The sequence below is a fragment of the Streptomyces africanus genome (assembly GCF_002150735.1).
GTDB lineage: Bacteria > Actinomycetota > Actinomycetes > Streptomycetales > Streptomycetaceae > Streptomyces > Streptomyces africanus.
Window position 1 is genome coordinate 721 of the sequence record NZ_MUKA01000107.1, and the last position, 44,620, is coordinate 45,340.

The following is a 44,620-nucleotide window of genomic DNA, read 5'->3' on the forward strand; positions in this document are numbered from 1 at the left end:
CCGGCCGGTCGCCGTCGGTCTCGCGGTCCCGCATCGGCCGGTCGCCGTCCGCCTCCGGGTCCCGCACCGGCCGGTCGCCGTCGGTCTCCGGGCTCACGGACCGCTCCCCCGGCCCGGACGCGACTCCGGCCCGCTCCCCCGGCCCGGACGCCGCCGTACCCGCCGCACGCCCCCGTACGAACGGCAGCCACGGCAGGACGGCCGCCACGGCCAGCCCCGCCCACAGGGCGAGGCCCGACTGCCAGCTGCCGCCCAGGGCGTCGGTCAGGGGCACCGTGACCGCTGCCGCGAGGGCCGTGCCCAGGGCGAGCGCCATGGAGTACAGGCCGGTCATGGAGCCGACGCGGTCGGGGAACCAGTGCTTGACGATGACCGGCATCAGGACGTTGCTGACCGCGATGCCCATGAGGGCGAGGGCGCTGGCGGCCAGGAAGCCGGCCGTGCCGCCGGCGTACGGCCGGATCGCCAGGCCGGTGGCGATGGCGGCCATGCCGGCGCACACCACGGCGCCGGCTCCGAAGCGGCGGGCGAGCCGCGGGGCCATGACGCCGAAGACGGCGAAGCACAGCGGCGGCACGGAGGTGAGCAGCCCGGCCACGCTGCCGCTCATGCCGAGCCCGTCGCGGACCTCCTCCAGGAGGGCGCCGAGGCTGGTGATGGCGGGGCGGAGGTTCAGCGCGGACAGCACGATGCCGAGGACGAGCAGCCGCATCGTCCACGCGCGCGTGGCGGAGCCGCCGGGTTCCCGGGCCTCGTGCACGGCCGAACTGCGTACGGTCGGGGGCGTCATCGTCCGGGTTTCCTCGCTAGCCATGAGGCCCATCATAGAATCATAGGATGATTGACTGTCCACTCGGTTCCCTCCCGGGGCACGCTCCGGCGCCCCGGTCGTGCGAAGGTGTGCCATGCCCCTGAGCCATCCCCGACGTTCGGCGCTCTCCGAGCAGGTCATCGCCGCCCTGCGGGCCCAGATCACCTCCGGCGAGTGGCCGGTCGGCTCCCGCATCCCGACCGAGCCCGAACTGGTCGAGCAGCTGGGTGTCGCCCGCAACACGGTCCGCGAGGCCGTCCGCGCCCTGTCGCACAACGGCCTGCTGGACATCCGCCAGGGCTCCGGCACCTATGTCGTGGCGACGAGTGAGCTGGCGGGGGTGATGCAGCGGCGGTTCGCCGGCGCCGACCCCCGGCACATCGCCGAGCTGCGGTCCACGCTGGAGTCGGCCGCGGCCAGGCTGGCCGCTGAGCGGCGTACGGAGAAGGACCTCAAGCAGCTCGACGCGCTGCTGCTGCGGCGTGAGGAGGCCTGGGAGTCCGGTGACGCGGAGGCGTTCGTGACGGCGGACGCCACCTTCCACCTGGCCGTGGTGTCCGCCTCGCACAACGACGTGATGACGGCCATGTACGCGGACCTGGGCGAGGTGCTGCGGGACTGGCTGCGCGAGGACGTCGGCGAGGAGCTGACGCCGGAGACGTACATGGAGCACGCGCGGCTGCTCGACGCGATCCGCACGGGCGACGCGGCGCAGGCGGCGGCGGAGGCCGCTCGCTATCCGTTCCTGTGCCGCCTGGGCGGGTTCAGCCCGCCCGCCGGTGACTGATCCACACGTCGCCGACTTCCTTCCAGCAGCGTCCCGTCAGCCGCACGGTCTGCGCGGGCCCGGCCTCCACCGGGGAGCTGTCGGTGTCGATGTCCCACCAGCGGGCGCACTCGACGTGCAGGCTCACGCGGTCGGCCTCGGGGTACGGATTGTGGCAGTACACGGTCACCTTGGAGCCGGTGACGCGGATCCGGCACGCGGCACCGAAGGGGGCGGCCGACTCGTGCTCGCCGGCGGGCACGCGCGCGTGGGACACCGCTTCGTACGCCAGGGTCAGGACGAGGGCGACGGCGAGGGACAGTGAGGCCGTTCGGCGGGACAAGCGCACAAGGGGACCTCCTCGGCCGTGCTGGGGAGGGGCTCGCGTGGTGAACGCGTACTCCAGGGTGCCCAGTTGTGCGCCTCCTCCGCCCGGCCGGATGAGCCGAACGGGTGACGCCCCGCTCCCCGCGCGCTGCGGGGAAACGGGGCGCCGACGACGTACGGGAGATCAGGCTCCGTACGGGAGATCAGGCTCCGTACGCGGGATCAGGCTCCGATGGCGTGCAGACCGCCGTCCACGTGGATGATCTCGCCGGTGGTCTTCGGGAACCAGTCGCTCAGCAGCGCGACGACCCCGCGGCCGGCCGGCTCGGGGTCCTTCAGGTCCCACTCCAGCGGGGAGCGGTTGTCCCACACGGAGGCCAGCTCGCTGAAGCCCGGGATGGACTTGGCGGCCATGGAGCCGAGCGGGCCGGCCGAGATCAGGTTGCAGCGGATGTTCTGCTTGCCCAGGTCACGCGCCATGTAGCGGCTGGTGGCCTCCAGGGCGGCCTTGGCCGGGCCCATCCAGTCGTACTGCGGCCAGGCGAACTGCGCGTCGAAGGTCAGACCCACGACGGAGCCGCCGTTCTGCATCAGCGGCAGGCAGGCCATGGTGAGCGACTTCAGGGAGTACGCCGAGACGTGCATGGCCGTGGCGACCGACTCGAACGGCGTGTTGAGGAAGTTGCCGCCGAGGGCGTCCTGCGGGGCGAAGCCGATGGAGTGGACGACGCCGTCGAGGCCGCCGAGCTCCTCGCCGACGATGTCGGCCAGGCGCCCGAGGTGCTCGTCGTTGGTCACGTCGAGCTCGATGACCTTGACGGGCTTGGGGAGCTTCTTGGCGATGCGCTCGGTCAGCGTGGGCCGCGGGAACGCCGTGAGGATGACCTCGGCGCCCTGTTCCTGGGCCAGCTTGGCGGCGTGGAAGGCGATGGAGGCCTCCGTCAGCACACCGGTGATCAGGACGCGCTTGCCCTCGAGAATTCCGCTCATGGTGATCAGTGACCCATTCCCAGTCCGCCGTCAACAGGGATGACGGCTCCAGTGATGTACGAGGCGTCGTCCGAGGCGAGGAACCGCACCGTCGCGGCGATCTCCTCCGGCTGCGCGTACCGGCCGAGCGGGACCTGCTTCACGATGCCGGCGCGCTGCTCGTCGGAGAGCACAGCGGTCATGTCGGTCTCGACGAAGCCGGGCGCGACGACGTTGAAGGTGATGTTCCGCGAGCCCAGCTCACGGGCGAGGGAGCGCGCGAAGCCGACGAGGCCGGCCTTGGAGGCGGCGTAGTTGGCCTGCCCCGCGGAGCCGAGCAGCCCGACGACCGACGAGATCAGGACGACGCGGCCCTTCTTGGCGCGCAGCATGCCGCGGTTGGCGCGCTTGACCACACGGAAGGTGCCGGTGAGGTTGGTGTCGAGGACGGACGTGAAGTCCTCCTCGGACATGCGCATCAGGAGCTGGTCCTTGGTGACACCGGCGTTGGCGACGAGGACCTCGACGGGGCCGTGGGCCTCCTCGATCTCCTTGTAGGCCTGCTCCACCTGCTCGGCGTCGGTGATGTCGCACTTGACGGCAAGGCAGCCCAGATCTGTCAGGGCCGCCGGGGGCTCACCCGAGCGGTACGTGATGGCGACCTTGTCGCCGGCATCGGCGAAAGCACGGGCGATGGCGAGGCCGATGCCCCGGTTGCCTCCGGTGACGAGAACCGAGCGGCTCAACGGATCACCCTTTCGGTAGCGGTCTGATACCCCGCCCGGGCGCCTGGACGACAGGCGGCGATGACAGGCGGCTTCCCCGAAAACCTATCGGTCCGGGCACGCCCGCGGACAATCGGGCACCGACAGTGGCGTACGGGACTCACTGTCGGGTCCCTACAGAAACCCGCGCGACCGGGTCGGGAAACTCGTGGCCCGCGCGCGGGCCGAGACGACATGATCGGAGCAGTCACGAAGTACGGCGACCACCCTCACCTCGACAGAAAGAGACGGCGGTGCCTCATACCATCGACGAGGCCTTCACGGCCCTCCCCCTACGCGCCCTCGCCGACGCCGCCCTCGCACGCGCGCGTGCGTTGGGCGCCGAGCACGCGGACTTCCGGTTCGAGCGGGTGCGCAGCGCCTCCTGGCGGTTCCGGGACGCCAAGCCCGCCGGGTCGTCGGACACCACCGACCTCGGGTACGCGGTGCGCGTCGTGCACGGCGGTACGTGGGGTTTCGCCTCGGGGGTGGATCTCACTCTTGACGCCGCCGCAAAGGTGGCCTCCCAGGCGGTGGCCATGGCGAAGCTCTCGGCACAAGTGATCAAGGCGGCCGGGTCGGACGAGCGGGTGGAGCTGGCCGACGAGCCGGTGCACGCCGACAAGACCTGGATCTCGTCGTACGAGATCGATCCGTTCACCGTGCCCGACGAGGAGAAGGCCGGGCTGATCGGGGACTGGAGCGCGCGGCTGCTGGCTGCCGCCGGGGTCGACCATGTGGACGCCTCGCTGCTCACCGTCCACGAGAACAAGTTCTATGCCGACACCGCCGGGACCGTGACCACGCAGCAGCGGGTGCGGCTGCATCCGGTGTTCAACGCCGTGTCGGTGGACGAGTCGAGCGGCGAGTTCGACTCGATGCGCACCCTCGCGCCGCCCGTGGGACGCGGCTGGGAGTATCTGCGGGGCACCGGCTGGGACTGGGAGAGCGAGCTGGAGCAGATCCCGGAACTGCTCGCCGAGAAGATGCGGGCGCCGAGCGTCCAGGCGGGCCTGTACGACCTGGTCGTCGACCCGTCCAACCTGTGGCTGACCATCCACGAGTCCATCGGGCACGCCACCGAGCTGGACCGGGCGCTCGGTTACGAGGCCGCCTACGCCGGCACCTCCTTCGCGACCTTCGACCAGCTGAACAAGCTGCGGTACGGCTCGGAGCTGATGAACGTCACCGGCGACCGCACCGCCGAGCACGGGCTCGCCACCATCGGGTACGACGACGAGGGCGTCGCCGGGCAGTCCTGGGACCTGGTGAAGGACGGCACGCTCGTCGGCTACCAGCTGGACCGGCGGATCGCGCGACTGACCGGCTTCGCGCGGTCCAACGGCTGCGCCTACGCCGACTCCCCCGGGCACGTGCCGGTGCAGCGCATGGCCAACGTGTCGTTGCGGCCGGACCCGGCTGGGATGTCCACCGAGGACCTCATCGGGAGCGTGGAGCGGGGCATCTACGTCGTCGGCGACCGGTCCTGGTCGATCGACATGCAGAGGTACAACTTCCAGTTCACCGGGCAGCGTTTCTACCGGATCGAGAACGGGCGGCTCGCCGGGCAGCTGCGGGACGTGGCCTACCAGGCGACGACGACCGACTTCTGGGGCTCGATGGCCGCGGTGGGCGGTCCGCAGACCTATGTCCTGGGCGGCGCCTTCAACTGCGGCAAGGCCCAGCCGGGCCAGGTCGCGGCCGTGTCGCACGGCTGCCCGTCGGCCCTCTTCAAGGGCGTCAACATTCTGAACACGACCCAGGAGGCCGGTCGATGAGCCCCCGTACCAGCAAGCCGCACGAGGTCGTCGAGCGCGCCCTCGAACTGTCCCGGGCGGACGGGTGTGTCGTCATCGCCGACGAGCAGTCCACCGCCAACCTGCGCTGGGCGGGCAACGCGCTGACCACGAACGGGGTCACGCGCGGACGCACGCTCACCGTCGTCGCCACGGTCGACGGCAAGGAGGGCACGGCCTCGGGGGTCGTGTCGCGGTCCGCCGTGACGGCCGACGAGCTGGAGCCCCTGGTGCGGGCCGCCGAGGCCGCCGCGCGCGGCGCCGGGCCCGCCGAGGACGCGCAGCCGCTGGTCACGGGTGTGGCGCAGGCGCCGGAGTTCACGGAGGCGCCCGCCGAGACCTCCTCCGCCGTGTTCGCCGACTTCGCTCCGGCGCTCGGCGAGGCCTTCGCACGCGCGCGTGCGGGCGGCCGGGAGCTGTACGGCTTCGCCAACCACGAGTTGGTGTCGACGTATGTGGGGACGTCCACGGGGCTGCGGCTGCGGCACGACCAGCCGAACGGGACGCTGGAGCTGAACGCCAAGTCGCCGGACCGGACCCGGTCCGCCTGGGCCGGTCGTTCCACCCGGGACTTCAAGGACGTCGACCCGGCGGCGCTGGACGCGGAGCTGGCCGTGCGCCTCGGGTGGGCCGAGCGGCGTGTGGAGCTGCCCGCGGGCCGGTACGAGACGCTGCTGCCGCCGACGGCCGTCGCGGACCTGCTGATCTACCAGATGTGGTCGGCGTCGGGCCGGGACGCGACGGAGGGCCGCACGGTGTTCTCCAAGCCGGGCGGCGGCACGCGGGTCGGCGAGAAGCTGACCGATCTGCCACTGACCCTGCGCAGCGACCCGGACGAGCCCGGTCTGGAGTCGGCGCCCTTCGTGATCGCGCACTCCTCGGGGGGCGACCAGTCGGTGTTCGACAACGGGCTGCCGCTCGCGGCCACCGAGTGGATGAGCCGGGGCGAGCTGCGGCACCTGACGACCAGCAGGCACAGTGCCGGGCTGACCGGGCTGCCGGTGGCGCCGGGGATCGAGAACCTGATCCTGGACGGGGGCGAGGACCGCTCCCTGGAGGAGATGGTCGCGAACACCGAGCGCGGGCTGCTGCTGACCTGCCTGTGGTACATCCGGGAGGTCGATCCGGCGACGCTGCTGCTCACGGGTCTGACCCGGGACGGCGTCTACCTGGTCGAGAACGGCGAGGTGACCGGCGAGGTGAACAACTTCCGGTTCAACGAGTCGCCGGTCGGTGTCCTCGGCCGGGCCACGGAGGCCGGGCGCACCGAGAAGACCCTGCCCAGGGAGTGGAGCGACTGGTTCACCAGGGCCGCGATGCCCGCGCTGCGCGTCCCGGATTTCAATATGAGCTCTGTCAGTCAGGGCGTATAACCTCGTAGTCGGCTGTCACCCGACTGCCCGAAGATCATCAAGGAGACACGAGAACCGTGACGGACATCGTCGACGAGCTGAAGTGGCGCGGGCTGTTCGCCCTGTCCACTGACGAGGACGCTTTGCGCAAGGCGCTCGCGGACGGTCCCGTCACGTTCTATTGCGGCTTCGACCCGACGGCGCCGTCGCTGCACGTGGGGCACCTGGTGCAGGTGCTGACCGTGCGCCGGCTCCAGCAGGCCGGTCACCGGCCGCTGGCGCTGGTCGGCGGGGCCACGGGCCTGATCGGCGACCCGCGTCCGACGGCGGAGCGCACGCTGAACGACCCGGAGACGGTCCGCGGCTGGGTCGACAAGCTGCGCGGCCAGATCGAGCCGTTCCTCTCCTTCGAGGGCGAGAACGCGGCCGTCATGGTCAACAACCTCGACTGGACGGAGAACCTCTCCGCGATCGAGTTCCTCCGGGACATCGGCAAGCACTTCCGTGTCAACAAGATGCTGACCAAGGACTCCGTCGCCCGGCGCCTGGAGTCCTCCGAGGGCATCAGCTACACGGAGTTCAGCTACCAGCTCCTCCAGGGCATGGACTTCCTCCAGCTCTACCGGAGGTACGGCTGCACGCTCCAGCAGGGCGGCAGCGACCAGTGGGGCAACCTCACGGCGGGCCTGGACCTGATCCACCGGCTGGAGCCGGACGCCTCGGTGCACGCCATGGCGACGCCGCTGATGACCAAGGCGGACGGCACCAAGTTCGGCAAGACCGAGGGCGGCGCCGTCTGGCTCGACCCGGAGATGACGACGCCGTACGCGTTCTACCAGTTCTGGCTGAACGTGGACGACCGGGACATCTCCACGTACATGCGCATCCTGTCCTTCCGCTCCCGCGAGGAGCTTCAGGAGCTGGAGAAGCAGACCGAGGAGCGTCCGCACGCCCGTGCCGCGCAGCGTGCGCTGGCCGAGGAGCTGACGACGCTGGTGCACGGCGCGGACCAGACGGCCGCCGTGATCGCCGCGTCCAAGGCCCTCTTCGGGCAGGGCGAGCTGGCGGAGCTCGACGAGCGGACGCTGGCCGCGGCCCTGTCGGAGGTGCCGCACATCCAGGTCGCCGAGCTCGGCCCGGCCGTCGACCTATTCGCCGAGGTCGGCCTGGTGGCCAGCAAGTCGGCCGCGCGGCGCACGGTCAAGGAGGGCGGTGCCTACGTGAACAACGTCAAGGTCGCCGCCGAGGACGCGGTCCCCGCCAAGGAGGACCTGCTGCACGGCCGCTGGCTCGTGCTGCGCCGGGGCAAGAAGAACCTGGCGGCGGTGGAGGTCACGGGCGCCTGAGCGCGCGAGGACGTGAGGAAGGGGGGCGGTCTCCGGTGCCGGAGGCCGCCCCCCTTCGCCTGTTGCCCCGTTCATGCTCTCGTCTGCCTCGTTAAGCCCTTCGCCTGTCTCCCCTGACCGCCGTCCAGGCCCGGTCGCCGAGACCGACGAGGATGATCGCCATCGCCAGTTGGAAGACATGCCGCCACCAGTCGATGCCCGCTGTGGCGTCGACACCGGCCGCCCGGGCGATCACGTTGCCGGCGATGCCGCCGATGATGCCCAGGATGACGGTCAGCCACAGGGGGATGTGCTGCTTGCCCGGAATGATCGCCTTGGCGAGCAGACCGAGTACCAGTCCCACGATGATCGCCCACAACCAGCCCATCGCTGCCTCCTCGTACGGCTCGACGTGAGCACTACGCCCAGTGTCGGCCCAGGTGCCCTACGCCGCATGCCGGGGATGGCCCTACACAGCACGGGCCAGGCCGTTCGCCCGGGCCGGACCGGCCCCGGTCTCGTAGCCGACGCAGACGCGGCGTAACGTGGAAGCTGCCCTGGGCAGGGTCCCCGACCGGCCGAGGGCGGCTACGGGGCGGGGAGAGTGCGATACGGGCGGATGGTGGAATGCGATGCGGAAGCAGCATGGCGGCGGACACGTCCAGGTTTTCCGGATCACCGGCGCCCGGGCAGGGCTTCAGGAGGACGTCCGCGGGCGGCAGCGGCGGTACGTGATCTCGATGACGGTCCGCACGATCTCCGTGATTCTCGCGGCCACACTGTGGAACGTCGAACGGCACGTCGCCGTCGTGGCGTTGGTGCTCGGGCTGGTGCTGCCGTACATCGCGGTGGTGATCGCGAACGCCGGGCGCGAGAACGCGCCGTCCCTGCCGTCCACGTTCGTGGTGCCGCCGGTGCGGCCGATGATCGCGCCGCCGGAGGCGCAGGACGGCCCCGCGGAATCCGTCGCGGAAGACGCCGTGTCCGGGACGGTGCCGGGGGCGCGGGCCGAGTCGCAGGAGCGGTAGGAGCGCTCGGGGGCGGGTCACGGACGCACGTCACCTTCCCGCCAAGCTCAAGAAAAGCTCAGATCAATCATGTTGTTCCAGTGCCGGGCTCGGGGTTACCCGTGACATACTTCGTACGCGCTCCGCATCCCCCGTCGGAGCGACGGACCGACGCCGGGCAGCTCCCCCCGTGGCTGCTCGGCGTCGCCTTTTCTGTGTGCAGTGGTGAGACGAATCTGTGAGTGACGAGACGCCCATCTGTTCCGCGAAGGGCTGCCGTACGGATGCCGTGTGGGTGCTGGCGTGGAACAACCCGAAGATCCATACGCCGGAGCGGCGCAAGACGTGGCTGGCCTGTGAGGACCATCGCGAGCATCTGTCGCAGTTCCTCGGGGTGCGGGGATTTTTGAAGGACGTGGTTCTTCTCGAGGAGTGGGAAGAGACCGACCGCTGAGGTCCCTCAGCCCCCGATCGCCGACATCGGCCGGTCCGGCTGCACGAACGTCGGGTCGTCCAGGCCCGCTCCCGCCTTCTTGCCCCACATCGCCAGGCGCCAGATGCGGGCGATCTCCTCGTCCGGGGCGCCCGAGCGCAGGGCGGCGCGCAGGTCGGTCTCCTCCTGGGCGAACAGGCATGTGCGGATCTGTCCGTCGGCCGTGAGGCGGGTGCGGTCGCAGGCCGCGCAGAAGGGGCGGGTGACGGAGGCGATCACGCCGACGACATGCGGGCCGCCGTCGACCAGCCAGCGCTCCGCCGGTGCCGAGCCGCGTGCTTCCTCGCCCTCGGGGGTCAGCTCGAAGCGCGTGCGCAGGGAGGTCAGGATGTCGCCTGCCGTGATCATGCCGTCGCGCTTCCAGCCGTGCTGGGCGTCCAGGGGCATCTGCTCGATGAAGCGCAGCTCGTAGTCGTGCTCCACGGCCCAGGCCAGCAGGTCGGGGGCCTCGTCGTCGTTGAGCCCCGGCATCAGGACCGAGTTGACCTTGACCGGGGTGAGGCCCGCGTCGCGCGCGGCGTGCAGGCCCTCGATGACGTCCTTGTGGCGGTCGCGGCGGGTGAGGGTCTTGAAGACGTCCGGCCTGAGCGTGTCGAGGGAGACGTTGACCCGGTCCAGGCCTGCCGCCTTCAGCGCCGCCGCCGTGCGCTTGAGGCCGATGCCGTTGGTCGTGAGGGACATCTGCGGGCGCGGTTCGAGCGCCGCGACGCGCTCGACGATGCCGACCAGGCCGGGGCGCAGCAGGGGCTCGCCGCCGGTGAAGCGGACCTCCTCGATGCCGAGGGAGGTGACCGCGATGTCGATCAGGCGGACGATCTCGTCATCCGTGAGCAAGTCCGGCTTGGCCAGCCACTGCAGGCCCTCCTCGGGCATGCAGTACGTACAGCGCAGGTTGCACCGGTCGGTCAGTGAGACCCTCAGGTCGGTGGCCACTCGGCCGTAGGTGTCGATGAGCACGTGGGCCCCCTCCCTCGACGCGGATCGTGCCCGGAGCACTTCTTCTCCGACACCAGAGAGCCTACGTGACCCCACTGACATCCCCACAGGCCCGATCCCATGACGCGGGACGCGGCCGCGTCGCAGGGACCTGGAGGTTCCTACGACGCGGCCGCGCGAGGGGGTTGGTGCTCAGTGGGCGCCGGTGCCGGTCAGGGACCGGACCTCCAGCTCGGCGTACTTCTTGACGTCCGGTTCTTCCTTGGACAGGACCGTGCCGAGCCAGCCCATGAGGAAGCCGAACGGGATGGAGATGATGCCCGGGTTCTTCAGCGGGAACCAGGCGAAGTCGACCTCGGGGAACATCGCCTTCGGGTCGCCGGAGACGACGGGCGAGAACAGCACCAGGCCGACGGCGACGATCAGGCCGCCGTAGATCGACCACAGGGCGCCCTGGGTGGTGAACCGCTTCCAGAACAGGCTGTAGAGGATCGTCGGCAGGTTGGCGGAGGCCGCGACGGCGAAGGCGAGCGCGACCAGGCCGGCCACGTTCAGGTCGCGGGCCAGGGCGCCCAGGCCGATGGAGACGATGCCGATGAAGAGGGTCGCCCAGCGGGCCGCGCGGACCTCCTCGGCGCCGGAGGCCTTCCCCTTGCGGATGACGTTGGCGTAGATGTCGTGCGCGAAGGACGACGACGAGGCGAGGGTGAGGCCGGCGACGACGGCGAGGATCGTCGCGAAGGCCACCGCCGAGATCGTGGCGAGCAGGATCGCGCCCCAGGTCGAGTCGACACCGCCCAGGTGCAGGGCGAGCAGGGGTGCCGCCGTGTTGCCGGACGGGTTGGACGCGATGATCTCCTCCTGCGAGATGAGCGCGGCGGCGCCGAAGCCGAGCGCGATCGTCATCAGGTAGAAGCCGCCGATGATGCCGATGGCCCAGTTCACGGACTTACGGGCGGCCTTGGCGTCGGGCACCGTGTAGAAGCGGATCAGGATGTGCGGCAGGCCGGCGGTGCCGAGCACCAGGGCGATGCCGAGGGAGATGAAGTCCAGCTTGGAGGTGCCGGTCATGCCGTACTGGAGGCCGGGCTCCAGGAAGGCGGCACCCTTGCCGCTGTTCTCGGCGGCCGTGCCGAGCAGCTCGGAGATGTTGAAGTTGAACTTCAGCAGCACCAGGAACGTGATCAGGATCGTGCCGCCGATCAGCAGCACGGCCTTGACCATCTGGACCCAGGTGGTGCCCTTCATACCGCCAATGGAGACGTAGACGATCATCAGGACGCCGACGAGGGCGACGATCAGGATCTTGCCGGCGTCGGAGGTGATGCCGAGCAGCAGCGAGACGAGGACGCCGGCGCCGGCCATCTGGGCCAGCAGGTAGAAGATCGACACGACGATCGTGGAGGTACCGGCGGCGGTGCGGACCGGGCGCTGGCGCATGCGGTACGCGAGCACGTCGCCCATGGTGTAGCGGCCGGAGTTGCGCAGCGGCTCGGCCACCAGGAGCAGGGCGACCAGCCAGGCGACCAGGAAGCCGATGGAGTAGAGGAAGCCGTCGTAGCCGAAGATGGCGATCGCGCCGGCGATGCCGAGGAACGACGCGGCCGACATGTAGTCGCCGGAGACGGCGAGGCCGTTCTGGAAGGCGCTGAACTGGCGTCCGCCCGCGTAGAAGTCGGCGGCGTCCTTGGTCTGGCGGCCCGCCCAGATGGTGATGCCGAGGGTGGCGAGGACGAACAGCGCGAACAGGGTGATGATCAGCGGGCGGTGCTCGCTGGCCTCGTTCGCGGCGAGAAGGGTCTGCTGTGCGGGGCTCATGCGCCGCCCTCCATCCGGGACTTGATGGCCTCGGCCTTGGGGTCGAGCTTCGCGGCGGCGTGCCGCGAGTACCACCAGGCGATGAGGAACGTGGTGACGAACTGGGCGACGCCGAGGATCAGGGCGACGTTGATGTTGCCGAACAGCTTGGTGCCCATGAAGCCGCCCGCGTAGTTCGACAGCAGGACGTACAGCAGGTACCAGGCGATGAAGGCGACGGTCAGCGGGAAGGCGAAGGAGCGGTAGGAGCGGCGCAGTTCACCGAACTCCGCGCTCTCCTGCACCTCGCTGAACTCCTCGGGTGAGGGGAGTTTGTGTTGCTCTTTCGAGGGGGGCGGTGCGTCGGTGGCCACGGAGAGTCTCCTCGCGATGACGGAAGCGGTTGTGAACAGGGACGGAGGCGAGTGTCCTCGCCCTCCTTGTCCAACGTCACGGCGGCACGCGAGAACCGGTTCAACCGCGCGGCGTTCTTTCCGAAGTCGTTTCGGCAAAACGTTGCTGGCAGCGAGAGCGCGGGATAGCTTCGCCCTGCACCACCTCGTCATGTACCTGCCCGAGCACCACCTGTGCCTCGGGCCGGTTTCGTTTCCAGGATGTGGAGACCCCATGTCTCACTTGCGTTCCAGACGCCGGCTCGCCCTCGCCGTGCCCGTCGTGCTGTCCCTGACGGCCTCGCTGGGCTTCCTGCCCGCCGCCGCGTCGGCGGCCCCGCAGGCGGAGTCGGCCGCCCGGACGGCGGACGCGCCGCAACTGGCGTACGTCGTCAACACCAAGGTGGACCGTCACACGATCGCGTCGGTGAAGAAGGCGATCGGGGAGGCCGGCGGCTCGGTCGTGGCCACGTACGAGCGGATCGGCGTGATCGTCGTCCATTCCTCGAACGCCGGCTTCGCCACGACCATCCGCAAGGCCCGCGGGGTCCAGTCGGCGGGTGCGACGCGTACGACGCCCCTGGCGGCCGCGGGGACGAAGGAGGAGGGTGCGGTCGAGTACCTGACGGCCGCTCAGGCGAAGCGCGCCGAGGCCGCCTCGGCGAAGACGCCCGAGAGCGAGCCCCTCGAGGCCGACCAGTGGGACCTGCGCGCGATCGGCGCCGACAAGGCCGCGCGGATCAATCCGGGCAGCCGCAAGGTGACCGTCGCCGTGATCGACACCGGCGTGGACGACACCCACCCCGACATCGCCCCGAACTTCTCCGCGTCCCAGTCCGCCAACTGTGCGGGCGGCAAGCCCGACACCAGCGAGGGCGCCTGGCGGCCGTACACCGCCGAGGACTACCACGGCACACATGTCGCGGGTGAGATCGCCGCCGCGCGCAACGGAATCGGCGTGGCCGGCGTCGCACCTGGTGTGAAGGTCTCCAGCATCAACGTGACCGACCGGGCGAACGGTCTCTTCTACCCGGAGAGCGTGGTGTGCGCCTTCGTGTTCGCCGCCGACCACGGCGTCGAGGTCACGAACAACAGCTACTACACCGATCCGTGGCTCTACAACTGCATGGACGACCCCGACCAGCGCGCCATCGTCGACGCGGTCAACAGGGCCCAGCTGTACGCCCAGAAGAAGGGCACGCTCAACGTCGCCGCGGCCGGCAACTCCAACCACGACCTGGCCTCGGACGCGATCGTCGACGACTCCAGCCCGGACGACTCCACCCCCGTCGAGCGCACCATCGACCCGCACGAGTGCTTCGACGTGCCGAACCAGCTGCCGGGTGTCGTCACGGTGAGCTCGACGGGCGTCGACAACGTGAAGTCGTACTTCTCGACGTACGGCGAGGGCGTCGTCGACGTCGCGGCGCCGGGCGGCGACCGGCGCTACCAGATACCCGACACGCCCTCGAAGGACGGCCGCATCCTGTCCACGCTGCCGAACGGCGCGTACGGCTTCCTCCAGGGCACCTCGATGGCCTCCCCGCACGCCTCCGCCGTCGCCGCGCTGCTGAAGTCCAAGCACCCGTGGGCGTCCCCGGCCCAGCTCCAGGACCTGCTGAAGGCACAGGCCGACCGGACGGCCTGCCCCGAGGCGTACGACCAGGACGGTGACGGCACGCAGGACGCGGTGTGCGAGGGCGGCAAGCGCGTCAACGGCTTCTACGGGTACGGCATCGTCAACGCGCTGCGCGCCGTCAAGTGACGCGCGTTTCCCAGACCTTCCGCACAGATCGCCCGTACCGTGAACGAACTGGAGAAAGCATGACTGCGCCGCACGCGCGCTACCGCCGCGCCGTCGCGATCCCGGCCGGGATGGCCATGGCCACGGCCCTCGCGTTCCTGCCGAACACCACGGCCACGGCCGCCGACGAGGCGCCCGCGCCGGTCTCGGCCGACGCGACCTCGCTCAGCTACGTCGTCAACGTCAAGCCGGGCCACGGCACTTCGGCGTACGTGAAGAAGGCCGTCGGCAAGGCCGGGGGCACGATCGTGACGTCGTACGACCAGATCGGCGTCATCGTCGTCCACTCCTCGAACCCCGACTTCGCCAAGACGATCCGCACGGTGCGCGGGGTGCAGTCGGCCGGTGCCACCCGCACCAAGCCGCTGCCGTCGGCGTCGACGGGCGACCTGGGCACGCCGAAGGCGTTGAGCGCGGCCGAGGTCGCCCGGGCCAAGGCCCCGGCCGGGCAGGACCCGCTGGAGCCGCAGCAGTGGGACCTGCCCGCCATCAAGGCGGACAAGGCGCACGAGAAGTCGCTGGGCAGCAAGAAGGTCACGGTCGCCGTGATCGACACCGGTGTCGACGACACCCACCCCGACATCGCGCCCAACTTCGACCGGGGCGCGTCGGTCAACTGTGTCTCGGGCAAGCCCGACACGTCCGACGGGGCCTGGCGGCCGGGCGCCGCGGAGAGCCCGCACGGGACGCACGTGGCGGGTGAGATCGCCGCCGCGAAGAACGGCGTCGGCATGACCGGTGTCGCGCCCGGCGTGAAGGTCTCCGGCATCAAGGTGTCCAACCCGGACGGCTTCTTCTACACGGAGGCCGTGGTGTGCGGCTTCGTGTGGGCGGCCGAGCACGGGGTCGACGTGACGAACAACAGCTATTACACCGACCCCTGGTACTTCAACTGCAAGAACGACCCGGACCAGAAGGCGCTGCTGGACGCGGTCGGCCGGGCCTCGCGGTACGCGGAGAAGAAGGGCGCGGTCAACGTCGCGGCGGCCGGCAACGAGAACTACGACCTGGCCTCCGACGAGATAACCGACCCGTCCTCGCCGAACGACACCACGCCGGGCGACCGGGTCGTCGACCCGTCGAAGTGCCTCGACATCCCGACCCAGTTGCCGGGTGTCGTCACGGTCGCGGCGACGGGCGCGAAGGGCATCAAGTCGTCCTTCTCCAACCACGGGCTGGGCGTCATCGACATAGCCGCCCCGGGCGGCGACTCGACCGCCTACCAGAAGCCGGACGCGCCGGCCACGAGCGGCCTCATCCTGGGCACGCTGCCGGGCGGCAAGTGGGGCTACATGGCCGGTACGTCGATGGCGTCCCCGCACGTCGCGGGCGTCGCCGCCCTCATCAAGTCGACGCACCCGTACGCCTCTCCGGCCCTGGTGAAGGCCCTGCTGTACGCCGAGGCCGACGCCACGCCGTGCACGGACCCGTACGACATCGACGCCGACGGCAAGGTCGACGCGGTGTGCGAGGGCTCCAAGAACCGCAACGGCTTCTACGGCTGGGGCATCGCGGACGCGCTGGACGCGGTGACCAAGTAGAGCTCGTGTGGAGGTAGTCCGGGCCGGGCGGGGGCACCCGCCCGGCCCGCTTCATGTCTAGGGCAGGATTCCTTGTCATGGACGTGTACGTGGATCCGGCGACCTGGGCAGCTCAACCGGTCCGGCCGAGATGGCAGTTGGCCCTGCGGTTCGCCGGGAGTGTGGTGTGGTTTCCGGTGGTGTGTGTGCTGTGGGCGGCGGTGCTGGCCGCGTTTCTCGTCGTCGGCGAAGTGGTCACGGCGTTCAGCGACAGACTCGAACGGGGCTACCTCCGCGTCATGGACGTGACGATGAACAAGGTCGGGCGGCTGGCCTCCTGGTGCGTGACCTGGCCGGAGCTGCGGCATGAGGGAGATGCCGAGTACTACAAGGCGCGCGTGGACAAGGCGGTCGCGAAGCGGACCGCCCGGGCCTCGGCTCCGGTCAAGAAGAACAAGCCGCGGCCGCCGGCCGAGTGCGCGATACCGCTGCGGGCCTACCGGGGCATCGGCGCCTGGTACGTCGCCGAGGTCGCGCTCGCGCAGGGGTGGGAGCTGCGGCCGTCGGATGTGCGCAAGGAAGTCCGCCTGTGGTGGGCGGCCGCGTCGAAGGCCGCCTGAGCCAAGGCCGTCCGAGTTCGTTCCCGGGGATTTGCCCAGCCGTGTGAAGGCTGGTGAAGATCTCGGGGTGACTTTGACAAGACCCGTCGCCGCCTTGGTGCTGGTGGCGCTGGCCGCGCTGATCCCGCTGCTCGGCCCGTCCTCCGCGTTGCACGGCACCGGGGAGGCCGCCGCGCCCGGCGCCGGTGGCGTGGCCCTGCTGCGCACGGCGCTGTTCGCGGCCCTGTGCGTACCGGTCGGCGAGCTGTTCGTGAACCGGCTGGCGCGTTCCGTGCCGGGTGCGTTCGTGAACGGGCCACCGGCGCGTTCCGTGCCGGGTACGGAGGAAGCCGCCGGCCGCCCGGCTGTGCCGTGCAGTTGGTCGCCGTTCGCGGCCGTCACCGGCTTCGTCGCCGCGCTCGGGCTCGCCTCGGTCGTGGCGACGGGCTATCTCGTCCCTGACGGCCTGTCGGACATCGACGTCGGCGGGCTCTACGCCTCCCGGGACGGCAAGCTCGCCCTGCTGGAGGTCAACGCCTTCCTCGCGGCCGGGCTGTGTGCCGTCTCGCGCCGGCCGGTCACACAACTGTGGCCGCTGGGCGCCGTGGTCGTCGCCGAGGCGTTGCGCGCGCACCCCACGACCGAGCACACCCCGCTGACCGGCTCCGGGCTGACGCTCGTCCATCTGACCTGTGCGGCGCTGTGGACGGGCGGTCTGCTGCACGCGCTGCGGACCCTGCGGCGATGGCACGGCCGCTACGGCACGCAGGCGGGCGCGGCCCTGCTGGGTCTCTACGCGCGCGTGGCGACCGTTCTGCTCGCCGCCATCACCGCGACGGGCGTGTGGAGTTCGCTGCGCCGGATGCCGCCGGAGACGGTCCTTCAGCAGCTGACGGCGACGGCGTACGGGCGGGCCCTGCTCGCCAAGGTGCTCCTCGTGGCCGCCGTCGCCGCCCTCGCCCTGTGGGCCCGGCGGCGGCTGCGCCGGGCGGCCGACCCGCTGAGCGCCTGTGCGCCGGCGTGGGCGGAGGTGGTCGCACTGGGCCTGGTGGTCGCCGTGTCCGGACTGCTGACGGCCCTGCCGCTCCCGATCCGCTGGTGACCGCTCCCCCTCCGCCGGTGCCCCTCAGGCGGCGCGCATCTCTCCGTACGTCGCGGCCGGTGCCCTGCGCGCGTTGAGCGCCCCGAGCGTGCCGCCGGCCAGCAGGGCCTGTGCGGCGATGTACGTGAGCATGATCCAGAAGTCCGGCCCGGGCGGCTGCGGCCAGTCGGCGACGCCGGTCGCGATGAGCGTGTCGGACAGCAGGAAGAGCGCGCCTCCGAGTCCGGTGAAGAGGCCGAGCCGGATGGCGGCCCGGTACGCCATGGCCGTGAGCAGGAGGCTGTACCCGGCGACGGGCAGGCGCAGGTCGGCGGGCAGGTCCGGCCACAGCAGCGCGACGGTCGTGACGAGGGCGGTGGCGTAGCCGAGGGCGAGGAGGGCCGCACGCGCGCGGGGGACGGCGTACCGGCTGCCGTGCCTGGCGAAGAGGACGAGGTAGCAGACGTGCCCCGCCGCGAAGCAGCCCATGCCGGCGAGGAAGGCCGGCTCGGCGCCGGACAGCAGCAGCACGTCCCCGCCCCAGCCGCACAGCAGGGCGGCCACGAGCGGCCGGGGGGCCCGGCGCAGGACGGCCCAGAGCGCCAGGAGCGGCATCAGCAGCGGCTTGGCGACGGTGTGCCCGGCGTCGAAGCCGGCCGTGAGGCAGAGGAGGTCGACGACGACGGCGAGACCGAAGGCGCCGAGGAGGAGCCGGGAGTGGCTCACGCCGACGCGCTCTCGGCAGCCGTACCGGCAGGGGACACCGGCACCTCGGCCGGCGCGGGCCCCCACCCCGGTCCCCGGAACACGCGCCCCGCGCGCTCACGCCAGTCACGCGCCGCCTTCAGGTCCCTCGCGATGGCCGCGTACTCGTGCGTCGCCACCTTCAGCGGGTTGTACGTGTCGATGTTCTTGGTCAGTCCATACACGGGCCGCACGGTCTCGGCGACGAAGGATCCGAACAGCCGGTCCCAGACGATGAGGATGCCGCCGAAGTTGCGGTCGAGGTAACCGCCCTGGGAGGCGTGGTGGACCCGGTGGTGCGACGGGGTGTTGAAGACGAACTCGAACCAGCGGGGCATCTTGTCGATCCGCTCGGTGTGGATCCAGAACTGGTACACGAGGTTCGCGGAGGAGCAGAACGCCAGCGCGGCGGGGTGGACTCCGGCGGCGATGAGGGGCACGTAGAACGGCCACACGGTCAGGGACGTCCAGGGCTGGCGCAGCGCGGTGGTGAGGTTGAACTTCCGGCTGGAGTGGTGGACGACGTGGCAGGCCCACAGGATGCGGATGACGTGGTGGCCGCGGTGGGACCAGTAGTAGAAGAAGTCCTGCGCGAGCAGCATCAGCGGGACGGTCCACCACAGCACGGGCACGCGCAGGGGCGTGAGTTCGTAGAGGGCCGTGTAGACGGCCACGATCGGGATCTTCCAGAGGAAGTCGAAGACGAGACTGCCGAGCCCCATGCCGACGCTCGTCGCGGCGTCCTTCGCCTCGTAGCCCGCCGCGTCCTCGTCAGGATGGAGACGGCAACTCACCATCTCTACCACCGTGAGCAGCACAAAGGCGGGTATCGACCACAGCACGACATCGGGCAGGTTCGGCATGCCTGAACCGTAGGGCGGCCGTCCCGCCCCGACCAGACGTTGTTACCCACAAGTATTACCGACGGTACGCGCTTGCTTCTTGGCGATCTCCGCCAATGGCCGCGCCGTCAGCACCGTCGCGTCGGCGTGACCGACCGGACCGTGCCGATCGGGATGCTGCGGTACTCCCCTCCCTTCGCCGGTTTGATGGTGACCGCCGTGGCGTCGCTCATCACCAGCTCCCCGCACCGCACACCGCCGGCCGTGGTCACCAGGACGTACGGCCCGCCCTCCCGGGAGTTCGCGGGATCGTCGACGGGCACGAGCCAGGAGACCGCGATCGCGGCGACGATCGCGCACAGCCCGGCGACGGACAGCCGCCGCGCCCGGATCAGGGCAGCCTGCGTGCGCACGACCTCGTCCAGGACGGCGGCGAGCAGCCGGTCACCGCTCAGCCAGGTCTGCCGGCCGAGCGGACCGTGCGCGGCCCGCACGGCTCCCAGGGCACCGGAGAGCAGCAGCACGAAAGCCAGCACCAGCAGCAGTGCCGTGGTCCAGCGCCAGGCGCCCGGCATGCCCGCGACGCTCTCGCGGCCCTTCAGGACGAAGACCACGCCGACCAGCCCCGTGAGCCCGGTCAGCCCGTTGCGCCAGCCCTCGGCCTGTCGGCGTACGGCGCCCAGCTGGTCGTACTGGAGCTGCTGCCCGAGCTGGGCGAACCGTTTCCTGGCGAGGTCGGTCACGACGCCGCCCCGTGCACGGGCGGCGGCACCGGGACGTCCCAGAAGGCACCACAGCCCGAGTCGGGAGACTCCGGCGGCCGCTCGGGGTGGGGGTAGCCGCAGGCGCAGTAGACGGGGATGCAGCCGGTGAGGGGCTCGGGCTCGCTCCGGTCCCGGCGCCACAGCCGCTTGGGCGGACCCAGCACTCCGTAGGCGACCCGGAAGACGGTTGCCGCTCGGCACGTCGGGCACAGTCCCGTCACGGTGTACCAGCGGCCGTCCTCGGAGCGTGCGACGGTGAAGGGCTCCTCCGGGTCGACGGTGACCTCTTGTTCACGGAACTCGGTCGGAACGTGATCGGGCATGGCTCCTCACAGGGTCGCGTCAAGGGCCTGACGGTTGTCATCGAGCCCGGTAGGGCTCAACCGGCGGCATCGGGGCCGGCTCGGCGGGACAGTCGGGCGGCAGGACGAGGCCGAACAGCGGCGCGTACCGGGCGAGCCGGTCGTACACCTCGCGGGTCGGCTGCCCGAACTCACGCGCGGCCACGGCGATGCGCTCGGCCGTCACCGCACCGCTCAGCGCGGGCGCCCGCCCGGTGTACTGCTCAGTGAGCATGATCAGGTCCTGCCAGGTGGGCACCGTGTCCGCGTCCGTTCCCGGCCGTTCCACGAGAAGGGGGAGACCGAAGGGACGATAGAGCGCGAGCCGGTCCCACGCCTTGGTCAACGCCCAGCCGAAGCGGGCCGCGACACGCAGCAGTTCGAGCGGGCCCACGGGTCCGTGGCCGACGAGGTCCGGCCGGAACAGTGCACTGTCGTGCTCGGTGGGCCGGTGCTCGCGCCAGCCGTCGGATCCGCCCTCGGCGGGTTCCCGCCAGGGGGCACCGAAGCGGGCGTAGCGGGCCAGGACGGCCACGCTCTCGCCGAGGCTCGCGTCGTTGGCCCGGGCGTGGGACACGAGGACGGCGGGGCTCGGGCGGGGGCGCCAGCGTGGGACGTAGGAATCCCGCCAGGACTGGAAGAAGGCGTTCTCCCGCTCCGTCCTCTGTGGTGTGCAGCAGGCCAGGACGTCAGCGCCGGTGGGACGCAGATCGGCAGGTGCCTCATCGGCCAACCGGTCCAGCGCCGAGACATCGAACCCGACCAACGGCCCGAGCACGGTGAGCCGTTCGATCGCGGAGCCGAGCGTGGTGCGGGCCATCGCCGCGGCATACAGAACGAAGAAGACGTCGAGGCCCTCGCGCACGGCGACGCCGCGGACCGCGGTACCCGTGTTCATCAACTCCAGCGACTCCTCGGCGTCGTAGTACCTGCGGCGTGACAGAGCGTCTCTCCCCGAGCACATGAGCAGGTCCCAGTCACCGGCCGAGACGGCACGCCACTGCTCCACGAGCGTCGGCGCGCGTTCGTCCACGAAGCCCGCCTCGGCGAGTTCCGTGAGCCGCTGCGCCACCAGCGCGCCGTCGGCCCGGACCTTCCGGACGGCCTGCGCCGTCTCCAGCAGGGGCGCGGGGCATCCGGTCGGGTCGTACGGCCAGTTGTCAGGGAACCTGTCGTCGACGACGGCGCCGAGGAGGTCGCTGTCGAGCCTGGTGAAGACGCGGCCGGCCAGTTCCGCCGGAACCGGCGGGACCTGCAGCCGCTGCGCCGCGAGGACACCCGCGAACCGTTCGGGCACCTCGGCCACCGTGATCCCCAGCATCCCCGATGCCCTGGCCAGCTGCCGGGCCGACAGGTCCAGATCCTCGCTGTATGCGGCGATGCCGAGGCTCATCGCGAACTCGGTGCGCTGCTCCTGCGTCCAGGACCTGGGCGGGTCGAACCTGTGGGCCCTGGCGGCGGGAGCTGCCGCGGGGGCCGGTCCCTCCGCCGGCCAGCCGAGCCACGCGTACCGCCGCAGGATCTCCTCGTACGTCTCCCGGGCCGGTGGCGTCCCCGCCTTCCGCTTCCCCGGGGCCGTGAACCGGGGGTGCCAGGCCAGTACGTCGAGCTCCTCCTGGGTGGCGATGGCGTCGGCGGGGACGGCGTCGGTGTCCTCCGGCACATCCAGGGGGATTCCGGCAGCGGCGAACCGCCTGGCCCGGTCCAGGGCCTCACGCAAGGGCAGGCCCTCCACGACACTGAACCTCCGGAGCACCGCGAGCACGTCGTGGGCGAAGTAGCGTGCGTAGTCCTCGCGCAGCAATGCGTCAAAGCGCTCACGGCCGAGGAGGATCCGGCGGTCCGTGGCGTCGAGCAGCATCCCGTGCGCCGCGTCGAGTCCGGTGACGGCGGGCACATCCAGGCCGGCGATGGCGTACCGGCGCAACCGCCTCATGACCTCTCCCAGAGTGATGCTCTCCTCCGGGGACTGCGGCAGAGCCGCATGCCTCGTGGCCTCGGGCAGCCGCAAATCCCGCAGCCTGACGCCGGCCTCCCAGGCCTCGGGAACGGGATAGCCGTCCACCGACTCCGGCAACGCCAGTCGCTCCCAAGCCTTGTCGCCCAGTTCGATCCCGACGCTGCGCAGAACCGCCGCCCGCCAGGACAGGACCCCGGCTTCCTCCGGCAGGACAGCCGGCCCGAAGTCCTGCAGCGGCACCAGCCCCATGTCCCATGGGAAGCAACCCACCCGGCGGAAGTCGAGGACCGTCGCCCGGTCCCAGCCGGTTCTGCTGGTCAGCCGGGTATCGGCGGCCAGCAGCCGCGCCGTCACCCGGACCGCCGCAGTCGGGTGCAGCCGGGCGAACGCCCAGAGCCACTCCAGCGTCAGCCACTCCGGCGCCCCGAACGCCCGGGCGGCGTCGAGGAGTCGCTCGTCTGCCCACGCCCGGTCGTACGAGAGGATCCTGGTCCTGTCGGTGCTGATGTCCGGAGCGTGCGTCTCGCGCAGGTCCATCACGAAGCCGAAGGGATGCCCGCCCAGATCGTGCCAGTCCTTGCCTGCGTTGTCGTGCCGGTCCAGCTTCCCGGCGCTGGTGCGGAGCCAGGCGGCGGCGCTGCTGTCCCCCTGGACCATGGACGCCGGATCCACCAGGATGCCGTCGGCCAGGAGGCACCCCTTTCCGTCCACCCACCACGCGTCGGGGCCCGCGGGAAGGGGGCGCCGGGCATCGCCGAAGTAGTACAGCGCTCCTGGTTCCCACGTCCGCACGGCCTCCCCGTCCCGCTCCACCCGCAGCGCGAAATCGGACCGCCATACCCGCTTGGCCAGCTCCCGCGCCACGTCGATGTCGCCCGACTGGAGGTACAGCCGCACGCGGGTGCCGCCCCCGGGCTGCGCCACGTCGTTCCTGCGGACCCGGAACAGACTGCCGGTCGAGGCCACGTCCACGCGCAGTCCGCCGCCCGCGTCCGCACGCCCGTACTCGTCGGTCGCCCGGGTCCAGATGCTGATCTCGTCGGCCAGCATGAAGTAGCTGAACACACCGACGCCGAAACGGCTGTTGGGATAGACCCGCAGGGCCGGGTCCGCGCGGCGCCAGCGGGCCTGTTCCCTGCGGTACTCGCGGGACTGCTCGAAGCGGCGGCCGGCCCGCGAGAAGGTGCCCCGCAGGCTCTTGTGGTCCATGCCGACGCCGTTGTCCTCGCACTCCACGTAGGCGCGGCCCTCCGCGTCCGTGCCCTGCCGGAAGACGATCTCGCCCTGCCAGGTGTACGGGACGCTCCCGTCGGCCTTTCCGTAGCGCAGCCGGGCCTGCCGGTAGCGGCAGGCGTCCAGGGCGTTCTGGTACATCTCCCGCAGGGCGAGGACCGGGTCGCCGTACAGATGGGTGCCCATGAGCAGTTCGCGCATCTCGTCCTCGGCGAGGCTGAACCGCATCAGCGGGACACCGTAGGCGTCCCCCTTGACGGCGCTGTCGTACCGCGGGCGAAGCCGACGGCAGGTGATCCGGTCGGGCACATGGGCGAGGAGCGCGGCGGGCTGGGCGGAGGTGAGGCGCCGGCGCACGTTCTGTACGGCCTCGTCGGCCCAGCCGGCCAGCGTCTCCAGAGCGGCGTGCACCGCGGGGTGCGGGCAGGGCAGGTCCAGGTCGAGTGTCTTGCTCAGCCGGTCCCGCGCCCAGCGCAGCTCGCGCACGCTCGCCACGGCCTCGCCGGGCCGCAGCCCGTCGGCGACGCCGATGTTGTCCACCAGGACACCGGGCAGCTGCCGCAGGTCGCCGCCGAGCAGGCCCGCGACGCCGAGCAGCCAGGACAGCTCGCGGGGGCGCCAGCGTTCCGTCGTGCCGTCCGCGCGGGCGAGTTCCTCCAGGCGCCAGTGGGTGTCGGCGCCGTCCCGCTCGCCCTGGTTCGGCTCGGTGGGGGCGACCGCGATCTGCCGGCAGACCCGCACGAGTTCGTCGGTCAGTTCCTCGGTCCGGGCCGGTGCGGAGCCGGGGCCGAGCAGCGCCTTCGCGAGCGGGGCGAGCAGCTGGGGCGCGTAGGTGTCCCACAGTTGCTCCTTGCCTCCGACGTGCCGGTGCAGCAGCCAGGCGGCGACGGCCGCGGCGTCCTCGGCCCGGCCGCGTCCGGCCAGCTCGCGGCCCTTGCGCCAGAGCAGGGCGTGCGCGGCGAAGGTGTGCTCCAGGTCGACGCGTTCGGGATCGCGTCCCAGGGGGCCGGCCTGCGGATCGAGCCGTGAGGGCTCGACCGCCGTGGTCTCCTTGACGCCCATGGCGTACACGGCCTCGCGGACGAAGGGTGCGGCGGCGAGCACCGCGAACTCGCCCGGGTCCAGAAGTGGGCCGCCCTGGGTCTGCGAGGGTGCGAGCAGGGGTCTGAGCCCGCGGGCCAGCACACGCACCGGATAGTCGTCGTCCGACCAGGGATCGGGGACGGTCGCGAACGCGGTGGCGCGCCATTTGGCGCACTCTGCCGTCAACCGCACGAGGACGCGTTGGAGTTCGTCGCGTCGCGCGTCATCGCCGCCCTCGACGGCCGACCAGAGTTCGGGGTCGCGGACCGCTGCGGCCCACTCCTCGTGGAGGGTGCGGCCGGCGCAGAGTTCGACCTTGTGGACGGCCTCCGGGCCGCTGGGCGCGTAGTGGGCGGTCGGTGTCTGCCGCTGGCGGGCGGCGCGGGCGAACTCGGCGGTCCTGCGGACGGTATGGGCGATGACGTCGGCGACCGTGCGGGGCGCGGTGTCGGACTGCAGGGCGTCGGCGAGGGCGCGCGTGAAGTGGCTGCCGAGTTCCTTGTCGGAGCCGCAGGTCTGACCGGGACCGCAGCCGAAGAGCACGGCCACCCGGTCCCGCCCGGCCGGGAAGTTCGTCGCGGGCCCGCCGTACGACGTGCCGCCCGGGGCGGCTTCCTCGCGGCAGGCGTCGACGGTCAGCAGGACCGTACCGGCCCGGCATCCCTGGAGCAGTTCGGCGAGGTCGAGGCCGATGAGGCTGTCCAGCGCCACCTGCGGGGGCGTGGTTGCCCAGGTGAGCTGGGCGTCCGCGGGCACGAGGTAGTCCGCGCCGTCGACGGACAACCCGTGTCCGGTGAAGTGGATGAGGACCGTGCCGTCTTCGGGCGCGGTGGCGCAGACCCTGCTGATCGCACTGCGGATCCGGGAGCGCAGGGCGGGTTCGTCGGGGGTCGCCCCGATCCGTTCGACGCTGTACCCGGAGGAGCGCAGCGCCCCGGTCATCAGCTCGACGTCACGTCCCACCGTCTCCGTCAGGTCGCGGAAGCGCTCCGAGAGTTCGTACTGCGGTACGGCGACGATCAGCGCCTGCCTGTTCTCCCCCATCGGCCCGTTCGTCCCCCTTCGGCCCCTGTGCGGCACGGGCAAGAATGGCACAGGAGAGATGCGGCACATCCGGCTCCGCTCCTTGCTCCACAGCCCCTTCGCCCTGCATCCGCCTCAGCGGACTTCCCGTCAACTGCCTTCGGGATGCCCTCGGACCCGGGACCGGAATCCCCCGGCCGGTCTCGCCGGGCCACGGCGGACGCGGCACGGCACCTGACGGACCTGACTGTCAGTCGCGGCCCGTATCCTCAGTGACCATGCTGGAAGACCTGACGACCGCAGCGTTCTCGCCCCCTGCGTGGCCGGCCGCGTATCCCAAGGGATACGCGGTCGTTGACGTGGAGACCACGGGCCTCGCCCGGGACGACCGCATCATCTCGGCGGCCGTCTACCGGCTGGACGCGCGCGGCGAGGTCGAGGACCACTGGTACACGACGGTCAACCCGGAGCGCGACCCCGGCCCCGTGTGGATCCACGGACTGACGAGTGAGGCACTCGAGGGCGCGCCCCTCTTCCAGGACATCGCCGAGGAGTTGACGGCCCGGCTCGAGGGGCGGGTGCTCGTCGCGCACAACGCCGTCTTCGACTGGCAGATGATCGCCCGGGAGTACGCGCGTGCGCAGTGCGAGGCGCCTGTGCGGCAGCGGCTGTGCACCATCGCGCTCTCCAAGGAGCTGGGGCTTCCGCTGCCCAACCACAAGCTGGAGTCGCTCGCCGCGCACTTCGGCGTCGTCCAGCGGCGGGCGCACCACGCGCTGGACGACGCGCGCGTGCTGGCGGAGGCGTTCCGCCCCAGTCTCAGGGCCGCGGCGGCGAGCGGCGTACGGCTGCCGCTGCACGAGTGCCGGCCGCTGACGGAGTGGTCGGACCGTCCGGCCACGCCCCGGATCGGGCAGCAGGGGGGCTCTCGGGGGTACGGCGGCTACCGCCAGACCAGTTGGCGCCCCTCCCGGAAGCGCCCCGCCTGCCCTTACCCCAACCCCGGGCGCTACGAGACGGGCGGGCGGCTCAAGCAGGGCATGCGGGTCGCGTTCTCCGGCGACACCTCGACCGAGCGCGAGCTGCTGGAGGACCGGGCGACCGAGGCCGGGCTGCACGTGGCCACCAGCCTGTCCCGGCTGACCAGCCTGCTCGTCACGAACGACCCGGACTCGGGCACGTCCAAGGTGGTCAAGGCCCGGCAGTTCGGCACCCCGATCGTGGACGAGGCGGCCTTCGGGCAACTTCTCGCGGATGTGGAGCCGGCGTCGGAGGGATGACCGTACGGAGGGATGACCGTACGGAGGGGTGACCGTACGGATGGGTGATTGACGGGCGACTCGCCCGGTGGCCGCTCGCCCCGGCCGAGGCGACGGCTCACCCTGTGGCGCATGGCGACCTGTGAGGTATGTGGCAATCAGTACGGAATGACCTTCGAGGTGCACGCGCAGGGGGCGGTGCACGTCTTCGACTGCTTCGCCTGCGCGATCCACCGTATGGCCCCCATCTGCGAGCACTGCCGGGTACAGATCATCGGCCAGGGCGTCGAGGTCGAGGGCCACTGGTTCTGCGGAGCCCACTGCGCCCGCGCGGAGGGAAAGGTGGGAATTGTCGACAAGGTCTGAACCCGTACCCCGCTGAGAGCACCCCACGACCGAGTTGTACGGTCGTGGGGTGTACCGCTTCCTGATGTCCCGGCAGTGGGTGATCCTGACGCTGATCGCCCTGCTTCTCATCCCCACGATGATCAGGCTGGGCATCTGGCAGATGCATCGCTACGAGGAGCGCACCGCCCGGAACCAGCTGGTCACCGACGCCCTGGCGGCCGACCCGGTGCCCGTGGAGAAGCTCACCGCGCCCGGGCACACCGTCACCAGCAGCGAGCGGTACCGGACCGTGACCGCGAAGGGCCGCTTCGACACCGAGGACGAGGTCGTCGTCCGCCGCCGCACCAACTCCGACGACGAGGTCGGCTACCACGTCCTGACCCCGTTCGTCCTCGACGACGGCAAGGTTCTGCTGGTCAACCGTGGCTGGATCCCCTCGAACGGCCCGAGCCAGACCACGTTCCCGAAGGTCCCCGCACCGCCGGGCGGTGAGGTGACCGTCAAGGGGCGCCTGATGCCCAGTGAGACGACCGCGGCGAGCGGGATCAAGAACCTCAAGGGCCTGCCGGACCGGCAGATCATGCTGATCAACAGCGAACAGGAGGCCCGGCGCCTGGACGCGCAGGTGCTCGGCGGCTACATCACGCAGACGGCACCCGAGCCCAAGGGCGACCTCCCCGAACTGCTGGGCAAGCCCGGCAAGGAGGACGCCGCCCTGAACTACGCGTACGCCATCCAGTGGTGGCTGTTCTCCGCCGCCGTCCCGGTCGGCTGGGTGGTCCTGGCCCGCCGCGAGGCCCGCGACCGGGCACAGGCGGCGGCCGGGGAAGCCGACGCGAGCGAGGCGGAGCCGGCGGCGGTGTGACCCCCGCCGGCCTCCCCGGCCTCCCCGGTTCTCCCCCGGCCGCGTCAGCAGCAGCGCCCCTGCCGGCACTCCTCCCGGTGCGACCGGTTCAGGACCTCGGCCAGTTCCCGCACGTACCAGCGCACCGCCCGCGCCCAGCGCACCGCCCTCACGTACGGGCTCCCGCCAGCGGCTCGTCCGGCACGTCGAGGCGGGACTCGACGTACGGCGCCTCGGTGACCGGAGTCGAGCCCGGGGCCCGTATCGCCCGCACGCAGACCACCGCGGCGTTGCCGATCACCACGGCGACCAGCAGCAGGAACAGGGCGATCAGCACACCGTCGATCGTGGAGTTGGTGACGACGGTGTGCATGTCGCCGAGGTTCTTGGCGGGCGGCAGGACCTGACCGGCGTCGAGGGCGTCGGCGTACCGCGCCCGCTGGGCGAAGAAGCCGATCTTCGGGTCGGCGGAGAAGATCTTCTGCCACCCCGCGGTGAAGGTGATCGCGACGACCCAGGCGAGCGGGACGCCCGTGACCCACGCCCAGCGCAGCCGGCCGGACTTGATCAGGATCGTGGTGCAGACGGCGAGGGCGATCGCGGCGAGGAGCTGGTTCGCGATGCCGAAGAGCGGGAAGAGCTGGTTGATCCCGCCGAGCGGGTCGGTGGCGCCGGTGTAGAGGAAGTAGCCCCAGGCCGCCACGACCAGGGCACTGCACAGCCAGATGCCCGGCTTCCAGTTGACCCGGCCGGCCGGCTTCCACACGTTGCCGAGCATGTCCTGGAGCATGAAGCGGCCGACCCGGGTGCCCGCGTCCACCGTCGTCAGGATGAACAGCGCCTCGAACATGATGGCGAAGTGGTACCAGAAGGCCTTCATCCCGGCGCCGCCGAAGACCCCGGAGAAGATCTCCGACATACCGACGGCCAGGGTCGGGGCACCTCCGGAGCGGGCGATCAGCGTCTGCTCCTCCACGGCCTTGGCGGCCTGGGTGAGCTGGTCGGGGGTGACGGTGAAGCCGAGGCCGGCGACGGCGTGGGAGGCCGACTCGGCCGTTGTGCCGAGGAGGGCCGCCGGGGCGTTCATGGCGTAGTAGAGGCCCGGTTCCAGGGTCGCTGCGGCGATCAGCGCCATGATCGCGACGAACGACTCCATCAGCATGGCGCCGTAGCCGATCATCCGGACCTGGGACTCCTTCCGGATCAGCTTGGGGGTGGTCCCGGAGGAGACCAGCGCGTGGAAGCCGGACAGCGCGCCGCAGGCGATGGTGATGAAGAGGAACGGGAACAGCGCCCCGGCGAAGACGGGCCCGGCACCCGACGAGGCGAAGTCGCTCACCGCGTCCGTGCGCAGGACCGGCGCCGCGACGACCACGCCGACCGCGAGCAGGGCGATGGTGCCGATCTTCATGAAGGTGGAGAGGTAGTCGCGCGGCGCGAGCAGCATCCACACCGGCAGGACGGAGGCGACGAAGCCGTAGCCGACGAGGCAGAAGACCAGGGTCGTGGGACTGAGCGTGAAGGCGGAGGCCAGTGAGGACTCCTGGATCCAGCTGCCGCCGACGATGGCGAGCAGCAGCAGGGCCACGCCGATCAGACTGGTCTCGACGACCCGGCCCGGGCGGATGACGTGCAGCCAGAAGCCCATGAACAGGGCGATGGGGATGGTCATCGCGACGGAGAAGGTGCCCCAGGGGCTGTGGGCGAGGGCATTGACGACGACCAGCGCCAGGACCCCCAACAGGATGATCATGATGGCGAACACGGCGATCAGGGCGGCGGCCCCGCCGGCCCGGCCGATCTCGTCGCGGGCCATCTGCCCGAGCGACGTGCCGTCCCGTCGCATCGACAGGAACAGCACGACCATGTCCTGCACCGCGCCCGCGAAGATCACCCCCGCGACGATCCACAGGGTCCCCGGCAGATAGCCCATCTGGGCCGCGAGCACCGGCCCGACCAGGGGTCCGGCGCCGGCGATGGCGGCGAAGTGGTGCCCGAGCAGGACCCGGCGGTCGGTGGGGTGGTAGTCGACGCCGTCCTCGAGGCGTTCGGCGGGGGTGGCCCGGCGGTCGTCCGGCTCCAGGACCCGGCGGGCGATGAACCGGGAGTAGAAGCGGTAGGCGATGGCGTACGACCCGAGCGCGGCGATCACCAGCCAGACCGCGGAGATCCGCTCGCCGCGGGCCAGGGCGAGGACGCCCCAGGCGACCGCGCCGAGCAGGGAGACGGCGGCCCAGAGCAGAATCTGCCGTGTTCTGGACTTTTCCGGCACTTCTGGTCCGGATTCCGGCACGTCTGGTCCGGATCGGGGCCCTTCTGGTCCGGATTCGGGCAGGGTTGATGCGGGCATGGCGGCTCCTCACCTCGACGGGTGTGCACAACGGGGGGTCGCGGATCAGCGGTGTCGGTCCGTCAGCGCGTACGCGGCGAGCAGGCACAGGCCGCAGCCCGGTACCCACGCGAGCTGGTACCAGTAGAAGAACGGCGTCCCCGCGAGCCGCGGACCGGCACCGGCGTACAGCGGGACCCACAGCAACCCGGCCGCGGGTGCGAGCAGCAGCAGGGCGACGGCGACGCCCCGTAGCCGGGGGTGCCCGGTGCGTGCCATGACCTGTGCTCCTCTCCCGCTCGCTGTCGGTCTGTGCAAGAGTTGCGCGCTCGCCGGGAGTGGTGGACACGGCGTTCGAGAAATATTTCCCGCCGGTTTCCTGTCCTCCGGACGGGCCGTCCGCGCAACTCTCGCCCGAGGACACAGGCACACCAAGGACGGTGACCCATGGCTGACGGCGCCATGACCGCGACGTTCCTCGCCGTGATCGGCGGGGCGTCGCTGCTCGCCGTCACCGCGCGGCGGCTGCGCCCGGTCGACCGGCTGCCCTCCCTGGAGGGCTGGGCCCTGGCCGACCGCTCCCTCGGCCCCGGCTGGACCTGGCTGCTGCTGGGCGGCACGATCTTCACCGCCTACACCTTCACCGCCGTACCCGGACTGGCCTACGGCAACGGCGCGCCCGCCTTCTTCGCCGTGCCCTACACGGTGATCGTCTGCCCGCTCGCCTTCGTACTGCTGAGCCGGCTGTGGAGCGTGGCCCGGCGGCACGGCTACATCACCGCCGCCGACTTCGTGCGCGGCCGGTACGGGTCGTCGCCGCTGGCCCTGGTGGTGGCGCTGACCGGGATCCTCGCCACGATGCCCTACCTGGCGCTGCAACTGCTGGGCATCAGGGCGGTCCTGACGGCCGGGGGCGTGTACCCGCGGGGCGCCGCCGGGGACCTGGTGCTGGTCGCGCTGTTCGCGGGGCTCGCGGTGGCCACGTACCGGCACGGGCTGCGGGCTCCCACGGTGATCTCCGCGCTGAAGGCGGTGGCGGTGTTCGTCTCGCTCACCGCGGTGACCTGGCTGGTCCTCGCCCGGCTGGGCGGCCCGGGCCCGGTCTTCGACGGCGCGGCGCGGCGGCTGGGCGGCCCGGCGCTGCTCCTGTCCCCCGCGCAGCAGCCGGCCTACGCCACGCTCGCACTCGGCTCCGCCCTCGCCCTGCTGATGTACCCGCACGTGCTCACCGCCGGTTTCGCCGCCGACGGGCCCCGCACCCTGCGCAAGGTCTCGGTGGCGCTGCCCGCCTGGACCGGGCTGCTCGCGCTGTTCGGATTCCTCGGCATCGCCGCCCTCGCGGCAGGGGTGCGGGCGCCGCGCGGCGGTGCCGAGGCGGCCGTGCCGATGCTGGTGGACCGGCTGATGCCGGCGCCGCTGGCCGGCCTGGTGTTCGCCGCGATCACCGTCGGGGCGCTCGTCCCGGCGGCGGTGATGTCGATCGCCGCGGCCACGAGTTTCGTCCGGAACGTGTACGTCGAGTACGTCCATCCGACGGCCACGCCGAAGCGGCAGGTGCGGATCGCCAAGGCGGTGTCGCTCACCGCGAAGGTGGGGGCCGTGGCGTTCGTGTTCGGACTGCGCGACCAGGACGCCGTCAACCTCCAGCTGCTCGGCGGCGTGTGGATCCTGCAGATCTTCCCGGCCGTCGCCGTCGGGCTGTTCACCGGGTGGCCGCACCCGCGGGCACTGCTCGCCGGGTGGGCCGTGGGCATGGCGTCGGGGACGTACCTGGTGGTGCGCGAGGGGTTCTCCTCGACCGTGCCGCTCGGCACCGGTGCCCGGCCGCTGGAGGTCTACGCCGGGCTCGCCGCCCTGCTGCTCAATCTGGCCGTCGTGGTCACCGGCACCGCGGTGCTGACCCGCCTCGGTGTCCCGCGCGGCGCCGATACGACCGGCCTGCCGTCCCGACTGACCGTCCGGCGACGCCCGGAGACGGGAGCGAACACCCCGTGAGACGCAGACAGAACCCCACGCTGCCACCCATGCCGGCACCGGAACCGGAACCGGCCGAGCCTCTCGCTCCCCCGGCCGGCGACTGTGCCGACCTGGAGCGCGAGGCCGGCGTCGCCCGCCTCTTCGAGCTGCACTACTCCTCGATGCTGCGCCTCGCCGTCCTGCTCGGCGCCGACGACCCCGAGAACGTGGTGGCCGAGGCGTACTACCAGATCTACCGCAAGTGGCGGCGGCTGCGGGACGCGGCCGCGGCGGAGGCGTATCTGCGCTCCACCGTCTGCAATCTGACGCGGATGCGGATCCGGCACCTTCAAGTCGCCCGCAGGCACGAGGAGCACCCGCCGGACGACACGGTCGCCTCCGCCGAGCACGCCGCGCTGCTGCGGGACGACCAGCGCGTGCTGGTCGACGCGCTCCAGCAGCTGCCGCCCCGGCAGCGCGAGGCGCTGGTGCTGCGGCACTGGCTCGGTCTCAAGGAGAGCGAGATAGCCGCCGCGATGGGCATATCCGGCGGTTCGGTCAAGACGCACACGGCACGCGGCATCGCCGCCCTGACCCAGGCGATGGAGGCCCGGCGATGACGCATCGAGACGCGACTCCGTCGCATGGCACCAGCCCCGACCGGGCCGCTCACGGCCGCACCGAGGAGGAGCTCCGCGAGGCGCTCCGGGCGCTGGCGGGCGGGGTGCTTCCCGACCCCGACGCGTACCGCACGGCACGCGGTGAGTGGCTGCGGCGCGAGCGCCGGCGGCGGCTCGTGCTCGCCGTGCTGATCGCCGTCGTCTTCACGCTGGCCACCCTGATCGGCCTGTGGGTGCTCAACCAGGCCCCGTCGGACCCGGGGGTGATCTTCTCGGGCACGCGCGCCCCCGTCGCCGACGGCCCGTCACTCCCCCGGCCCTCGCCCTGATTGCCGTGCCGACTTGCCGGGAACCCGCACTGCGTGGACCCGAGCATCGAGGACTACGCGCTCATCGGCGACGAACAGACCGCCGCCCTGGTCGGCACGGACGGATCCGTGGACTGGCTCTGCCTGCCCCGCTTCGACTCGGGCGCCTGCTTCGCCAAGCTGCTCGGCGACGAGGACAACGGCTTCTGGCGCATCGCCCCCGTGGGGGCGGACCGGTGCGCCCGGCGCGCCTACCGCCGCGACACCCTCGTCCTGGACACCGAGTGGGAGACGGCGCACGGGAAGGTCCGCGTCACCGACCTGATGCCGCAGCGGGACCAGGCCCCCGACCTCGTACGCGTCGTCGAGGGCCTGGACGGCGAGGTGACGCTCCACAGCGTCCTCAAGCTGCGCTTCGACTACGGCTCGATCATCCCCTGGGTACGCCGGGCCGACGGCCACCGCGTCGCCGTCGCCGGCCCCGATTCGGCCTGGCTGCGCAGCGAACCGGAGGTGCGCAGCTGGGGCGAGGACTTCGGAACGCACGCGGAGTTCATGGTCCGGAAGGGGGAGAAGGTCGCGTTCGTCCTCACGTGGCACCCCTCCCACGTGGAGCGCCCGCCGCTCGTCGACCCGTACGAGTCGCTGCGCCACAGCGTCGAGGACTGGCGGGCCTGGGTGTCGCGCTGCCGCTACGACGGACCGTACCGGGACGCCGTCGTCCGCTCCCTGATCACCCTCAAGGCGCTCACCTACGCCCCGACCGGCGGCATCGTCGCCGCAGCGACCACCTCACTGCCCGAGGAGCCGGGCGGCGTGCGCAACTGGGACTACCGCTACTGCTGGCTGCGCGACTCCACCCTCACCCTGGGCGCGCTGCTGGCGGTGGGCTACCAGGAGGAGGCCGAGGCCTGGCGGAACTGGCTGCTGCGCGCGGTCGCGGGCGACCCGGCGGACCTCCAGATCATGTACGGCGTGGCGGGCGAGCGACGGCTGCCCGAGTTCGAGCTGCCGTGGCTGTCCGGCTTCGCCGGGTCCGCCCCCGTACGCGTCGGGAACGACGCCGTGAACCAGCTCCAGCTGGACGTCTACGGCGAGGTCATGGACTCCCTGTCGCTGGCCCGTGAATCGGGCCTGTCCGCCCAGCCGGACGTGTGGGCGCTGCAGACGGCCCTGATGGACTTCCTGCGCACGCACTGGCGGCAGCCGGACGAGGGGCTGTGGGAGGTGCGCGGCAGCCGGCGCCAGTTCGTGCACTCGAAGGTGATGGTGTGGGTCGCCGCCGACCGTGCCGTACGCACCCTGGAGCGCCATCCGGAGCTGGACGGCGACCTGGACGGCTGGCGGGCGCTGCGCGAGGAGGTGCACCGCGAGGTGTGCGAGAAGGGCTACGACCCCGCACGCAACACCTTCACGCAGTCGTACGGCTCGCGCGAACTGGACGCCGCGCTGCTGCTCATCCCGCGCGTCGGTTTCCTGCCGCCCGACGACCCCCGGGTGATCGGCACCATCGACGCGGTCCGCGAGGAGCTGGACCACGGCGGCTTCCTGCGCCGCTACACCACCGACGACACGGACATCGACGGACTGCCCGGCTCCGAAGGCGCCTTCCTGGTGTGCTCGTTCTGGCTCGCGGACGCCCTGCACATGACGGGCCGTACGAAGGAGGCCCGGGAGCTGTTCGAGCGGCTGGCGGGACTCGCCAACGACGTCGGCCTGCTGTCCGAGGAGTTCGACCCGGTGACCGGCCGGCAGCTCGGCAACGTCCCGCAGGCGTTCAGCCACATCGGCCTGGTGAACACCGCCCTCGCCCTGTTCGGGGCGGACGGGGCAGGATAGGGACCATGGATCTTGGACTGAAGGACCGGGTGTACATCGTCACCGGGGCCACCCGGGGCCTCGGCAACGCCACCGCGCGCGAGCTCGTCGCGGACGGGGCGAAGGTGGTCGTCTCGGGGCGGGACGAGAAGAACGTCGCCGACGCGGCGGCCGCGCTGGGCCCGAACGCGGTCGGGGTGGCCGTCGACAACGCCGACCCCGACGCGCCGGCCCGGCTGATCGGGGCCGCGCGGGAGCACTTCGGCCGCTTCGACGGTGTCCTGGTCAGCGTGGGCGGGCCGCCGGCCGGGTTCGTCGCCGACAACACCGACGAGCAGTGGCAGGCGGCGTTCGAGTCGGTGTTCCTGGGTGCGGTGCGGCTGGCTCGCGCCGCGTCGGCCGAGTTGAGGTCCGGGGGTGTCATCGGGTTCGTGCTGTCCGGGTCGGTGTACGAGCCGATTCCGGGGCTGACGATCTCGAACGGGCTGCGGCCGGGGCTGGCCGGCTTCGCCAAGTCGCTCTCCGACGAACTGGGGCCGCGGGGAGTTCGGGTGGTCGGGGTGCTTCCCGGGCGCATCGACACGGACCGCGTACGCGAGCTGGACGCGTTGTCGGCGGATCCCGAGGCGACCAGGGCGGCGTCGGAGTCGCGTATCCCGTTGCGGCGGTACGGGGCGCCCGAGGAGTTCGGGCGGGTGGCGGCGTTCCTGCTGTCGCCGGCGGCTTCCTATCTGACCGGGGTCATGGTGCCGGTGGACGGCGGGGCGCGGCACGGGTTCTGAGCGCCGTTTGCGTCGGGACCGTCAGCTCACCCGCTCCGCACCGTGCTTGACCCCCCGCAGCCGTACCTCCGCCGGCAGTGACGCCAGGCCCGCCGCTGTTCTGGCGTGCGTCAGGGCGCCGGTCGTCAGGTCGTGCAGGGCCGCGCCCGGGTCCACGTGCGGTTCCAGGGCGAGCCGTACGCGGGCCTCGGGGGCGCTGCGGCGGCCCCTCAGGTGGGCGCGGGCCCGGCCGACGCCGTCGATCTGTGCCGCCTCCTCGGTGAGGGCGTCCTCCAGGGCCCGGCCGCGCAGCAGGGCTCCTTCGCCGTCGCCGGTGTCCACGAGGACCTCGGCGAGGCGGTGCCGGCGGAGCACCGAGACCAGCCACCACAGGAGGAGCAGCAACAGCACGGCGAGTACGGCGATGACGACCGGCCACCACCAGCCGTCGTCCCGCCAGCGGTTGCGTTCGGCGTCGCTCAGCAGCACGTCGTGGCGGCTGTCGTGGATCCACCACGAGGGTGCCGGAGCGCCGAGGCCCACGGCCAGCACGGAGCCGCCCAGCACCAGCAGGACGAGGCCGACGAGCCCCAGGAACACGCGGTTGACGACCCTGAGCATCGCGGTCACTCCTTCCGGCCGGGCCGCCGTACGCGCACCGACAGCGAGGGCGGCCGGGAGAGCCCCAGTCCGCTGATCGCGTCGCTGAGCACGGCATCCAAGTCGGCTCGTACGTCGTCCAGTTCACGGAAGTGCGACACGGCGCGGGCGTCCGCCCGCCTGCGGCGCACCCGCACCCGTACCGCATGCACGCCGGCCACCTCCATGGCCCGGTCGCGCAACGCGGTCGCGGCGGCGTCCCGGTCCAGTCCGGCGCGTACGTCGGCGTGCGTCCGCCGCATCGGGAGCACGTCCCGCAGGCCGGGCGTGGCGGCCAGGACCAGCAGCCACAGCCCGAGAAGGGCGGCGACCCCGGCCCCGACGAGCACCCAGGTGTCGTCGAGGGGCCGTTGGGCGAGCTGCCGGGCCAGCTCCCGGCGCCAGCTCATGCCGGGCCGGTCGGCGCGCACGGACACGATGTCGTAGAGGAACAGTCCGGTCAGTCCCAGGAGCAGCAGGGCGACGATGCCCGCCGGGACGCGGCGTGCCGACCAGAAGCGGCCTTCGCGGCCACCCTCGCTCCCGGACACGGGCGGCGTTCCGTCCCCGCCCGCCTGCGCGGACCGGTCGGGTCCGGTGCCGGCCTCCGGCTTCTCGATGACGGGCAGCCGCTGTGTGGTGCCTTCGGGCTCGGGCTCGGGCGGCTCGGTGGCCCGGGGTTCGCTCATCGCGTCCTCCCCTGTACCGCGCCGGGCCCGGCGGCCAGGTGCAGCCGCTCCACCTGGACGACGACCTCCGGCACCTGCATTCCCACCAACGCGCCTACCCGCTCGACGACGCGGCGACGCACCTGGCGGCAGCGCGTGCCCACGTCGCAGGGGTAGTCGAGTTCGACGTGAACACGGACATGCGCGACGTCGTGGCGGACGGTGACGGTGGCGGACGGACGGGCGGCGTCGGGCGGCAGCGCTCCGACGGCTTCGTGGGCCGCCTGCGAGGCGATCTTCGCGACGACCCGGTCGGCGATCCGGGTGGCGCCCCGCTCGCCGGGCGGGACGACGGTCAGGGGTCTGTCGAGCTCACCGGCCCCCGCGCTCACGGCCGTCACCGCCGCCGTTCACGGGAACGGAAGAAGTCGCCGAAGTCCATGTCCCCCTCCAGGAACCGGCCGACGACCAAGCCGACGGCGCCCAGCGCCGCCACCAGCAGAAAGGCGCCGAATCCGCCGAAATACCCGGCGAATGCCAGTGCCATGCCGGCGATCATGCCGGCGACGGCCATGCTCATGCTGCGCTCCTCAGCTTCTCGGTCGCGTGCTCTGCGGGGCGGGTGGCTCACTGGATCCGGCGCTCCGGTTCCTCTTCCTCCTCGTCCGGCAGCTTCACGTCGCTCACGGCGATGTTGACCTCGACGACCTCGAGGCCCGTCATCCGCTCGACGGCGGTGATGACGTTCTCCCGTACGTCCCGGGCCACATCGGCGATCGCCACGCCGTAGACGACCACGATCTCCAGGTCGAGGGCCGCCTGCACCTCGCCGACCTCGGCCTTCACGCCGCGCGTCACCGACTTGGCGCCGCCGGGCACGCGGTCGCGCACGGCTCCGAAGGTGCGGGACAGGCCGCTGCCCATGGCGTGCACGCCGTCGACATCGCGTGCGGCGAGTCCGGCGATCTTCTCCACGACGCCGTCCGCGATGGTCGTCCGCCCCCGTGAGCCGGGGTCTCCGCCGCCGCGCTTGGTCAGCGGACTCCTGCGCGCCGCCGACGTCTCGGTCTCCCCGCCACGGTTCTCGGTCATGTCAGTCATCACCGTGTGTCCTTTTCGTCGTCCTTCGACAACGGTAAGCACGGTTGCGTGGATACGCGCCTTTGATACGGCAGGCTGGAGGAATGACGGCCGACGGGTGGACGCAGGTAGTGAGACATCAGCTGGGCCTCGGCAGGCTGCTGCCGCTGGGGGATGCGCGGGACGGCGCGTGGATCGCCGAGCGGGCAGCCGAGGCGGTGCTGCGGCGCGCGGCGGGGGACGCGCCGGGCGTGCGCCTCGACGCGCTCCGTGTCGCGCTCGCCGATCCGGCGGACACCGGGAGTCCGGCCGTGCCGGCCCCGCCGAGCGGTCTGCCGCCCGGTCCGCTGCGGGTGACGGCGGAGTTCGCGGCCACGGCCTCGCAGCCGCTGCCGACGACGGCGTCCCTGCTGCGGGCGACGCTGGCGACGGCCGCGACACAGCGGCTCGGTCTGACGGTGACGGAGGTGGATCTGCGCGTGACGGGCCTGCTGGACGAGAAGGCGGAGCCGCCCGGGCCCGCCCCGCCGCTCCCCGAGCCGCCGCGCGCCGCGCAGGCCGGGGGCGACGACGAGGCTCGCGTCGCCGCCGCGGCGCTCAAGGTCCCGGGCGTGCTCCGGCTGACCGGCGCGCTGGGCCACCCCGTGCACATCGAGGAGCTCCCGGGCGACACCGCGCTGCCGCACCGCCACGTCCGGCTGGAACTCGCGGTACGCGACGACCACCGGGCCCGTGACGTGGCACGCCAGGTCCGCACCGCGGTGCGAACGACCCTGTCGGACCACCCGACGGTGGCGGTCCTGGTGAGCGGGATCGGCTGAAGCGGATCGCCTGAGGGAGCGGCACGAGGGAGCATCGAGCCCGCCCGTGCCGTCCCAGCGACAGCACGGACACCGCGCCCTGTGGGCACCGGCCGTGAGTCGTCCGCAAGGGGGCGCCGCCCGGCGGCGCGGGGTGGCGTTGGGCCCGCCCTGGGACATTCCGCCCAGCCGACGACACGGGCCGCCGCCGCACCCTGCAGTGCCACCCCAGCGACAGCACGCCGAGCGCACCCTGTGGGGCACAGGCCGTGGGCGCCCGCCACCCGGCGGCACGGGTGCCGCCGCGCCCGCCCAGCCGCAGCACGGACACCGCGCCCCCTGAGGCGCCCACCCTCGGGCGCCCGCCAGGGAGCGCCCGGTGGCAGCGCGGGCACCGCGCCCTGCGGGGCACTCGCCGGGGGCGCCCGCGAGCGGGCGGACCGCTACAGGTTGGGTGTCCGCCCCACCCAGCGCACGCGCATGCCCGGCGGCACGAAGTGGCGTGGGGCCGTGGTGCCGGCGCAGGCGTCGTGCAGCCGGTCGCGGCTGCCCTGGTGACGGCCCGTAGTACGGCCGGCTCAGTCGCCGACGCCCGCGAGGTCGCGCAGGCGGCGGGCCTGGGACTGGCGTTCCGCGGCGCGCTGGGCCTCGTAGGTGCGGTCCTGGGCGCCGCGCAGCAGTGCCTTGGTCTCGACGACCGCGTCGCGGGGCGCGGCGAGCACGGCCGAGACGAGGTCGCGGACCGTGTCGTCGAGCTGGTCGGCGGGCACGGCCACGTTGGCCAGCCCGGTGTGCACGGCCTCGTCGGCCGTGACGAAGCGCCCGGTCACGCAGATCTCCAGCGCGCGGGCGTATCCGACGAGTCCCACCAGCGGATGCGTGCCCGTCAGGTCGGGCACGAGTCCGAGGCTGGTCTCGCGCATGGCGAACTGCACGTCGTCGGCGACGACGCGCAGATCGCAGGCGAGGGCGAGCTGGAAGCCCGCCCCGATGGCATGCCCCTGGACGGCGGCGACGGAGACGATGTCGCTGCGCCGCCACCAGGTGAACGCCTCCTGGTACTCGGCGATGGTCGCGTCCAGCTCGGCGTCGCCGCCACGCGCGAGGTCGATGAACGACGGTTCCCCGTCGAAGCCCTCGGGCGTGAAGGCCTGCCGGTCGAGACCGGCCGAGAAGGACTTGCCCTCGGCCCGCAGCACCACGACGCGGACGGAGCCCGGCAGCTGCCGGCCGGCCTCGGTCAGCGCCCGCCACAGAGCGGGGCTCTGCGCGTTGCGCTTGGCCGGGTTGGTCAGCGTCACCGTGGCGATCGCGTCGTCGACGGTGAGCCGTACGCCGTCCTTGTCGAGTACGGGAACGAGGTCCTTGTCGGGCGAAGCCATGGACGCCTCCGATGTGTGCGGTCAGCTAAGTGACTGCACAGTAACCACCCGGTCGATCAGCCGACCGACCGGGTGGCCACCATCGGAGCCGAGGGGCCACCCGGGGTCAGGCCGTGGCCTTCTTGCCCCGCGTCGCCCCGCCACGCCCTCGCAGCGTGACACCCGACTCACTGAGCATGCGGTGCACGAAGCCATACGAGCGGCCGGTCTCCTCGGCCAACGCCCGGATGCTCGCACCGGCGTCGTACTTCTTCTTCAGGTCTGCCGCGAGCTTGTCGCGCGCGGCGCCGGTCACCCGGCTGCCCTTCTTCAGAGTCTCGGCCACCCGTGCCTCCTCATGGGAAGTGCGCTCTGGTCTCCTCATGATCACCCCTCCGGGCCCTGATGGCCACCCATTCGGCAAGGTCCGTGAGACAAGGTTGTGACGACAGGAGCGCGTCCCCACAAACGGAATACAAAATTCCGAAGAGAGGCGTCCGTACACCCGAACGGATTCACACGGGAAAGGCCAGGTCAGAAAGGCGTCGCGGCCGAGCCCGGAAGAATCGGGGGCTCGGCCGCGAAATCGATGTAGGACACACCTCGGTACGAGGAGATCTCACACAGATGATGGATCACCGCTAGGCCGAATGATCCATACGCCGTTGATCACGCATTCGATCAAGCAAGGGCGACGAGATCCGCGTAGTCGGCGCCCCACAGGTCCTCGACGCCGTCCGGCAGCAGGATGATCCGCTCCGGCTGGAGCGCCTCGACGGCGCCCTCGTCGTGCGTGACGAGGACGACCGCGCCCTTGTACGTGCGCAGTGCGCCGAGGATCTCCTCACGGCTGGCCGGGTCGAGGTTGTTGGTCGGCTCGTCGAGGAGCAGCACGTTCGCCGAGGACACCACGAGCGTGGCGAGGGCGAGACGGGTCTTCTCGCCGCCGGAGAGGACACCGGCGGGCTTGTCGACGTCGTCGCCGGAGAACAGGAACGAGCCGAGCACCTTGCGGACCTCGACGAGGTCCATGTCGGGCGCGGCCGAGCGCATGTTCTCCAGGACCGTGCGGCCGGGGTCGAGGGTCTCGTGCTCCTGCGCGTAGTAGCCGAGCTTCAGGCCGTGGCCGGGGACGACCGCGCCCGTGTCGGGCTGCTCGACACCGCCCAGCAGCCGCAGCAGGGTGGTCTTGCCGGCGCCGTTGAGGCCCAGGATGACGACGCGGCTGCCCTTGTCGATGGCCAGGTCGACGTCGGTGAAGATCTCCAGCGAGCCGTACGACTTCGACAGGCCCTCGGCCATCAGCGGGGTCTTGCCGCAGGGTGCGGGCTCAGGGAAGCGCAGCTTGGCGACCTTGTCGGACTGGCGTACCGCCTCCAGGCCGGACAGGAGCTTGTCCGCCCGGCGGGCCATGTTCTGCGCGGCGACCGTCTTGGTGGCCTTGGCGCGCATCTTGTCGGCCTGCGAATGGAGCGCGGCGGCCTTCTTCTCGGCGTTGGCACGCTCGCGCTTGCGGCGCTTCTCGTCGGCCTCGCGCTGCTGCTGGTAGAGCTTCCAGCCCATGTTGTAGACGTCGATCTGGGCGCGGTTGGCGTCCAGGTAGAACACCTTGTTGACGACCGTCTCGACCAGGTCGACGTCGTGGGAGATCACGATGAAGCCGCCGCGGTAGGTCTTGAGGTAGTCGCGCAGCCAGACGATCGAGTCGGCGTCGAGGTGGTTGGTCGGCTCGTCGAGCAGCAGCGTGTCGGCGTCGGAGAACAGGATCCGGGCCAGCTCGATGCGGCGGCGCTGACCGCCGGAGAGCGTGTGCAGGGGCTGGCCGAGCACGCGGTCGGGCAGGTTCAGCGCGGCGGCGATGGTGGCGGCCTCGGCCTCGGCGGCGTACCCGCCCTTGGTGAGGAACTCCGTCTCCTGGCGCTCGTACTGCTTGAGGGCCTTCTCGCGGGTGGCGCCCTGGCCGACCGCGATGCGCTGCTCGTTGTCGCGCATCTTGCGGATCAGTACGTCGAGGCCGCGCGCGGAGAGGATGCGGTCGCGGGCGAGGATGTCGAGGTCGCCGGTGCGGGGGTCCTGCGGGAGGTAGCCGACCTCGCCGGAGCGGGTGATGGTGCCGCCCGCGGGCGTACCCTCCCCCGCCAGGCACTTGGTGAGGGTGGTCTTCCCCGCGCCGTTGCGGCCGACCAGGCCGATGCGGTCGCCCTTGGCGACGCGGAAGGTGGCGTTTTCGATGAGGACGCGGGCACCGGCGCGCAGCTCGATACCGGAGGCGGAGATCACGGACAGACTCCAGGGCGGATACGGGGGCGGGATGGGCGGCTGAGGACGTTCCCGCCGTCTAATGCGCGAGGAGAAAGGCCATGGGGAACAGTCTAACGGGGCGGTGCAACCACTTTTTCTGCGTGCGGGTGTTCGGTTCGTCTCGCCGGGTCGTTGTCAGTGGTGGGTGCCAGACTGGCAGCGGAAGGGAGTGATCGGTATGGCAGGCATGACCGGCGGGCGTCCGAGCATCTACCCGACGCTGCTCTACGCCGACGCGAAGGCGGCCATCCGGCAGCTCACGGAGGCCTTCGGATTCACGGAGCTGTCGGTGTTCGAGGGCGAGGACGGCGCGGTGATGCACGCCGAGCTGGTGCAGGGCAACGGCGCGGTGATGATCGGCAGCAAGGGCACCGGCAGCGTCTTCGACAAGGCGATGAAGAACGCGGGCACGACCGGGGTGTACATCGTCGTGGACGACGTGGACGCGCACCACCGCCGCGCCGTGGACCACGGCGCGGAGATCCTGATGCCCCCGACGGACCAGGACTACGGCTCGCGGGACTACATGGCCCGGGACCTCGAGGGCAACGTGTGGAGCTTCGGGACGTACGCGCCGGAGATATCCGGCTGACGGACCGGCCCGGGTTCCTAGCTGCCGCCGGTGTGCACCTGGAAGGCGGCCCGGCGTACGGCCTTGGCCAGGGCCGGGTCGGGGTGTGCCGCGGCGAGGGCGACCAGGACCTGCACGGTCCGCGGGTGACCCACGGCGCGCACCTCGTCCAGCAGCATCGGGACGGTCGGCTGCACGGCCGACTCCAGGTGGCGCACGAGCAGCGGGGCCTCACCGTGGTCGGCGACGGCGGCCGCGGTGTCCACCCACAGCCAGGTCGCCTCCTCCCGGGTGAGGACCTCGTGGGCGTCCTCGGGGTCGGTCCCGTCGTGCTCGGCCAGCCACAGCAGCGCGTACGGCCTGAGCGTCGGCTCGTCCAGCACGGCACGGACGTCCGGCTCGGCGGGGGCGCCGACCACGCGCAGCGCCTCGAAGGCGAGGCCGCGCAGCAGGGCGTCCTCGCCCCGGGCGGCGGCCAGGAGCTCGGTGACGGCGCTGCCGACGGTGCGGGCGGCGAGCCAGGCCCGGTACTCGGCGCGGGCCGCGTTCGGGCGCAGCTGGGCGCAGCCGCGGAGCATGTCCTCGGCGGCCTGCTCGATGTTCCCGGCGGGGCTCTGCGCGGCGACGCAGATCTGCTCCAGTTTGACCCAGACGGCCCAGCTGCCGAGCGGGGTGAGCGTGGCCTGGCCGTCGCCGTAGGTGAGGGCGCCGACGGAGGCGAGGGCGCGCAGGGCCCAGTCGAGGAGCGGGGCGAGCGGGGCGTCGGTGGGTGCCGGCTCGGCCTGCGGCTCGGGCTGCGGCCCATAGGGGATCTCGCAGCGTGCGGTACGCAGCTCGGTGACGCGCTGCTCCAGCAGGTCGAGGAGCTGCTCCACGGGGACGGGACCGGCGGACAGCTGGAGGAACGAGAGCACCTGCGGCATGGCCGAGACGACCTCGGCGACGGCGGCGGGCTCGTGGTCCTCGGGTTCCGGACAGGCGAGCGACCAGGCGTCGAAGAGGGCGACCCAGCCCCGCAGGACGGCACTGTCGTCGCGGTCCCAGGCGCGCAGCCGCCAGCCGGGGCGGGCGCTGTCGCCGTGCACCTCGACGAGACCGGCGAGCCGGGCGGTGTCCCAGTCGGCTCTGACCTGATCCGGGGTCAGGCCCAACTCGTGGGCGGCCCGTTCGGCGGTCGCGGCGGAGAGGGTGGCCTTGCCGTCGGCGGTGGCGCTGCCCCGGCCGGGGC

44 protein-coding genes are annotated in these 44,620 nt (G+C 71.8%); 20 read left to right on the forward strand and 24 right to left on the reverse strand.

Annotated elements, in window-relative coordinates:
• On the reverse strand, positions 1–826 hold an 826-nt coding region (locus CCL05_RS16085), incomplete at its 3' end, for an MFS transporter (RefSeq protein ID WP_244204292.1).
• Between the two features lie 79 nt (positions 827–905).
• On the opposite strand from CCL05_RS16085, the gene CCL05_RS16090 reads away from it, so the two are divergent.
• The gene (locus CCL05_RS16090; RefSeq protein WP_086561193.1) at positions 906–1,598 is read left to right on the forward strand and encodes a FadR/GntR family transcriptional regulator; all 693 of its coding nucleotides are present in this window, start codon (positions 906–908) and stop codon (positions 1,596–1,598) included.
• Here the strand turns inward: CCL05_RS16090 and CCL05_RS16095 are convergent.
• From CCL05_RS16095 to fabG, 3 genes are all read right to left on the reverse strand, one after another.
• Positions 1,576–1,926, reverse strand: coding sequence for a hypothetical protein (locus CCL05_RS16095; RefSeq protein WP_086561194.1), 351 nt, complete (start codon positions 1,924–1,926; stop codon positions 1,576–1,578). The two genes, CCL05_RS16090 and CCL05_RS16095, sit on opposite strands and share 23 nt — an antisense overlap.
• A 200-nt stretch (positions 1,927–2,126) precedes the next feature.
• The gene (gene fabI, locus CCL05_RS16100) at positions 2,127–2,894 is read right to left on the reverse strand and encodes an enoyl-ACP reductase FabI (RefSeq protein WP_086561195.1); all 768 of its coding nucleotides are present in this window, start codon (positions 2,892–2,894) and stop codon (positions 2,127–2,129) included.
• 5 nt (positions 2,895–2,899) lie between these two features.
• On the reverse strand, positions 2,900–3,619 hold the full coding sequence (gene fabG, locus CCL05_RS16105; protein WP_086561196.1) for a 3-oxoacyl-[acyl-carrier-protein] reductase: 720 nt from the start codon (positions 3,617–3,619) through the stop codon (positions 2,900–2,902).
• Between the two features lie 272 nt (positions 3,620–3,891).
• Between fabG and CCL05_RS16110 the strand changes: the two genes are divergently transcribed.
• From CCL05_RS16110 to tyrS, 3 genes are read left to right on the forward strand one after another with little or no spacing between them, the layout of a single operon-like run.
• Positions 3,892–5,415 (forward strand): TldD/PmbA family protein, encoded by a 1,524-nt coding sequence (locus tag CCL05_RS16110; protein ID WP_086561197.1) that lies wholly within the window; start codon positions 3,892–3,894, stop codon positions 5,413–5,415.
• Positions 5,412–6,806 (forward strand): metallopeptidase TldD-related protein, encoded by a 1,395-nt coding sequence (locus CCL05_RS16115; RefSeq protein ID WP_086561198.1) that lies wholly within the window; start codon positions 5,412–5,414, stop codon positions 6,804–6,806. The genes CCL05_RS16110 and CCL05_RS16115 overlap by 4 nt, the downstream gene beginning before the upstream one ends.
• Positions 6,807–6,862: 56 nt before the next feature.
• Positions 6,863–8,131 (forward strand): tyrosine--tRNA ligase, encoded by a 1,269-nt coding sequence (gene tyrS, locus CCL05_RS16120; RefSeq protein ID WP_086561199.1) that lies wholly within the window; start codon positions 6,863–6,865, stop codon positions 8,129–8,131.
• Positions 8,132–8,222: 91 nt separating this feature from the next.
• Here the strand turns inward: tyrS and CCL05_RS16125 are convergent, their stop codons facing one another.
• Positions 8,223–8,498 carry a GlsB/YeaQ/YmgE family stress response membrane protein gene (locus tag CCL05_RS16125; protein WP_086561200.1) on the reverse strand — a complete coding sequence of 92 codons (276 nt, stop codon included), beginning with the start codon at positions 8,496–8,498 and terminating at the stop codon, positions 8,223–8,225.
• Between the two features lie 244 nt (positions 8,499–8,742).
• Here CCL05_RS16125 and CCL05_RS16130 point away from each other — a divergent pair, with 244 nt between their 5' ends.
• A complete protein-coding gene (locus CCL05_RS16130; protein ID WP_086561201.1) occupies positions 8,743–9,138 on the forward strand; it encodes a DUF3099 domain-containing protein in 396 nt (131 codons plus the stop codon).
• Between the two features lie 217 nt (positions 9,139–9,355).
• Positions 9,356–9,571, forward strand: a complete 216-nt coding sequence (locus tag CCL05_RS16135) for a hypothetical protein (protein ID WP_086561202.1) — start codon at positions 9,356–9,358, stop codon at positions 9,569–9,571.
• A gap of 6 nt (positions 9,572–9,577) precedes the next feature.
• Here CCL05_RS16135 and moaA read toward each other — a convergent pair whose 3' ends face one another.
• From moaA to CCL05_RS16150, 3 genes are all read right to left on the reverse strand, one after another.
• On the reverse strand, positions 9,578–10,567 hold the full coding sequence (gene moaA / locus CCL05_RS16140; protein WP_244204293.1) for a GTP 3',8-cyclase MoaA: 990 nt from the start codon (positions 10,565–10,567) through the stop codon (positions 9,578–9,580).
• Between the two features lie 171 nt (positions 10,568–10,738).
• Positions 10,739–12,364 (reverse strand): solute symporter family protein, encoded by a 1,626-nt coding sequence (locus CCL05_RS16145; RefSeq protein ID WP_086561204.1) that lies wholly within the window; start codon positions 12,362–12,364, stop codon positions 10,739–10,741.
• Positions 12,361–12,717: a DUF485 domain-containing protein gene (locus CCL05_RS16150; protein WP_086561205.1), complete on the reverse strand. Its 357-nt coding sequence runs from the start codon at positions 12,715–12,717 to the stop codon at positions 12,361–12,363. Before CCL05_RS16150 ends, CCL05_RS16145 begins: the two co-directional genes overlap by 4 nt.
• 253 nt (positions 12,718–12,970) lie before the next feature.
• Between CCL05_RS16150 and CCL05_RS16155 the strand changes: the two genes are divergently transcribed.
• From CCL05_RS16155 to CCL05_RS16170, 4 genes are all read left to right on the forward strand, one after another.
• A complete protein-coding gene (locus CCL05_RS16155) occupies positions 12,971–14,500 on the forward strand; it encodes a S8 family peptidase (RefSeq protein WP_086561206.1) in 1,530 nt (509 codons plus the stop codon).
• 59 nt (positions 14,501–14,559) lie between these two features.
• A complete protein-coding gene (locus tag CCL05_RS16160; RefSeq protein WP_086561207.1) occupies positions 14,560–16,080 on the forward strand; it encodes a S8 family peptidase in 1,521 nt (506 codons plus the stop codon).
• Positions 16,081–16,157: 77 nt separating this feature from the next.
• Positions 16,158–16,679: a hypothetical protein gene (locus CCL05_RS16165; protein ID WP_086561208.1), complete on the forward strand. Its 522-nt coding sequence runs from the start codon at positions 16,158–16,160 to the stop codon at positions 16,677–16,679.
• Between the two features lie 67 nt (positions 16,680–16,746).
• Positions 16,747–17,760, forward strand: a complete 1,014-nt coding sequence (locus CCL05_RS16170; RefSeq protein ID WP_244204294.1) for a CopD family protein — start codon at positions 16,747–16,749, stop codon at positions 17,758–17,760.
• 24 nt (positions 17,761–17,784) lie between these two features.
• On the opposite strand, the gene CCL05_RS16175 is transcribed toward CCL05_RS16170, so the two are convergent.
• The 5 genes from CCL05_RS16175 to CCL05_RS16195 all read right to left on the reverse strand — a co-directional run bounded on the left by CCL05_RS16175 (position 17,785) and on the right by CCL05_RS16195 (position 25,750).
• Entirely contained in the window at positions 17,785–18,465 is a 681-nt protein-coding gene (locus CCL05_RS16175; RefSeq protein ID WP_086561231.1) for a lysoplasmalogenase, read from the reverse strand.
• Complete coding sequence (locus CCL05_RS16180; RefSeq protein WP_086561210.1) at positions 18,462–19,346, reverse strand: sterol desaturase family protein; 885 nt, start codon at positions 19,344–19,346, stop codon at positions 18,462–18,464. The genes CCL05_RS16175 and CCL05_RS16180 overlap by 4 nt, the downstream gene beginning before the upstream one ends.
• A 107-nt stretch (positions 19,347–19,453) precedes the next feature.
• Positions 19,454–20,068, reverse strand: a complete 615-nt coding sequence (locus CCL05_RS16185) for a hypothetical protein (RefSeq protein WP_086561211.1) — start codon at positions 20,066–20,068, stop codon at positions 19,454–19,456.
• A complete protein-coding gene (locus tag CCL05_RS16190) occupies positions 20,065–20,412 on the reverse strand; it encodes a hypothetical protein (protein WP_086561212.1) in 348 nt (115 codons plus the stop codon). Before CCL05_RS16190 ends, CCL05_RS16185 begins: the two co-directional genes overlap by 4 nt.
• Positions 20,413–20,449: 37 nt before the next feature.
• On the reverse strand, positions 20,450–25,750 hold the full coding sequence (locus CCL05_RS16195; protein ID WP_158102458.1) for an HD domain-containing protein: 5,301 nt from the start codon (positions 25,748–25,750) through the stop codon (positions 20,450–20,452).
• A gap of 257 nt (positions 25,751–26,007) precedes the next feature.
• Here CCL05_RS16195 and CCL05_RS16200 point away from each other — a divergent pair, with 257 nt between their 5' ends.
• From CCL05_RS16200 to CCL05_RS16210, 3 genes are all read left to right on the forward strand, one after another.
• Positions 26,008–27,009, forward strand: a complete 1,002-nt coding sequence (locus CCL05_RS16200) for a DEDDh family exonuclease (RefSeq protein WP_086561232.1) — start codon at positions 26,008–26,010, stop codon at positions 27,007–27,009.
• Between the two features lie 111 nt (positions 27,010–27,120).
• Entirely contained in the window at positions 27,121–27,354 is a 234-nt protein-coding gene (locus CCL05_RS16205) for a hypothetical protein (protein WP_082319948.1), read from the forward strand.
• Between the two features lie 49 nt (positions 27,355–27,403).
• A complete protein-coding gene (locus tag CCL05_RS16210) occupies positions 27,404–28,201 on the forward strand; it encodes an SURF1 family cytochrome oxidase biogenesis protein (RefSeq protein WP_167409569.1) in 798 nt (265 codons plus the stop codon).
• A gap of 148 nt (positions 28,202–28,349) precedes the next feature.
• Here the strand turns inward: CCL05_RS16210 and CCL05_RS16215 are convergent, their stop codons facing one another.
• Positions 28,350–30,530, reverse strand: coding sequence for a carbon starvation CstA family protein (locus CCL05_RS16215; RefSeq protein WP_244204295.1), 2,181 nt, complete (start codon positions 30,528–30,530; stop codon positions 28,350–28,352).
• A 45-nt stretch (positions 30,531–30,575) separates the two neighbouring features.
• Positions 30,576–30,788 carry a DUF3311 domain-containing protein gene (locus CCL05_RS16220; RefSeq protein WP_086561215.1) on the reverse strand — a complete coding sequence of 71 codons (213 nt, stop codon included), beginning with the start codon at positions 30,786–30,788 and terminating at the stop codon, positions 30,576–30,578.
• A gap of 168 nt (positions 30,789–30,956) precedes the next feature.
• Here CCL05_RS16220 and CCL05_RS16225 point away from each other — a divergent pair, with 168 nt between their 5' ends.
• The 5 genes from CCL05_RS16225 to CCL05_RS16245 are packed head-to-tail and all read left to right on the forward strand — an operon-like array spanning position 30,957 to position 35,993.
• Entirely contained in the window at positions 30,957–32,504 is a 1,548-nt protein-coding gene (locus CCL05_RS16225; RefSeq protein ID WP_086561216.1) for a sodium:solute symporter family protein, read from the forward strand.
• Positions 32,505–32,533: 29 nt separating this feature from the next.
• Positions 32,534–33,085, forward strand: a complete 552-nt coding sequence (locus CCL05_RS16230; RefSeq protein ID WP_086561217.1) for a SigE family RNA polymerase sigma factor — start codon at positions 32,534–32,536, stop codon at positions 33,083–33,085.
• Entirely contained in the window at positions 33,082–33,414 is a 333-nt protein-coding gene (locus CCL05_RS16235; protein WP_086561218.1) for a hypothetical protein, read from the forward strand. The genes CCL05_RS16230 and CCL05_RS16235 overlap by 4 nt, the downstream gene beginning before the upstream one ends.
• A gap of 33 nt (positions 33,415–33,447) precedes the next feature.
• Positions 33,448–35,232 (forward strand): glycoside hydrolase family 15 protein, encoded by a 1,785-nt coding sequence (locus CCL05_RS16240; protein WP_086561219.1) that lies wholly within the window; start codon positions 33,448–33,450, stop codon positions 35,230–35,232.
• A gap of 5 nt (positions 35,233–35,237) precedes the next feature.
• Positions 35,238–35,993, forward strand: a complete 756-nt coding sequence (locus CCL05_RS16245; RefSeq protein ID WP_086561220.1) for an SDR family oxidoreductase — start codon at positions 35,238–35,240, stop codon at positions 35,991–35,993.
• Positions 35,994–36,014: 21 nt separating this feature from the next.
• On the opposite strand, the gene amaP is transcribed toward CCL05_RS16245, so the two are convergent.
• The 5 genes from amaP to CCL05_RS16270 are packed head-to-tail and all read right to left on the reverse strand — an operon-like array spanning position 36,015 to position 38,380.
• Positions 36,015–36,593, reverse strand: coding sequence for an alkaline shock response membrane anchor protein AmaP (gene amaP, locus CCL05_RS16250; RefSeq protein ID WP_425275919.1), 579 nt, complete (start codon positions 36,591–36,593; stop codon positions 36,015–36,017).
• 5 nt (positions 36,594–36,598) lie between these two features.
• A complete protein-coding gene (locus CCL05_RS16255; RefSeq protein ID WP_086561222.1) occupies positions 36,599–37,300 on the reverse strand; it encodes a DUF6286 domain-containing protein in 702 nt (233 codons plus the stop codon).
• Positions 37,297–37,680: a hypothetical protein gene (locus tag CCL05_RS16260; protein WP_086561223.1), complete on the reverse strand. Its 384-nt coding sequence runs from the start codon at positions 37,678–37,680 to the stop codon at positions 37,297–37,299. Before CCL05_RS16260 ends, CCL05_RS16255 begins: the two co-directional genes overlap by 4 nt.
• On the reverse strand, positions 37,677–37,859 hold the full coding sequence (locus CCL05_RS16265; RefSeq protein ID WP_086561224.1) for a hypothetical protein: 183 nt from the start codon (positions 37,857–37,859) through the stop codon (positions 37,677–37,679). The genes CCL05_RS16260 and CCL05_RS16265 overlap by 4 nt, the downstream gene beginning before the upstream one ends.
• A 47-nt stretch (positions 37,860–37,906) precedes the next feature.
• Positions 37,907–38,380, reverse strand: coding sequence for an Asp23/Gls24 family envelope stress response protein (locus CCL05_RS16270; RefSeq protein ID WP_086561225.1), 474 nt, complete (start codon positions 38,378–38,380; stop codon positions 37,907–37,909).
• A gap of 83 nt (positions 38,381–38,463) precedes the next feature.
• Between CCL05_RS16270 and CCL05_RS16275 the strand changes: the two genes are divergently transcribed.
• Complete coding sequence (locus CCL05_RS16275) at positions 38,464–39,180, forward strand: nucleopolyhedrovirus P10 family protein (protein ID WP_086561226.1); 717 nt, start codon at positions 38,464–38,466, stop codon at positions 39,178–39,180.
• A 557-nt stretch (positions 39,181–39,737) separates the two neighbouring features.
• Here the strand turns inward: CCL05_RS16275 and CCL05_RS16280 are convergent.
• From CCL05_RS16280 to CCL05_RS16290, 3 genes are all read right to left on the reverse strand, one after another.
• The gene (locus CCL05_RS16280) at positions 39,738–40,541 is read right to left on the reverse strand and encodes an enoyl-CoA hydratase/isomerase family protein (RefSeq protein WP_086561227.1); all 804 of its coding nucleotides are present in this window, start codon (positions 40,539–40,541) and stop codon (positions 39,738–39,740) included.
• 106 nt (positions 40,542–40,647) lie between these two features.
• Entirely contained in the window at positions 40,648–40,866 is a 219-nt protein-coding gene (locus tag CCL05_RS16285; RefSeq protein WP_010037790.1) for a helix-turn-helix domain-containing protein, read from the reverse strand.
• A gap of 335 nt (positions 40,867–41,201) precedes the next feature.
• Complete coding sequence (locus CCL05_RS16290) at positions 41,202–42,800, reverse strand: ABC-F family ATP-binding cassette domain-containing protein (RefSeq protein ID WP_086561228.1); 1,599 nt, start codon at positions 42,798–42,800, stop codon at positions 41,202–41,204.
• Positions 42,801–42,999: 199 nt separating this feature from the next.
• Here CCL05_RS16290 and CCL05_RS16295 point away from each other — a divergent pair, with 199 nt between their 5' ends.
• The gene (locus CCL05_RS16295) at positions 43,000–43,413 is read left to right on the forward strand and encodes a VOC family protein (protein WP_086561229.1); all 414 of its coding nucleotides are present in this window, start codon (positions 43,000–43,002) and stop codon (positions 43,411–43,413) included.
• A gap of 17 nt (positions 43,414–43,430) precedes the next feature.
• Here CCL05_RS16295 and CCL05_RS16300 read toward each other — a convergent pair.
• Positions 43,431–44,620, reverse strand: a 1,190-nt coding sequence (locus CCL05_RS16300; RefSeq protein ID WP_086561230.1) for a hypothetical protein, incomplete at its 5' end; no start/stop codon positions are given.

Coding starts and splice junctions, on each gene's coding strand:
- CCL05_RS16090 (WP_086561193.1), top strand. CDS start 906: ATGCCCCTGAGCCATCCCCGACGTTCGGCGCTCTCCGAGCAGGTCATC.
- fabI (WP_086561195.1), bottom strand. CDS start 2,894: ATGAGCGGAATTCTCGAGGGCAAGCGCGTCCTGATCACCGGTGTGCTG.
- CCL05_RS16115 (WP_086561198.1), top strand. CDS start 5,412: ATGAGCCCCCGTACCAGCAAGCCGCACGAGGTCGTCGAGCGCGCCCTC.
- CCL05_RS16125 (WP_086561200.1), bottom strand. CDS start 8,498: ATGGGCTGGTTGTGGGCGATCATCGTGGGACTGGTACTCGGTCTGCTC.
- CCL05_RS16130 (WP_086561201.1), top strand. CDS start 8,743: ATGCGGAAGCAGCATGGCGGCGGACACGTCCAGGTTTTCCGGATCACC.
- CCL05_RS16145 (WP_086561204.1), bottom strand. CDS start 12,364: ATGAGCCCCGCACAGCAGACCCTTCTCGCCGCGAACGAGGCCAGCGAG.
- CCL05_RS16155 (WP_086561206.1), top strand. CDS start 12,971: ATGTCTCACTTGCGTTCCAGACGCCGGCTCGCCCTCGCCGTGCCCGTC.
- CCL05_RS16160 (WP_086561207.1), top strand. CDS start 14,560: ATGACTGCGCCGCACGCGCGCTACCGCCGCGCCGTCGCGATCCCGGCC.
- CCL05_RS16165 (WP_086561208.1), top strand. CDS start 16,158: ATGGACGTGTACGTGGATCCGGCGACCTGGGCAGCTCAACCGGTCCGG.
- CCL05_RS16180 (WP_086561210.1), bottom strand. CDS start 19,346: ATGCCGAACCTGCCCGATGTCGTGCTGTGGTCGATACCCGCCTTTGTG.
- CCL05_RS16190 (WP_086561212.1), bottom strand. CDS start 20,412: ATGCCCGATCACGTTCCGACCGAGTTCCGTGAACAAGAGGTCACCGTC.
- CCL05_RS16195 (WP_158102458.1), bottom strand. CDS start 25,750: ATGGGGGAGAACAGGCAGGCGCTGATCGTCGCCGTACCGCAGTACGAA.
- CCL05_RS16200 (WP_086561232.1), top strand. CDS start 26,008: ATGCTGGAAGACCTGACGACCGCAGCGTTCTCGCCCCCTGCGTGGCCG.
- CCL05_RS16205 (WP_082319948.1), top strand. CDS start 27,121: ATGGCGACCTGTGAGGTATGTGGCAATCAGTACGGAATGACCTTCGAG.
- CCL05_RS16215 (WP_244204295.1), bottom strand. CDS start 30,530: ATGCCCGCATCAACCCTGCCCGAATCCGGACCAGAAGGGCCCCGATCC.
- CCL05_RS16220 (WP_086561215.1), bottom strand. CDS start 30,788: ATGGCACGCACCGGGCACCCCCGGCTACGGGGCGTCGCCGTCGCCCTG.
- CCL05_RS16225 (WP_086561216.1), top strand. CDS start 30,957: ATGGCTGACGGCGCCATGACCGCGACGTTCCTCGCCGTGATCGGCGGG.
- CCL05_RS16230 (WP_086561217.1), top strand. CDS start 32,534: ATGCCGGCACCGGAACCGGAACCGGCCGAGCCTCTCGCTCCCCCGGCC.
- CCL05_RS16235 (WP_086561218.1), top strand. CDS start 33,082: ATGACGCATCGAGACGCGACTCCGTCGCATGGCACCAGCCCCGACCGG.
- CCL05_RS16245 (WP_086561220.1), top strand. CDS start 35,238: ATGGATCTTGGACTGAAGGACCGGGTGTACATCGTCACCGGGGCCACC.
- amaP (WP_425275919.1), bottom strand. CDS start 36,593: ATGCTCAGGGTCGTCAACCGCGTGTTCCTGGGGCTCGTCGGCCTCGTC.
- CCL05_RS16255 (WP_086561222.1), bottom strand. CDS start 37,300: ATGAGCGAACCCCGGGCCACCGAGCCGCCCGAGCCCGAGCCCGAAGGC.
- CCL05_RS16265 (WP_086561224.1), bottom strand. CDS start 37,859: ATGAGCATGGCCGTCGCCGGCATGATCGCCGGCATGGCACTGGCATTC.
- CCL05_RS16270 (WP_086561225.1), bottom strand. CDS start 38,380: ATGACTGACATGACCGAGAACCGTGGCGGGGAGACCGAGACGTCGGCG.
- CCL05_RS16275 (WP_086561226.1), top strand. CDS start 38,464: ATGACGGCCGACGGGTGGACGCAGGTAGTGAGACATCAGCTGGGCCTC.
- CCL05_RS16280 (WP_086561227.1), bottom strand. CDS start 40,541: ATGGCTTCGCCCGACAAGGACCTCGTTCCCGTACTCGACAAGGACGGC.
- CCL05_RS16295 (WP_086561229.1), top strand. CDS start 43,000: ATGGCAGGCATGACCGGCGGGCGTCCGAGCATCTACCCGACGCTGCTC.